This is a genomic window from Microbacterium sp. NPDC055665 (genome assembly GCF_053618035.1).
In genome coordinates this window covers 1-56,150 of sequence record NZ_JBSHGY010000007.1, presented here as the reverse complement: position 1 = coordinate 56,150, position 56,150 = coordinate 1, and the positions used below count along the sequence as shown (strand labels likewise).

At 68.3% G+C, this 56,150-nt stretch carries 53 protein-coding genes and 1 pseudogene (1 of these 54 running past the window's edge); 36 read left to right on the top strand and 18 right to left on the bottom strand.

Features of this window, described 5'->3' with window-relative positions; genetic code table 11:
* From ACWGO6_RS15135 to ACWGO6_RS15050, 18 genes are all read left to right on the top strand, one after another.
* Positions 1-270, top strand: the end of a protein-coding gene (locus tag ACWGO6_RS15135) for a hypothetical protein (RefSeq protein ID WP_452327113.1). It extends 327 nt beyond the left edge of the window; only the last 270 of its 597 coding nucleotides appear in the window; the start codon falls outside the window, past its left edge; it ends in the stop codon at positions 268-270.
* Between the two features lie 122 nt (positions 271-392).
* Positions 393-680, top strand: a complete 288-nt coding sequence (locus ACWGO6_RS15130) for a WXG100 family type VII secretion target (RefSeq protein WP_028501988.1) — start codon at positions 393-395, stop codon at positions 678-680.
* Between the two features lie 74 nt (positions 681-754).
* A complete protein-coding gene (locus tag ACWGO6_RS15125; RefSeq protein WP_136040505.1) occupies positions 755-1,057 on the top strand; it encodes a hypothetical protein in 303 nt (100 codons plus the stop codon).
* Positions 1,054-2,181 (top strand): hypothetical protein, encoded by a 1,128-nt coding sequence (locus tag ACWGO6_RS15120; RefSeq protein ID WP_452327112.1) that lies wholly within the window; start codon positions 1,054-1,056, stop codon positions 2,179-2,181. Before ACWGO6_RS15125 ends, ACWGO6_RS15120 begins: the two co-directional genes overlap by 4 nt.
* Positions 2,178-2,816 (top strand): hypothetical protein, encoded by a 639-nt coding sequence (locus ACWGO6_RS15115; protein ID WP_452327111.1) that lies wholly within the window; start codon positions 2,178-2,180, stop codon positions 2,814-2,816. The genes ACWGO6_RS15120 and ACWGO6_RS15115 overlap by 4 nt, the downstream gene beginning before the upstream one ends.
* A 9-nt stretch (positions 2,817-2,825) precedes the next feature.
* Positions 2,826-3,491 carry a hypothetical protein gene (locus ACWGO6_RS15110; protein ID WP_136040508.1) on the top strand — a complete coding sequence of 222 codons (666 nt, stop codon included), beginning with the start codon at positions 2,826-2,828 and terminating at the stop codon, positions 3,489-3,491.
* 121 nt (positions 3,492-3,612) lie between these two features.
* Positions 3,613-3,900: a WXG100 family type VII secretion target gene (locus ACWGO6_RS15105; protein ID WP_028501988.1), complete on the top strand. Its 288-nt coding sequence runs from the start codon at positions 3,613-3,615 to the stop codon at positions 3,898-3,900.
* 79 nt (positions 3,901-3,979) lie between these two features.
* Positions 3,980-4,876, top strand: a complete 897-nt coding sequence (locus tag ACWGO6_RS15100) for a hypothetical protein (RefSeq protein WP_452327110.1) — start codon at positions 3,980-3,982, stop codon at positions 4,874-4,876.
* Positions 4,877-4,963: 87 nt separating this feature from the next.
* On the top strand, positions 4,964-5,311 hold the full coding sequence (locus ACWGO6_RS15095; protein ID WP_452327109.1) for a hypothetical protein: 348 nt from the start codon (positions 4,964-4,966) through the stop codon (positions 5,309-5,311).
* A 13-nt stretch (positions 5,312-5,324) separates the two neighbouring features.
* Complete coding sequence (locus ACWGO6_RS15090; RefSeq protein ID WP_452327108.1) at positions 5,325-6,635, top strand: hypothetical protein; 1,311 nt, start codon at positions 5,325-5,327, stop codon at positions 6,633-6,635.
* 146 nt (positions 6,636-6,781) lie between these two features.
* On the top strand, positions 6,782-7,231 hold the full coding sequence (locus ACWGO6_RS15085; RefSeq protein ID WP_452327107.1) for a hypothetical protein: 450 nt from the start codon (positions 6,782-6,784) through the stop codon (positions 7,229-7,231).
* Positions 7,228-8,115 (top strand): hypothetical protein, encoded by an 888-nt coding sequence (locus ACWGO6_RS15080; RefSeq protein ID WP_136040585.1) that lies wholly within the window; start codon positions 7,228-7,230, stop codon positions 8,113-8,115. The genes ACWGO6_RS15085 and ACWGO6_RS15080 overlap by 4 nt, the downstream gene beginning before the upstream one ends.
* Positions 8,112-8,789, top strand: a complete 678-nt coding sequence (locus ACWGO6_RS15075; RefSeq protein ID WP_452327106.1) for a hypothetical protein — start codon at positions 8,112-8,114, stop codon at positions 8,787-8,789. The genes ACWGO6_RS15080 and ACWGO6_RS15075 overlap by 4 nt, the downstream gene beginning before the upstream one ends.
* Positions 8,790-8,907: 118 nt before the next feature.
* Entirely contained in the window at positions 8,908-9,195 is a 288-nt protein-coding gene (locus tag ACWGO6_RS15070) for a WXG100 family type VII secretion target (RefSeq protein ID WP_028501988.1), read from the top strand.
* A gap of 129 nt (positions 9,196-9,324) precedes the next feature.
* Positions 9,325-9,645 carry a hypothetical protein gene (locus ACWGO6_RS15065; RefSeq protein ID WP_136041004.1) on the top strand — a complete coding sequence of 107 codons (321 nt, stop codon included), beginning with the start codon at positions 9,325-9,327 and terminating at the stop codon, positions 9,643-9,645.
* The gene (locus ACWGO6_RS15060; RefSeq protein WP_452327105.1) at positions 9,626-11,317 is read left to right on the top strand and encodes an alpha/beta hydrolase; all 1,692 of its coding nucleotides are present in this window, start codon (positions 9,626-9,628) and stop codon (positions 11,315-11,317) included. Before ACWGO6_RS15065 ends, ACWGO6_RS15060 begins: the two co-directional genes overlap by 20 nt.
* Positions 11,318-11,354: 37 nt before the next feature.
* Positions 11,355-12,002 (top strand): hypothetical protein, encoded by a 648-nt coding sequence (locus tag ACWGO6_RS15055; RefSeq protein ID WP_452327104.1) that lies wholly within the window; start codon positions 11,355-11,357, stop codon positions 12,000-12,002.
* A gap of 106 nt (positions 12,003-12,108) precedes the next feature.
* A complete protein-coding gene (locus ACWGO6_RS15050; protein WP_452327103.1) occupies positions 12,109-12,753 on the top strand; it encodes a hypothetical protein in 645 nt (214 codons plus the stop codon).
* Positions 12,754-12,774: 21 nt separating this feature from the next.
* On the opposite strand, the gene ACWGO6_RS15045 is transcribed toward ACWGO6_RS15050, so the two are convergent.
* Positions 12,775-13,248, bottom strand: a complete 474-nt coding sequence (locus ACWGO6_RS15045; RefSeq protein ID WP_136041001.1) for a recombinase family protein — start codon at positions 13,246-13,248, stop codon at positions 12,775-12,777.
* Positions 13,249-13,302: 54 nt separating this feature from the next.
* Positions 13,303-14,292, bottom strand: coding sequence for a malate dehydrogenase (locus ACWGO6_RS15040; protein ID WP_136041000.1), 990 nt, complete (start codon positions 14,290-14,292; stop codon positions 13,303-13,305).
* Between the two features lie 51 nt (positions 14,293-14,343).
* Between ACWGO6_RS15040 and ACWGO6_RS15035 the strand changes: the two genes are divergently transcribed.
* Entirely contained in the window at positions 14,344-15,228 is an 885-nt protein-coding gene (locus ACWGO6_RS15035; RefSeq protein WP_136040999.1) for a neutral zinc metallopeptidase, read from the top strand.
* A 58-nt stretch (positions 15,229-15,286) separates the two neighbouring features.
* Positions 15,287-16,267, top strand: coding sequence for a prolyl aminopeptidase (gene pip, locus ACWGO6_RS15030; RefSeq protein WP_136040998.1), 981 nt, complete (start codon positions 15,287-15,289; stop codon positions 16,265-16,267).
* Between the two features lie 9 nt (positions 16,268-16,276).
* Here pip and ACWGO6_RS15025 read toward each other — a convergent pair whose 3' ends face one another.
* The 6 genes from ACWGO6_RS15025 to ACWGO6_RS15000 form a co-directional block, all read right to left on the bottom strand.
* Positions 16,277-18,088, bottom strand: coding sequence for an aldehyde dehydrogenase family protein (locus ACWGO6_RS15025; protein ID WP_452327102.1), 1,812 nt, complete (start codon positions 18,086-18,088; stop codon positions 16,277-16,279).
* A gap of 28 nt (positions 18,089-18,116) precedes the next feature.
* Positions 18,117-19,511 carry an MFS transporter gene (locus ACWGO6_RS15020; RefSeq protein WP_452327101.1) on the bottom strand — a complete coding sequence of 465 codons (1,395 nt, stop codon included), beginning with the start codon at positions 19,509-19,511 and terminating at the stop codon, positions 18,117-18,119.
* 31 nt (positions 19,512-19,542) lie between these two features.
* Positions 19,543-19,806 (bottom strand): glutaredoxin family protein, encoded by a 264-nt coding sequence (locus ACWGO6_RS15015; protein ID WP_136040996.1) that lies wholly within the window; start codon positions 19,804-19,806, stop codon positions 19,543-19,545.
* A 68-nt stretch (positions 19,807-19,874) separates the two neighbouring features.
* Complete coding sequence (locus tag ACWGO6_RS15010) at positions 19,875-20,771, bottom strand: alpha/beta fold hydrolase (protein WP_452327100.1); 897 nt, start codon at positions 20,769-20,771, stop codon at positions 19,875-19,877.
* Complete coding sequence (locus tag ACWGO6_RS15005; RefSeq protein WP_136040994.1) at positions 20,768-21,745, bottom strand: cation transporter; 978 nt, start codon at positions 21,743-21,745, stop codon at positions 20,768-20,770. The genes ACWGO6_RS15010 and ACWGO6_RS15005 overlap by 4 nt, the downstream gene beginning before the upstream one ends.
* Positions 21,742-22,242, bottom strand: a complete 501-nt coding sequence (locus ACWGO6_RS15000; RefSeq protein WP_342589064.1) for a transglycosylase SLT domain-containing protein — start codon at positions 22,240-22,242, stop codon at positions 21,742-21,744. The genes ACWGO6_RS15005 and ACWGO6_RS15000 overlap by 4 nt, the downstream gene beginning before the upstream one ends.
* Before the next feature lie 128 nt (positions 22,243-22,370).
* On the opposite strand from ACWGO6_RS15000, the gene ACWGO6_RS14995 reads away from it, so the two are divergent.
* Entirely contained in the window at positions 22,371-22,763 is a 393-nt protein-coding gene (locus tag ACWGO6_RS14995) for an SIP domain-containing protein (protein ID WP_136040993.1), read from the top strand.
* Between the two features lie 25 nt (positions 22,764-22,788).
* Here ACWGO6_RS14995 and ACWGO6_RS14990 read toward each other — a convergent pair whose 3' ends face one another.
* On the bottom strand, positions 22,789-23,244 hold the full coding sequence (locus ACWGO6_RS14990; RefSeq protein WP_136040992.1) for an adenylyltransferase/cytidyltransferase family protein: 456 nt from the start codon (positions 23,242-23,244) through the stop codon (positions 22,789-22,791).
* Between the two features lie 120 nt (positions 23,245-23,364).
* On the opposite strand from ACWGO6_RS14990, the gene ACWGO6_RS14985 reads away from it, so the two are divergent.
* A complete protein-coding gene (locus ACWGO6_RS14985) occupies positions 23,365-24,585 on the top strand; it encodes a glycosyltransferase (RefSeq protein ID WP_136040991.1) in 1,221 nt (406 codons plus the stop codon).
* On the opposite strand, the gene ACWGO6_RS14980 is transcribed toward ACWGO6_RS14985, so the two are convergent.
* From ACWGO6_RS14980 to rfbA, 3 genes are read right to left on the bottom strand one after another with little or no spacing between them, the layout of a single operon-like run.
* Positions 24,582-25,997 (bottom strand): sugar nucleotide-binding protein, encoded by a 1,416-nt coding sequence (locus ACWGO6_RS14980; protein WP_136040990.1) that lies wholly within the window; start codon positions 25,995-25,997, stop codon positions 24,582-24,584. The genes ACWGO6_RS14985 and ACWGO6_RS14980 overlap by 4 nt on opposite strands.
* On the bottom strand, positions 25,997-26,995 hold the full coding sequence (gene rfbB / locus ACWGO6_RS14975; protein WP_452327099.1) for a dTDP-glucose 4,6-dehydratase: 999 nt from the start codon (positions 26,993-26,995) through the stop codon (positions 25,997-25,999). Before rfbB ends, ACWGO6_RS14980 begins: the two co-directional genes overlap by 1 nt.
* Positions 26,992-27,864, bottom strand: a complete 873-nt coding sequence (rfbA, locus tag ACWGO6_RS14970; RefSeq protein ID WP_136040988.1) for a glucose-1-phosphate thymidylyltransferase RfbA — start codon at positions 27,862-27,864, stop codon at positions 26,992-26,994. Before rfbA ends, rfbB begins: the two co-directional genes overlap by 4 nt.
* Before the next feature lie 216 nt (positions 27,865-28,080).
* Between rfbA and ACWGO6_RS14965 the strand changes: the two genes are divergently transcribed.
* A complete protein-coding gene (locus ACWGO6_RS14965; protein ID WP_136040987.1) occupies positions 28,081-29,103 on the top strand; it encodes a glycosyltransferase family 4 protein in 1,023 nt (340 codons plus the stop codon).
* Positions 29,104-29,148: 45 nt separating this feature from the next.
* Here ACWGO6_RS14965 and ACWGO6_RS14960 read toward each other — a convergent pair whose 3' ends face one another.
* Both ACWGO6_RS14960 and ACWGO6_RS14955 read right to left on the bottom strand, forming a co-directional pair.
* Positions 29,149-30,489 carry a phenylacetate--CoA ligase family protein gene (locus ACWGO6_RS14960; RefSeq protein WP_452327098.1) on the bottom strand — a complete coding sequence of 447 codons (1,341 nt, stop codon included), beginning with the start codon at positions 30,487-30,489 and terminating at the stop codon, positions 29,149-29,151.
* 45 nt (positions 30,490-30,534) lie between these two features.
* Positions 30,535-32,526 carry a glycosyltransferase gene (locus ACWGO6_RS14955; protein WP_240744996.1) on the bottom strand — a complete coding sequence of 664 codons (1,992 nt, stop codon included), beginning with the start codon at positions 32,524-32,526 and terminating at the stop codon, positions 30,535-30,537.
* 213 nt (positions 32,527-32,739) lie between these two features.
* Here ACWGO6_RS14955 and ACWGO6_RS14950 point away from each other — a divergent pair, with 213 nt between their 5' ends.
* From ACWGO6_RS14950 to ACWGO6_RS14910, 9 genes are all read left to right on the top strand, one after another.
* Positions 32,740-33,693, top strand: a complete 954-nt coding sequence (locus ACWGO6_RS14950) for a glycosyltransferase family 2 protein (RefSeq protein WP_452327097.1) — start codon at positions 32,740-32,742, stop codon at positions 33,691-33,693.
* Complete coding sequence (locus ACWGO6_RS14945; RefSeq protein ID WP_452327096.1) at positions 33,684-34,400, top strand: CDP-alcohol phosphatidyltransferase family protein; 717 nt, start codon at positions 33,684-33,686, stop codon at positions 34,398-34,400. Before ACWGO6_RS14950 ends, ACWGO6_RS14945 begins: the two co-directional genes overlap by 10 nt.
* Positions 34,397-35,014, top strand: coding sequence for an arsenate reductase/protein-tyrosine-phosphatase family protein (locus ACWGO6_RS14940; protein WP_452327095.1), 618 nt, complete (start codon positions 34,397-34,399; stop codon positions 35,012-35,014). Before ACWGO6_RS14945 ends, ACWGO6_RS14940 begins: the two co-directional genes overlap by 4 nt.
* 178 nt (positions 35,015-35,192) lie before the next feature.
* Positions 35,193-35,744: a DUF4352 domain-containing protein gene (locus ACWGO6_RS14935; RefSeq protein ID WP_452327094.1), complete on the top strand. Its 552-nt coding sequence runs from the start codon at positions 35,193-35,195 to the stop codon at positions 35,742-35,744.
* 97 nt (positions 35,745-35,841) lie between these two features.
* Positions 35,842-40,545, top strand: a complete 4,704-nt coding sequence (locus ACWGO6_RS14930; RefSeq protein ID WP_452327093.1) for a PKD domain-containing protein — start codon at positions 35,842-35,844, stop codon at positions 40,543-40,545.
* Positions 40,546-40,727: 182 nt separating this feature from the next.
* A complete protein-coding gene (locus ACWGO6_RS14925) occupies positions 40,728-42,038 on the top strand; it encodes a hypothetical protein (RefSeq protein WP_452327092.1) in 1,311 nt (436 codons plus the stop codon).
* Positions 42,039-42,093: 55 nt separating this feature from the next.
* On the top strand, positions 42,094-43,446 hold the full coding sequence (locus ACWGO6_RS14920) for a polysaccharide biosynthesis tyrosine autokinase (protein WP_136040981.1): 1,353 nt from the start codon (positions 42,094-42,096) through the stop codon (positions 43,444-43,446).
* A gap of 281 nt (positions 43,447-43,727) precedes the next feature.
* Entirely contained in the window at positions 43,728-46,262 is a 2,535-nt protein-coding gene (locus ACWGO6_RS14915) for a right-handed parallel beta-helix repeat-containing protein (protein ID WP_452327091.1), read from the top strand.
* 10 nt (positions 46,263-46,272) lie between these two features.
* Positions 46,273-47,607, top strand: a complete 1,335-nt coding sequence (locus tag ACWGO6_RS14910; RefSeq protein WP_452327090.1) for a lipopolysaccharide biosynthesis protein — start codon at positions 46,273-46,275, stop codon at positions 47,605-47,607.
* A gap of 27 nt (positions 47,608-47,634) precedes the next feature.
* On the opposite strand, the gene ACWGO6_RS14905 is transcribed toward ACWGO6_RS14910, so the two are convergent.
* From ACWGO6_RS14905 to ACWGO6_RS14895, 3 genes are read right to left on the bottom strand one after another with little or no spacing between them, the layout of a single operon-like run.
* A complete protein-coding gene (locus ACWGO6_RS14905; protein WP_452327089.1) occupies positions 47,635-48,735 on the bottom strand; it encodes a glycosyltransferase family 4 protein in 1,101 nt (366 codons plus the stop codon).
* A 32-nt stretch (positions 48,736-48,767) separates the two neighbouring features.
* Positions 48,768-49,964 (bottom strand): DUF1972 domain-containing protein, encoded by a 1,197-nt coding sequence (locus ACWGO6_RS14900; protein WP_136040978.1) that lies wholly within the window; start codon positions 49,962-49,964, stop codon positions 48,768-48,770.
* A gap of 4 nt (positions 49,965-49,968) precedes the next feature.
* Entirely contained in the window at positions 49,969-51,495 is a 1,527-nt protein-coding gene (locus ACWGO6_RS14895) for a sugar transferase (protein WP_136040977.1), read from the bottom strand.
* A 350-nt stretch (positions 51,496-51,845) separates the two neighbouring features.
* Between ACWGO6_RS14895 and ACWGO6_RS14890 the strand changes: the two genes are divergently transcribed.
* The 4 genes from ACWGO6_RS14890 to ACWGO6_RS14875 all read left to right on the top strand — a co-directional run bounded on the left by ACWGO6_RS14890 (position 51,846) and on the right by ACWGO6_RS14875 (position 55,789).
* Positions 51,846-52,988 carry a low temperature requirement protein A gene (locus ACWGO6_RS14890; protein ID WP_452327150.1) on the top strand — a complete coding sequence of 381 codons (1,143 nt, stop codon included), beginning with the start codon at positions 51,846-51,848 and terminating at the stop codon, positions 52,986-52,988.
* Positions 52,989-53,067: 79 nt separating this feature from the next.
* Positions 53,068-54,036, top strand: coding sequence for an intradiol ring-cleavage dioxygenase (locus ACWGO6_RS14885; RefSeq protein ID WP_452327088.1), 969 nt, complete (start codon positions 53,068-53,070; stop codon positions 54,034-54,036).
* A gap of 203 nt (positions 54,037-54,239) precedes the next feature.
* Positions 54,240-54,524 carry a hypothetical protein gene (locus tag ACWGO6_RS14880; RefSeq protein WP_136040975.1) on the top strand — a complete coding sequence of 95 codons (285 nt, stop codon included), beginning with the start codon at positions 54,240-54,242 and terminating at the stop codon, positions 54,522-54,524.
* 146 nt (positions 54,525-54,670) lie between these two features.
* The gene (locus ACWGO6_RS14875) at positions 54,671-55,789 is read left to right on the top strand and encodes a fatty acid desaturase family protein (RefSeq protein ID WP_452327149.1); all 1,119 of its coding nucleotides are present in this window, start codon (positions 54,671-54,673) and stop codon (positions 55,787-55,789) included.
* Between the two features lie 86 nt (positions 55,790-55,875).
* Here ACWGO6_RS14875 and ACWGO6_RS14870 read toward each other — a convergent pair.
* A pseudogene (locus ACWGO6_RS14870) lies at positions 55,876-56,150 on the bottom strand (cell division initiation protein); the annotation flags it as partial.

Genomic DNA, 56,150 nt, shown 5'->3' with positions numbered 1-56,150 from the left:
CGGTTGGGCATCGGCGGGTTCGTGCAGACCTGGAGCATCCTCGAGGGAACCGCTTTCGACGTCGCCGTCAACGTTGCCGTGAGCGCGGTGATCACAGACGTGACGAGGGAAGGGTCTCCGGACATGACGATCGGGGCGGTCCGATCCATCGGCGTGCGCGACGGGCTCATCTTCCTGCTCGACTTTCTCGACGAGGATCCCGTCCGGTTGGAGGCCGTCCAGCCGGAGGTGGAGGAGATGTTCCGCACGTTCCGCTTCCGTACGGCGTGATGCCCACGCACTGCGCGGTGCATGGGGAGTTGTCCCCATCGACGGTGTTATCGGGTTCCCCGTAGGGTGGGGGTATTCGGGCCGGAGGGGTCCGGTTCATTCGATTTCCGGAGGTGTGGACGATGGCCGATTTCGGTGCGTCTTATGCAGAGATGGAGCAGGTGGCGTCGTCGCTGTCGCAGGCTCGTGATGACATTCAGGGTCAGCTGGACACGTTGAAGGGTCAGGTCGACACTCTTCTGGGCGAGGACTTCAAGACGCAGCACGCGTCGGGCAAGTTCGGTGAGGGTTACACGGAGCTGACGACGGGTCTGAAGACCGCGGTCGACGGTATCAACGACATGTCCGAGTCGCTGCTGGGCATGATGCGTGCGATCCAGGACCTGGACCAGCAGCTCGCCGGCAGCTGACACACAGCACGCGGTTTCCCAGGGGCGTCGACCATCGGTCGGCGTCCCTGTTCCGACTCGACAGGAGGGGCGACATGCCTGATGTGAGTATCGACTATGCCGCGATGGAGGCGAGCAGGACCGCGTATGCGAACATGCGCTCGTCCCTCGACGCGGCGACGAGTGCGCTGGGTTCCGTTTCCGGTGCTGCTGTCCCGCAGGACGAGCTGCGTCGACGACTCGAGGATCTCCACGATTCCTGGGGTGGCGGGCTCGACAAGCTCGGGCGGTATGCGGAAGACGCCGGCAAGGGGCTGCAGGGCATCCTCGAGGCGTTTCAGGGGCTCGACTCCGAACTCGCCGCGAGTATGGAGCCCCAGGAAGGAGCGGCCTCATGAGCGCCTTCCCCGCTCTGGGATTCGACCCGGCTCCGGGTGATGTCGGTCAGCTCGAGGACTTCGTCATCGGTCTCTCGTCCGGCTGCGACAGCATCGATGACGCGCTGGCCATGCTCAACGGCGACGATGACGCGGCCTGGACCGGCGAAGCGGCCGTGGCCTTCCGCGCGGCGATGAGCGAGGATTTCCGCCCGCACCTGGCCGACACCGGTTCGGCGTTGCGCACCTCCCGCGACGCACTCGGCACGTGGGTCACGCAGCTGGCGGGTTACCAGGCGCGTGCGCGTGATCTCGAGGAGCAGGCGGCCGCCGCGGCGGCGACCGTCAGCAGCAAGGCCTCGGCGAAGTCGACGGCGGCGGATGCGGCGGATGCCGAGGATGCCGACCCCGATGCCCTGTCGAAGGCGACGACGGCGCTCGCGAACGCGCAGGGTGAGCTCGACGACATCATCGCGGCGGCGCAGCGTCTTAAGAGCGAGGTCGACGGCGATGCCGCCGTCGCGGCGGAGCAGCTGGTCGGCGCGAGCGAGACGCTCAGCGCTTACAAGGGCAACGCTTTCTCCAACTTCCTCGAGGGCGCGGGCGACTGGCTGGCGGATGCCGGCGAGTGGCTCATGGACAACGTCGTGCCGATCCTGGAGGACATCCTCCGGGCGGCGCTGCCGATCATCGCCATCCTCTCGATCTTCTTCCCGGTTCTCGGCACGGTCGCGCTCATCATGTCGATCGCCCTCGTCGCGATCGATGGGCTGCAGGCGCTCACGGGTCGCGGCTCGTGGACCGACTTCGCGGTAGGCGCGCTCGGTCTGCTCGCCGGCGGTGCGCTCGGTGCGGCGGCGAAGTCGCTGATCGGTCCCGGTGGCGCGGTGCTGATCCCCTCGATCCAGCGGATGACGCCGGCGCTGGCGGGCGGCGGAACCGCGGCGGGCACCCTCGCGGTCACACTCAACATCAACATGAACAACATGGTCGCGAACACCTACTGGATGATGTCTTCGGCGAAGGACGCCCACGACAACGGGCAGAGCTTCGTCGAGAGCTTGTCCGGCCCGTGGCAGAACCTCGCCGAACGCGCAGGGAACACCATCCGCGGCGAAGGCCCGAAGACGGACGACGAGCTGTGACCGCCCCCGCTTCGCATACCGCCTACCGCGTGTGGCAGCGGATGCCGCAGGGGTGGATCGAGTTCCGCGCGCTCGGCGACCGTTCGCCGGACGAGTGGATCGCCCGTTACCTGGAGAGCGGCGACGGCTGGCTCCCCGACGAGGCGCGCACGGCGATCACCGAGGGCTTCCACGCCGGCGTCCGCATGTTCTCCGACGTCCCCTTCGACTTCGCGGGTGTCTCGATCGTCCTCGGCGAGCGGCCGGCGGTGTCGTTCCTGTGCACGCATGTCGTGGTCACCACCGAGGACGAGGTCGCAGACGCTGCTGCGCTGCACCGGCTGCTCCCACTGGGCCGGTTCGGAGACGACGGCACGGCCGAGACGTTCACGTCGCCCGACGGTCGGGTGGGCACGGTCTCCAGCGGCCTGCTGTCGCGGGGTGGCATTGATTCGGTGATGACCGTCGGCGAGATCCGACTGCCCGATGCTGCCGGCACGGTCCTCATCATGGGCATGTGCTCGGACCCTGAGCAGCGCCAGGAACTCGCGGTGCTGACGGCGTTCGCCCTGTCGATGACGCAGTACCTTCCGGAGGGCGTCGAGCCCGAGCTTCCGGAGGGGGCGCGGTTCGAGGCGCCCCTGGACGGCGAATAACCTGAGTCCATGGCTTTTGCGCTGATCCGACCCGAGTCGCGTCCCCTCATCGATGCCGCGCGCACGCCGGACGCACGTCCGGTGGACGCGGATCGCTTCGCGACCGTGCTGCGTAGCGACTTCGAGCGGTGGTCGCGCTGGGCCCTGGGGCTCGGGGGCTTCGCGCTGGCGATCGGCGGCGCTTTCGTCGCGGCGGGGATGATCGAGGCCGTGCGGATGCTCGGCGGATCCCCGGCTGCGGTCGATCTGGTGGTGATCGCAATCGCCGTGGTCGTCGGACTCGGCGGTGTCGCGATCCTGGTCGCCCTGTGGTGGAGCGGTCGGAAGATCCTGTCAGCCGCGTCGTGGTGGCTCCGCCTGCCGTACACCGCAGGGGGTCGGCAACGTCGCGCTGGTGGATGGATCCGCGCACGTACCGTGAACTTCGAGCCACGGGTCTTCCTGCGTCTCGTCACGGCGGCACTCGCGCTGCTGCTCGCGGTGGGCGGTATCGCCCTGTTCATCCGCGATCTGACCGGCGGGGTCACGTCGATGACGGCGGCCTCCGTGGTGGTCGGGGTGATCGCGCTGGTCGCGGGCATCGGGCAGCTCGGCGGGGTCATGCGCCTCGTGTCGGGTCTCTCCGAGGCCGATCCGCTGTGGGTCCGCGTCCGCTCCGCGTTCGTCCGGCGCTGAGTAGCGGGGTGATGCGGGGGATGGGGAGTTGTCCCCATCGACGGTGTCCGTCGGATGCCCGTAGGGTGGGGGTATTCGGGCCGGAGGGGTCCGGTTCATTCGATTTCCGGAGGTGTGGACGATGGCCGATTTCGGTGCGTCTTATGCAGAGATGGAGCAGGTGGCGTCGTCGCTGTCGCAGGCTCGTGATGACATTCAGGGTCAGCTGGACACGTTGAAGGGTCAGGTCGACACTCTTCTGGGCGAGGACTTCAAGACGCAGCACGCGTCGGGCAAGTTCGGTGAGGGTTACACGGAGCTGACGACGGGTCTGAAGACCGCGGTCGACGGTATCAACGACATGTCCGAGTCGCTGCTGGGCATGATGCGTGCGATCCAGGACCTGGACCAGCAGCTCGCAGGCAGCTGACACACAGCACGGCTACACGAAGAGGGTCGACCATGACGGTCGGCCCTCTTCGTCGTGTGTGGGCGTTTACGGTGGGAGCATGAGTGCGTCCGATGCTGTCGAGGAGTTCGAACGTGGCGTCCTGGAGGGGAGCGCGCCTCTGGCCGCGCTGCACGAGGCGACGGGAGTCTCGGGGGACGCGCGGATGCGGGAGCTGGCCGCGCGAATCTCCTTTCCGTCGTGGCCCGGCGCGACATCGGCGACGGCGCTGAAGCGCGCGGCCCAGGAAGCCGAGATCACGGCCGTGCTCGACGAATACGCGGCATCGGCACGTGCCCTGATCCGCCCCGCCGACCAGGAACGGTGGGAGGCGCTCGTCGCGGAGATGCAGCGCAGAAGTGGTGAGGGGCTCCTGGCGGACGAGCTCGGGCGCAGCGCTGTCGGCGCAGCCCTGCTGCGCGAGAAGCTCGGCGGACGTCCGCACAGGCCGCAGCAGCGCGGTATCGACTGCGCGTGCGGCTATGCGGTCGACGGAATCCTCCCGAAGCAGGTGTGTCCGGAGTGCGGCGAAGTGCTGCTGCGACGCTGGGTGGCCGAGGAGCGCCGGCTGCTCCGCGGAATGCCCGCATACGCGGAAGAGGTCGCGCAGGTGATCGAAGACGTCGCGCAGCAGCAGACGAAGGTGTTCCAGACCCGCGGCGAGTACCTCGTCTCCGAGGCTTTCGGCAAACGGAAGGCGGGCGGACGCCGTATCGGCCGGCTGGCGCGCGCACACCGAGCCGACCTGGCGAACGTCGACCTGCGCCGATGGAGCAGCTTCATCGACCCGCTGTCGCGCGTCGCGACCACGAGCGTGCGTTCGACCGCGCAGAAGGTGCACAAGCGCGGTCTCGGCGCGGCAGCGCTCACCGAACTCGGCATGCGTGCGGACGCGGAGGGCATCGCAGCATTCGTCAAGGATTCCGAGAAGCGCAAGAACAGCAGCTGGAGGGTCTGACGCGCAGCGCGGATGGGGAGTACTCCCCATCGCCAGCCTCGACCTCTGCCAGTAACCTCGAAACGTCCGGGGATGAAGGAGGGGACCATGGCAGGCGAACGCGTGCTCATACCGATCAGTGATCTGAGCATCACCAGCGAGAAGCTCACGGCGATCGTGGCCGAGCTGGAAGCCGCCGCGGCCAAGCAGGACGACGTCGAGAACGCCGTCGGCACACCCTACGGCGACGGTCGTCTGAAGGACCGCTGCCACGACTTCGAGGGCAGCTGGAATGACAGCCGCGACAAGCTGCTCACCAAGCTCAAAGAGGTCGCCCAGCGAGTCAAGGGCACGGTCGACGAGGTCACCAGCCTCGACACCGAGATGGCGACGTCGATGGAGCAGTCCGGTTCGGGGAACGCGCCGGGGGCCGGCCGTCAGCCGGCCGCGGTCTAGGGGAGAGAAGCAGATGCAGACGAACAAGGGACGTGACGTCGAGGTCGTGCCCGGAGAGGCCGTGGCGATCGCCGACCGCGGGGCGAAGATCGTCGAGCTCGGTGACAGCATGGTCAGCGCCGCCGCGACGCTCAAGGACATCAAGGACGGCTCTGTCGATGGTGAAGGCTACGCCATGGACAAGATCAAGGATGTCGTCGGCGACGTCCACAAAGATCTCGATGAGGCCGGCCGACGCTACAAGCCGGCCGGCACCACGCTGAGCAACTACGCCGCGGCGCTCGAGACCGCGCAGAGCCGCATGCGCACCATCGTGGCGGACTGCCAGACGAGCCTCACCGAGCTGCAGACCGCGCAGTCCAACGCGGCCGACGCCGCCGACGCGCTGCAGGCGCACAACACGTCCACGCGCCTGAACCCGCCGGCGCCCGAAGACGCATCGGCGAGCACGACAGCCGGAACGAACCTCGCCAACGCGGCCTCGGGTGCGGTGTCGACTCTCAACACCGCCGAGACGACGCACAACGACAACCTCGACGCCTTCGACGGCGAGTACGACACCTGGCACGAGGCCTACGAGGCCGCCGTCTCCGGGCTGACGGATGCGAACAAGATCGGCGAGGACTCCACATGGGAGAACGTCGCCGGTGTCCTCGCCGTCGTGGCCGAGTGGGTGAGCTGGGTGGGGCTCGCGATCGCCGTGCTGGGCCTGATCATCGGCGGACCGTTCTTCGCCATCGCGGCCCTGGTGGTCGGCGTCATCGCGCTCGCCCTCACGGTCGCCCTGATGTTCGACGGGCGCAAGGGCTGGGGCGATCTCGGCTGGGCCATCATCGGCATCCTCCCTGTGGGCAAACTCGGCAAGATCTTCAAAGGCGAGGTGAAGTTCGTCGATGAGTTCGTCGCGCAGTTCCGCAATCCCGTGCAGCAGATGACAAGACTCCGGGGCTTGGCCGGCACCACGTCGCCGTGGCGCGGTATCGTCTCCCAGAATTTCGGAGCATATGCGTCGGGGGTGTCCGGTGTCCGTCAGCTAGGGAACAACGTCGTCGGTGGACTGGGCGAGCGCTTCTTCTTCGGCGCCAATCGGTCGTTCCAGGTCGCCTTCAATGACGCGGTGTCGTCGACCGGCCCGCGATTCCAAGAGGTGTTGCGATCGACGCTGCCAGAGGGGCTCGCAAACGTCGCCAAGGCACCGACCAACTCGATGTTCGAAGCCGCGTGGAACACGTTCAAGTGGTCCGACCGCGCAGTGGGGCTCTCCAGTAATGGCAAGCCATCCGGCGGTTTGTCACCCGCAGGGCTCGTGAACGGGCTGCTCTGATGTCAGCGGATGCAGCGTTTGTCTGGGACCTAGACTTCGACGCCGCCTGGTTTGTCCCGCTCCCGCAAGCGGAGGGGGGCCGGATCGGCCTCGATGCGGCCGCTGTCTGGACAGATGCCGCGCTCGAGAGGTTCCCCCATAGCGCGATGTCCGATCCGCAGAGCCTTGCGCTGCTGCGCACGACTGCGAGCGCTCTGCTGTCGCAGGCCGAAGACGGTGTCACCCGATTGTGGTTCGCACCGGCCAACATGTACAGCGATCTCCTCGTGACGATCACTGTGTCGCGAGCCTCGGGGCCTGGAAGTGAAGCGAACGAGGAGGTCTTTGACGACGCCCGGTTCTCCGCTGGATTCGATGTGGTGCCGCTGCGGACCGAGACGCATGGCGGTGGGTTCCTCGTACGTCGCTCCACCCAACTCGAGGGGCAACTCCCGGTACTCATCACGCAATGGACTGTGCGACTGAACGACGGCACCTGGAGCATCCTTATCGATACGCTGGGGACGACCCTTCCCGCTTTCGTCCTGTTCGAGGAGCAGCTCATGCGTCTGATCCCGGGGATCCGACTTCCGCGGCCGGTGGCGGTCGCACCGTGAGCAGATACGACCTCATCGGCGTCGAAACGCAGCTCTTCGAGCGGTATCCGGCGTTGGCTGACCGCCATGCGAATGCTGTACACGCAGGTGCGGCGAAAATCCGGGGCCTGATCGAGCGGACCGATGCCGTGCGCGGTATGGACGCCGACGCGTTCACCGAACATGTGGCTTCCATCCAGCGCACGGCGCTGGCGGGTTACGCCGCGTCCGTGCGCGGCATTCTTCCGGGCGAAGAGGTCGAGCGATGGATCAGCGCGCGAGATGCGCTGAAGCTGACCGCGTACGACGCGCTGCTCGGCGAGGTCGACGCGCCCGGGGCCGCGTCGCTTCTCGATGCCCTGGAAGCGGTGAACGACGCTGGCACCGCATCGGGCGACCAGACAACCCTGGATCAGGCGCTCGATGCCGTCGTGGATCGCTGCTCCTGCGGATACGCCTCCACGCGCAATCTCCCGAAGCGGACCTGCTATGTGTGCGCGCAGGCTGTGACGGCGGCGTGGAATGCGGAAGAGCGACGCGTGCTGCTCCGCCTGCCTGCGGTGCGACAAGAGGTCGACCGGCTGCTCGATGAGCTGGTGGATCGACTGGCCGAGATCAAGCTCAATCCCGCGGCCGAATGGTCTGTCGTCGAGCATGCGCAGCGTAAGGCCCGGCGGCGTCTCGCACGGCTCAACCGCGCTGCGCGCAACGAGATCTTTGACGAGATGCTGACGACCTGGCGCGAACTGGCCGTTGCAGCGTCGCACGACTCTCGGCCGATAGCTCGGTCGGTGGCAAAGGGGGCGAAGCGCTCTGGGCTGGGTACGGCGCGCCTTAGCGCGGTCGCCCTCCCCGGCAATGCCGTGGTCGAGGAACGCGCGAAGAAGCGAGCGCAGACGCGATGAATGAGATGAACGACCTCGGTGTGGAGTTCCGCTTCGGCATCCCGCCCTTCCGGCTCGTCCTGCCCCCGGGGTGGGCGACGCATCTGCCGACGAACGCGGGGCAGCAGGAGGATGTGCGCAAGGCCAGCGCGATCTTCATGCAGGCAGGGCGCCCCGATCTGGACGCCGAGTTCCGCACGATGATGGCGCAGGCCAACCAGGGCATGCGGCGCACCAAGGTGTTCGCGATCTATCGGCAGGAGGATGTGCCGATGGACGAGCTGCTGCCCCTCTCGATCACGGCCTCTGCGCTCGATGCGCCCGACGGCGAAAATCTCGATGCGTGGGTGACGGAGGCGTTCCGCACCCGCGGCGCGGTCTTCCTCGACGAGAATCTCAAGCACATCGTCCGCTGGTCGGCCGAGACGAAGCGGCCTGCCGGCGCGCAGGCGATCGACGGTGTCGGTGGCCGGACGGTGACGTACATCATCCCGGTGCCGGGGACGCTGCGTCGCAAGGCGCTCGTCTTCACCTCCACGATCGTGATCCCTGACGGCGACGTCATCCCGGCAGAGGTGCTCGACGGCATCGAGCTGCTCAGCGATGCGATGATCTCGACCTTCGCGTGGGAGCAGTTGGCCGAGGAGGCGGCGGTCCCCGTCGCCGCCGAGCAGGCGCCGACCGACGGCGGCTGAGCGGCCCTCGGCTCGGGATGGGGAGTTGTCCCCATCGACGGTGTCCGTCGGATGCTCGTAGGGTGGGGGTGTTCGGGCCGGAGGGGTCCGGTTCTCTCAACTAGCGGAGGTGTGGACGATGGCCGATTTCGGTGCGTCTTATGCAGAGATGGAGCAGGTGGCGTCGTCGCTGTCGCAGGCTCGTGATGACATTCAGGGTCAGCTGGACACGTTGAAGGGTCAGGTCGACACTCTTCTGGGTGAGGACTTCAAGACGCAGCACGCGTCGGGGAAGTTCGGTGAGGGGTACACGGAGCTGACGACGGGTCTGAAGACCGCGGTGGACGGTATCAACGACATGTCCGAGTCGCTGCTGGGCATGATGCGTGCGATCCAGGACCTGGACCAGCAGCTCGCCGGCAGCTGACACACAGACGGTTTTCGGGAGGGGTCGACGGTTCGCCGTCGGCCCCTTTCTCGTGCCCGTCCGATGGGCAGTTCTCCCCATCGGTGATCCGGAGGGCCCCCGATATGCTGATCAGGGCAGAACCGGGGGGTGGCCATGTCAGACGTCGAGATCGACAAGCAGGCGCTGGAGGGCGCGATCCTGCAGATCGGCCAATCGGTCGGCGACTATGTCACGTACGCGAACGACGTCGCCGCGCGTGACACCGGGGTGGGAAACCCGGTCGGGCGCACCGGGCTGCGGGTGATGCTCGAGAACGCGCTCGGGCAGGCGATGCTCGAGGCCCGGGCACAGCACCTCGCCGGCATCGGGATCACCGACCGCCTGACCACCATCAACGCGTCGTTCGAAGACCTCGACGTGTCGCTGGGTAGCGGATGGGATGCGGACTATGTCTCTGACCTCTCCTAACCGCGGGTGGACGCTCGAGAAGATCGAGTACGACAGCGGCCAGCTCGAAGGCATCCACGCCGATATCGGCACGCTTCGCGACGCGGGTGGCGACGCGAAGATCGTGCTGCGCAACATCGACGGCGGGCTGGAGGGCAGAGGGCAGAGCATCACTCTCGTGCAGAGCGAGTCCGGTGCCCTCGCGAGTCGGATGACCCCGACCATCGCCACTCTCGGACGCATCGCCGACGTCGTTCGCGCCTACGGCGAGGCCGTCGCCACGCATGCCAAGGCCGCGAACGACCTCATCGACGACATCGAGGCGGCGCATGCCGCGAACGAGGCGGCGGTCACGAACCTCGACACCGCCGAATCGCAGCAGCAGCTGTGCACCCCCGACGACGATGCGCGCACGCGGGCGACGGCGGAGCAGGACGTGACCGATGCGGAGAGCGTCCTCGCCTCCACCCGCAGCGCCCTCGAAGGTCTCTGGGAGAGCTGGGAGGCCGCGTACTCCCTGTGGGATGAGGCGTACGGCGCAGCGGTCGCCGCGCTCGTGCGCTCGGACGGCACGACCCTCAGCGAGTCGACCCTCTCGGCGATCGATGCGCTGGCCAACGCCGACAGCCCGGCCGCGGTGACGGAGATCTGGGACAGCCTCACCGATGCGCAGCGGGACGCGCTCCACCGGACGCACCCCGGGTTCATCGGGAACCTCGAGGGCGTTCCGTACCTCGATCGTATGATCGCCAACAAGGCGGCATACGACAAGGTGATCGACGGAGGTCCCTACGGCGAACCGCTCGACACGCAGTTCGCCACACTCGGCCTTGAGTTGACCGACTTCGACGGCCAGCTGCTCATGTTCAACCCCTTCGAGCAGCCGCAGGCCACCGCGGCGGTCATGTACGGCGTGAGCATCACGGACGAGAACGGGAATCCGATCGATCCGATGAAAGGGATCACGAACGTCAACGTGCTCGTCGGAGGGATGTTCTCGAGCCTGGAGGATCTCGAAGCCTGGGGGGAGAGCGCACGTAACCTCAACGGCTACGCCGACGACTACGGAAACGACGCCGGGGTGCGCTCGGCGACCATCGCCTGGTACGGCTACGACTCGCCGAACCTCCTCACCGAGCACACGATGGGCAGCGCCACGGAAGGCGCCGCGACGCTCAGCGCGACGCTGAGAGGGCTCGACAACGAAGTGTCGTCGAGCGTCACCACCTCGGTCATCGGTCACTCGTACGGCAGCACGACGGCGTTCCTCGCGGTGGGCGGATCACCCGACAACCTCGGCGTCGACAACCTGATCGCGGTGGGCTCAGCGGGTGTGCCGGACGGCTACCACCAGAACTGGACCGGCGATGACCCGATGGACTACTCCGGGACGCAGATCTACGCGTCGCGCGCCCCTGGTGATCTGGTCGCCCGCTACGGTGAACACAGCTCGTTCGGGCACGGCACCAACCCCGAGGAGTTGCCGGGAGCGATCAGCTTCGAGAGCGACGGCGGAACGGTGCCGAAACTCGATGGCGGAACCGAGAACGGACTCGGGACCCCGGGTCACGCGTCCCATGATGGCGGCAACAGTGTCTGGGGCTGGTGGGAAGAAGACAACGGCTACCTCGCGAGAGACTCGGAATCCTTCCGTAACATTGCCAATATCGTGGCCAACGGCGAACCGCTGTGATGAGTAGGGCGACGTCGAGGCAGGCGGGGGAGCACGGATGAAGAAACGCTGGCAGACCATTGCGGCGACGGCGGTGTTGGCGCTCGCCCTCGCCGGATGCGCGAACGAAGGAGACGGCATGGCGACGCCCACAGGCGATGAGCTGGTAGCTCAGGCCGAGCAGCACTACCTCGACTACCGGGGCGTGACGAATGACGTGCAGGCGCTGATCTTCGACGGTCCGTGGTCGGCGGAGGTCGGTACCTTCGGTATGCAGCCGTCGGGCGCCGGCTGCCCGGACGGCTCGTACAAGTTCGACCTCGCCCGATCGACCGAGGTGGATCCGGCCGAGCATCCGGCACTGAGCGAGTCCGTGCGGGAACACCTCACCGACGCGGGCTACGACGTCGAGGGCCAGGAACTCGGATCTGGCGAGTCGAAGTCGACCGACGTGATCGTGCGCAAGCAGGGTGACTTCTCCCTGCTGATGGTGACGTTCATCGCGAACGGTTCCGTGTCGGTCACGGCGACGACCAAGTGCTGGCCGGGCGACCGTATCGAGCTCAGCAAGCTGCTGTTCGGGGGAGCCACGCTCTCCGAGGGGTACCTGCCGAGCGAGGAGTCGCCGAGCGATCCGCTGTTCTTCGGCGTGACGCCGGGCGAGCCGGCCTTCGGCCCGACGCCGAAGCCGACCACGACGCCGTAGCGTCTGTGCGCGGGCCTCTTCGGAGTTCCGTATCGTCGCCTACATCGTGGGCAACGGCTAGTCGTGGGATTGGATGTGGCGAGCGCCGCAGGCAAGGGGGATGCGGATGGCGAGGCGCTGGCAGACGCTTGCGGCGACGGCGGTGTTGGCGCTCGCCCTCACCGGATGCACGGATGGCGACGGACGGGCGACTCCCACAGGCGATGACCTGGTGGCTCAGGCGAAGCAGCACTACCTCGACTATCGCGAAGTCACGAACGGTGCCCAGGCGCTGATCTTCGACGGCCCGTGGGAGGCTCCGGGCGGCTCGTTCGGCATGGAGCCCTCGGGGGCGGGGTGCCCGGACGGTTCTTACAAGTTCTCTCTTGCCAGATCGACGGAAGTGGACCCGGAGCAGCACGCCGAGCGAAGCGCCGCTGTGCAGAAGTACCTCATGGATGCGGGTTATGAGCTCGACGGCATGGAACTCGGATCGGGCGAGTCGAAGTCGACCGACGTGATCGTGCGCAAGCAGGGTGACTTCTCGTTGCTGATGGTGACGTTCATCGCGAACGGTTCCGTGTCGGTCACGGCGACGACCAGGTGCTGGCCGGGAGATCGCTACGAGCTGGGCGACCAGCTGTTCGGCGATGCCAACCTCTCGGAAGGATATCTTCCGCGCGAGGAGTCGCCGAGCGATCCGCTGTTCTTCGGTGTGACGCCGGGTGAGCCGGCCTTCGGCCCGACGCCGAAGCCCACCACGACGCCGTAGCGTCTGCGCGCGGGGCCGGCGTCAGCGCGCCGCTGCGTCGGCGAGGTGGCGGGCGTCGTGGCCGAGGACCTTCACGATGATGCCGTGACGCCGCAGCTCGGCGACCGTGCGCGCGCCCTCATCCGCGTCGCGACCCAGAGCCTTGATGTTCACGACGACCAGCACGTCGCCGTGCTTCAGCGTGGAGATGAGACGCGCGAGGCGGTCGTTCCAGCTCTCCAGGATGTCGGGCGCCGGGTGACGGAAGCCTTCGATCGGCACACCGAAGCGGGTGAGGTCGTCACGCTGCTCGACGACCGTGGGCATCCCCTCGCGCGCGACCACGAGACCGACCAGACGCGAGCCGTCGGGGCGTGCGGTCCAGAAGTTGCGGTTCTGCTGCAGCTCGGTGAAGCACTTCGGGCAGGTCGCGGCGTCGTGCGGCAGGTGCAGGGGACTCGTGAGAGCCTCCTCGACCGACGTGGCCGTCTTCGTGGGATCAATCGTCTCGCTCATCGCGCACCTCCGGCATCCATTCTGCCCTGTCGCAGAGTGCCGCGGTGACCCGATTCACAACAGGCCGAGTGCCTGAACCGTCTCGCGCTCCTGGATCAGTTCGGCAACGGACGCATCCACCCGCGCCCGCGCCCAGTCGCTCAGCTCGAGGCCTTCGACGATCTGCCACTCCCCATCCACGGAGCGCACGGGGAACGACGAGATGAGGCCCTCCGGCACGCCGTACTCGCCGTGCGATACGACGCCCGCCGAGGTCCATTCGTCGGTGCCGAGCACCCAGTCGCGGACATGGTCGATCGTCGCGCTCGCCGCGGAGGCCACCGACGACGATCCGCGCACCTCGATGATCTCCGCCCCGCGCTTGGCGACCCGCGGGATGAAGGTCGTCTCGAGCCAGGCCGGCACGTCGCCGACGATCTGCTCGAGTGCCTCTGCGACCGGCTTCCCGCCGACGGTCGCGTGCGAGATGTCGGGGAACTGCGTGGCCGAGTGGTTCCCCCAGATGGGCACCCGGCGCACGGTGTGCACGGGAACGCCGAGCGTCTGCGCCAGCTGGGCACGAGCCCGGTTCTCATCGAGCCGGGTCAGTGCGGTGAACCTCTCGGCGGGTACGCCATCGGCGGCCGCGGACGCGATCAGGGCGTTGGTGTTGGCGGGGTTGCCGACGACCGTGACGCGCACGCCGGATGCTGCGTTCGCCGCGATGGCCGCTCCCTGCGGGCCGAAGATGCCGGCGTTGGCCGCGAGCAGGTCGGCGCGCTCCATGCCGGGTCCGCGCGGGCGGGCGCCCACGAGCAGCGCGAGGTCGGTTCCATCGAACCCCACGGCGGCGTCATCGGTCACCTCGACGTGCTCGAGCAGCCCGAACGCGCCGTCCTGCAGCTCGAGCGCCGCACCCTCCGCGGCGCCGAGTCCCTGCGGGATCTCCAGCAGCCGCAGCCGCACCTTCTCATCCGGTCCGAGCAGGTCGCCCGCCGCGATGCGGAACAGCAGTGCGTAGCCGATCTGTCCGCCCGCGCCGGTGATGGTGATCGTGGTCGTCATGCTCCGAGCCTACGACCGTTCTCCGGTCCCCGCGCGGAGTACCCTCGACGCATGACCTTCAATCCCGACGCCGACATCTCGGGCAACACCACGCGTCGCCGCGGCCGCAACGGAGCCATCGCGGGAGGCGTCGGCGTGGGCGTGCTCGGCATCATCGCGCTCATCGCCGGACCGCTGCTCGGCATCGATCTGACCGGACTGATCGGCGGCGGGGCACCGAGCGGAGGCGACGAGCCGGCCGGGGGATCGGTCATCGAGAACTGCGACACCGGCGCGCAGGCGAACGCCGACGTCGACTGCCGCATGGCGGGTGCGCAGCTCGTGCTCGACGAGTTCTGGGCCGACGAGGTCGAGGGGTACCGCAAGCCCGGATTCATCGTGGTCGACGGTGCGACGAACACCGCTTGCGGCACGGCATCCAACGCGGTCGGGCCGTTCTTCTGCCCGGGCGACGAGACGGTCTACATCGACCCGACATTCTTCCAGCTGATGCAGGAGCAGTTCGGCGCATCCGCTGGCGAACTCGCCCAGCTCTACATCGTCGGGCACGAGTGGGGCCACCACATCCAGTGGATCACCGGGGTCATGGACGACTACCCGAACAACGGCACCGGTCCCGGAAGCAACGGCGTCCGCACGGAACTGCAGGCCGACTGCTACGCGGGTGCCTGGATCGGACGGATCTCGGAGGAGAAGGACAAGAAGGGCGTCCCGTACCTCCAGCCGACCACGGAGAAGCAGCGCGTCGATGCGCTGAACGCGGCGTTCGCGGTGGGCGACGACCACATCCAGGAGCAGTCCGGCTTCTCGAACCCGGAGAGCTGGACGCACGGCTCCAGCGAGCAGCGGCAGCGCTGGTTCGCCGAGGGTTATCAGAACGGACTCGGCGTCTGCGAGCAGGTGCTGACGCTGCCAGCCGATCAGCTCGACCCGTAGTGCCGCACGCGAACCGCTACCGTTGACGAAGGAGTCAGCACGACCGGTTGGGGGACCGATGAAGAAGAAGACGACGGATGCACTGTATCCACCGATCGAACCGCACGAGACCGGGGAACTGCTCGTCGGCGACGGCCACCGTGTCTACTGGGAGGTCAGCGGCAACCCCGAGGGCAAGCCGGTGGTGTTCCTCCACGGCGGGCCCGGCAGCGGCACCTCGCCCTGGCAGCGCCGATTCTTCGACCCCGAGGTCTATCGCATCGTGCTGTTCGACCAGCGCGGCTGCGGACGCAGCACGCCGCACGCGAGCGCGCCCGACGCGGACTTCCGGTACATCACGACCGCGCACCTGATCGCCGACATCGAGCTGCTGCGCAAGAACCTCGGCATCGACAGCTGGCAGGTGTTCGGCGGGTCATGGGGGAGCGCCCTCGCGCTGGCGTATGCGCAGGCGCACCCGGATGCCGTGACCGAGCTCGTGCTCCGCGGGATCTTCACCCTGCGCCGCGCCGAGCTGGAGTGGTTCTACGAGGGCGGCGCCGCCGCGCTGTTCCCCGACCTCTGGGAGAGTTTCCTCGCGCCGATCCCGGTGCTCGAGCGTTCGCACATGATCGAGGCGTACCACCGGCGACTGTTCGACCCGGATCCCGCCGTGCACGTACCGGCTGCCGTCGCCTGGTCGAGCTGGGAGGCGGCGACCGTGACGCTGACCCCGGATGCCGCGCAGATCGCGGCGATGTCCGACCCCGAGAAGGCGACCGCGTTCGCCCGCATCGAGAACCACTTCTTCGTCCACCGCGGCTGGTGGGAGGAGGGGCAGCTGATCGCCGGGGTCGACGTCATCCGCCACATTCCGACCGTCATCGTCCAGGGGCGGCACGATGTCGCGACGCCGATGATGACCGCGTGGGACCTGCACCGCGCTTGGCCGGAGGCCGAGTTCGTCGTGGTCGACGATGCGGGTCACGCGGCCACCGAGCCCGGCACCCAGAAGGCGCTGCGCGCCGCGACCGACCGCTTCGCCCGCGCTGCCCGTTGAGTCTCGGCCTCAGGCCTGCAGTGCCTTCGTCAGCGTCTTCAGGAGTCCCATGACGCCGCCGTTCGCACGGTGGCGGGTCAGCCCCTCGCTCACGGCCGCTCCCGTGCGGGCCGAGACGAACCACGGCGGCTTCGGCAGGATCGTGAGGCGTCCGCCGCCGCCCTTCGACAAGCTCAGGGACCCAGCGATCCACCTCGGGAACGGGCGGAAGGGTCCGCGGAGCACGGAGCGCTCCACCCCGTCGAGCAGCAGCGCGTTGTGCACCACGCCGATGCCGCTGCCGACGTCGTCGATGGTGCCGCCCGGGAAGGCGCCCCAGGTGAGGGTCGGGGTGATGAAGCCGAAGGCGGTCCATCCGTTGATCGCGATCGAGCCGTAGCGCAGAGCCGTGATCGCGCGCTCGAAGCCGGCGCCGAGTGACTTCTCGGTCGCCGGATCGATCAGCAGGTTCGCGCCGAGTGTGCCCTGGAGCTTGTCGTTCGCGTGGGCGACGGCGGCGTCCAGGAACTCCTGGCCCGTACCGGGGACCGTGACCACGCCCAGCACCGGCGCGAAGTACTCGGTCGTCTCGAGCGCGGCGGCATCGTCGTCGGCGTCGATCTCGACGAGCAGTCGGTCTCCCAGCACGAGCGCGTCGGGGTAGGCATCGGTCGCGAGGTCCATCCGCGAGGGCGACCCCGGGTACCAGATGGGCCGCTCGGGGGCATTGGCGTACGCACGGCGCAGCGCGGCGCGGAACGCATCGGCCTGGTCCCAATCCGACGACATGATGACGACCTGCCCGGCGATGCAGTTGTGGCCGGAGTTCTGCAGGCGCATGGTCGCGATGTGCTCGGCCTGGTAGGTGAGGTCGGCATCCGTCCAGGCGCCGGGCACCACGATGATGGGGGAGACCCCGCCGAGTTCGGCCGTGATCGGCTTCTTCAGCTGCGGGCGGTTCTCGCGGCGGCGGCGCTTCGTCGCTGCGGCGCCATCGCCCTTCGACGGCCCCCACACGATCGTGTCGAACGTCGCCGCGGAGCCGGTGATGTGCACGTGCACGAGCCCGGGATGGCCGGTGAGGTACGCGCCGACCGCCGGGCCGCCGCGGACGATGCGCAGCAGCCCCGGCTCGATGAGGGGCGCCAGTGCGCGCTTGTACACCGGCACCAGGGCGTCCTGCGTGGGGTTCACCTTCAGCAGCGTGGTGCGGTTGTGGGCGAGCAGTTCGTACAGCACGTCGAGGACCGGGATGGATGTCACGTTGCCTGCACCGAGCACGAGTCCGACGCCGCCCGGCTCGGTGGGGGTGCGCTGCGCGAGGCCGGCACCGGCTCGCGCGGCGTTCGGGGTGATGCCGGGCTCGAGCCAGACCTCGCCGGTGAAGCCGGACAGCAGGAACCGGTCGATGCCGGTCAGGGGGAAGGCGTGCACACGCGTGCGCCCGCCCGGGGCGCGGTCGATGGTGATGCCGTCGAGCGGGTTCATGCCCTTCGCCAGGCGGGAGAGCGTCTCGATGTAGGCATCGAGGGCGCCGAGCACGTTGTACGGCCCGCTCAGCCACTCCTCGCCGCGCAGCGGGTGCTGCCCGTCGAGCCCCTTGGACGCGGCCGCCGTGTTCGCCCAGTCCTCGGCCGTGGCGGCGACGCTCGTGCGCACCGCGCGGAGCAGGGTGACCCGCTGGGCGACGGTGAGGGCGGACCAGGTGCGCGATCCGGTCTGCAGGTCGTCGACCGCGGTGTCGAGGCGTTCCCGCTCGCCCTCGCTGAGCGACGCGGGCTGGCTCGTCGGCGTGCTCTTCGAGGCGGATGCAGGGGCGGGGGCTGTGCTCGCAGAAGTCATCGGCGTCTCCTTCGGACGGGATCCCAGCTTAGGCGTCGGAGGTTCCGACGGCCTCGATGTCGGCGCGACGCAGGCGGTAGCGCCGGAGCGTCAGCAGGCTCGCAGCCATCAGCACGGCGGGCAGGATGCTGAAGCTGAGCACGATGCCCGTGATCGCGGCATCCGGCTGCTCGACCGTGGTGCCCGCGACTGTCGAGATGTAACCGGTCGTCGCTAGCGTCAGTGACACCACGGTGGCGCCGAGTGCGAAGCCGACGGTCTCGCCCGCGGTCCAGATGCCGGTGAACGTTCCGGCCTGTCCCGGCCCGGTGGTGCGCTCGTCGTGGGAGATCACGTCGGGCAGCATCGCCATGGGCAGCGACTGGAGCCCGGCGTAGGCGATGCCGGCGACCGCGACCGAGGCGTAGATCCAAGCGCCGGGCGCCCAGACCGCGAACACGAGGGTCGCCGCGGCGGCGGTGAACAGGATGCTGGCCATCGCGAACGCCCGCTCTTTGCCGACGCGCCGCGCGATGACGGTCCAGGCCGGTGTCGCGAGGAGCGCGGGCCCGACGAGGGCGACGAACACGAACGTCACGGCGTCCTCGCTGCGCAGCACCCACGTCGCGACGTACTGCGCACCGGCGAGCATCGTGCCGGTGGCGAGCGCCTGCAGCACGAACGTGCCCAGCAGGGCGCGGAACGGCTGGCTGCGGCGCAACGCGCGGAAACCCGACATGTACTGATCGCGCCAGGTCGAGTCGGCGATCGCGGCGGCCGGTGCCGCCTCGGTGCGCCGGGCGGCGACGGTCGCCGTCCGGGAGGCGATCAGCATGCCGAGCCCGATCACGACGCCCGAGGCGACGCCCATCAGGAGGTACCCCACGACGGGGTCGTCGCCGGCGTTGCGCAGCGCGGGGCCGCCGGCGCCGAACAGCAGGATCGCCGCGGTGAGCACGACCACGCGCCAGCCGAGCAGCCGGGTGCGCTCGTCGTAGTCGCCGGTCAGTTCCGCGGGTAGCGCGACATACGGCACCTGGAAAAGGCTGAACGCGGTCGCCGTGGCGAGGAACGCGAGCAGCACGCTGATCGCCCCGGCGACCGGGCCCCAGGACGGCGGCACGGCGAACGTGAGCGCGAAGAACAGGGGGAGGGCCAGGGCGCCGGTCACCATGAAGCCCCGACGGGATCCGGTGCGGGCGAGCTGACGGTCCGACGCGGCGCCGATCAACGGGTCGATCAGGACGTCCCAGATCTTCGCGGCGGTGACGATGAGTCCGGCCGCCAGCGCGGCGACACCGAGGTTGTCGGTGAGGAAGTACGTCAGCACCAGCCCGGGCAGGGTGGCGTAGCCGCCGGTCCCCAGCGACCCGATCGCGTACAGCACGATCGTGCGCGGGGAGAGGCGGACGGATGCTCGTTCGGGCCGAGCCTCAGTGCTCATCGCGCCAGTGTAGCGGCGCGATGAGGGGCGCTCAGATCAGTGCGAGCTCGCGCAGCTTCGACTCGACATCGGCGTTCGACGGCTCGACGTGGTGCGAGGCGTCGGGGTACACGACGACCGGGATGTTCGTGCGACCGGAGATCTCCTTCGCGAGGTCCGCGGCGGCGGGCTCGGCGACGAGGTCGATGTAGGTGTACTCGACACCGAGCGCATCGAGCTGCTTCTTGGTGCGGATGCAGTCGCGGCACCAGTCGGCGCCGAACATCGTGATGGTGTCGGAGGCAGCAGAAGTCATGCTTCCAGCCTACGGCCGCCGGGATGGGGTGGCGCTGAGAGCGGGCCGGGGTCTCGCGAGGGGGGGGCTCAGCCGAAGAATCGTCCGAGCGCTGCAGCGACGGCCGGAGCAGCCTCCTCCGCCATGTGATGTCCGCTGTCGATGGCGAAGCCGACGGGTTCCGTGGCCCAGTCGCTCCAGATCTGGAGCGGGTCGCCGTAGAGGGCTTCGAGGTCGTCTCGCTTCGACCACAGCACGAGGGTCGATGCCTGGACGCGGCGACCGGCGGTGCGGTCGGCTTCCTCGTGGTCGCGGTCGACGGTGAGGCCGGCGCGGTAGTCCTCGAGCATCGCGCGGACGACTCGCGGGTCCTGCACCGCCGTCATGAGTTCGGCATGGTTCGCCTCTCCCATGGTCGCCGGGTCGGCCTTGGGTGAATACCAGGCGCCGGGGTCGGCGCCGATCACGCGTTCCGGGATGTCCGGTTGGGCGAAGAAGAACCAGTGCCACCAGCTCATCGCGAACGTCGCGTCCACACGTCGGAGGTGTTCGCTGATCGGGATGCAGTCCATGACGGCGAGGCGGTCCACGACCTGCGGGTGATCCAGGGCGAGACGCAGAGCGACGTAGCTTCCCCTGTCATGCCCGGCGAGGTGGAAGTGGTCATGGCCGAGCTGTCGCGCGACCTCGACGATGTCCGTGGCGACGGCCCGCTTGGAATGCGCGGTGTGATCGGCGGTGGGTGCCGGTCCGCGGGATCGGCCGTAGCCGCGAAGGTCCGGGCAGATGACATGGAAGCCGCGATCCACGAGCAGCGGGGCGACGCGATGCCAGGTGGCCGAGGTTCGCGGATGCCCGTGCAGCAGCACCACCGGCGGGCCGGAGCCCCCGTGCCGCACGAAGATCTCCGCGGCGTCCGTCGTGATCGACGTCGTGGCGAAGCCCGGGAAGAGCGCGTCCTCCTGATCCGGGCCCGGGTGACTCATCGACCCCTGTCCACTTCTTCGGGCAGATGCTCCACGGGGATCACGACCACGTCCTGCATCTTCCAGTCGATGTCGGCGATCCCCTCCGCAGCGGCGGTGAGGTCGTCCAGCGGCACCTTTCGTCGATGCGGCACGACGAAGGCCTCGATGTGGAAGACCTGACCCTGATCGCGCATCCGGACGCCGGCCTGCGCGACCCAGGGCCGACTCCGCAGGTACGACACGATGTCGGCGGCGAGCGGATGCGGGTGCTTGCTGTCGTAGGTGCGGGCGCGCTGATCCATGAGGTCCACCACGGCCGTCCTGGTGTTGCGGAAGCCGTCCCAGATGATGCCGAGGGAGATGAACAGGGCTGCCGCGCCGTCCAGCCACCACGCGCCGACGCCGATGCCGAGCACGCCGACGACCGACGCCACCGTGGTCTGCCAGTCCGCCTTCGCCATGTCGGCGTCGGCGTACAGCAGCTTGTTGTGCAGCACGGGAGCGAGCTTGGACTTCGCGGGGCCGTAGAAGAACACGGGCCCGATGATCACGACCACCATGACGCTCACCATGAGCCACCCGAGCCAGATCGTCTGCCCGAACAGCTGCACGGTGCCGATCGTGGGATGCTCGGCCGCGATCAGGCCGGTCACGGCCTCGACGGCGAGGTTCAGGCCCACGGCGAGCAGCGCCACTCCGGCGACGAGATGCCCGACGCCCATCGCCCGGTGCAGGCCGTATGGGTGCTTCTTCGTGGGGCGGCGTCGTACGAAGATCAGCGCCGTCAGAAAGGCGAACTGCGGGATCAGGGAGAGCATGTCCTCGATCCAGGCTGTCCGCATGGCTTGCGACTCACCGACCACGAGGGCGATCACGGCGATCGTGATGGAGGTGTAGACGATCGTGAAGATCTCCCACTTGACCGCGCGACGAATCGCGCGCGCCTGCTCGGCGGGCAGGGTGGTGCGGCCGAACTGCCGGGTCTCGGTCATCCGCCGACCTCCTCGTCGAGGAAGGTCTCCAGGGTCGACAGGAAGGCGTTCTCGCCGAGCGGCACCAGCATCACGAGTTCGCGACCCTCGGCGCCCTCGATCCCGCGATAGCCTCGCGTGACGCCGGCCTTGTCGACCCAGGGGGTGTCGGGGGTGATGCCGCCGGCGATGAGGTCGAGCTCTCCCGCCTCGAGCTCTTTCACCAGCGTCTCCTCGGACGCGACGGTCCAGTCGGTCTCGGCGTCGATGCTGTCGGCGAAGCGATCCACGAGGTCGACGATCGCGCCGGAGGGGCTGTCGCCGCTCACCTCCACCAGCTCGCCATCCGGGGACGTGCCGACGCGGAGCACTCCGCCCGTCACGGAGTCCAGGGTGCCGTCGGGGTCGGTGGGAACGGTGAGCCCGCACCCGGAGAGCAGCGCGACGACGGCGACCCCGGCGAGGAAAGACACGGGGCGTCGAATGCGCCGTCGGTGCGGCATCTCAGATCTGTCCACACTCCGAGGGTGCTCTGCGCGGCATCGTCGTGCAAAGGCGTTGACGAGCGCCTTTGCCGACCGCTAGAGCCGCGCCGATCACGGACCATCCCTTGTGAGTAAGGGTACCCTTACCTATACTCGAAGCCATGAGCAGCGCATGCGAGCACCTGCAGGATCCCGACTGGGACGACATCGAAGGTGCCGTGCTCATCGCCGGCGACGCGGCCGATGCCGGCCTCATCGCGAGCATCGCGGCGCGGCTGCCGTGGGACGCGCAGGGCGTGATCCTCCTCGAAGCCGCGGCGCGTATCCAGTTCCGTCACATCGACGTGCCCGAGGGGGTGTCGGTGCGCTGGCTGGTGCGCGGTGACGGCATCCGTGCGCACACACGTGGCGAGCGGCTGGCCAATGCCGTGCATTCCTGGTGCGTCGAGTGGACCTGCTCCGAGCCGCCGTCGCAGTGGACGGTCTGGCTCGGGCCGCACACGCCGCCGCACGTCGCGCGGATGGCGCGCAGCCTGCTCGGCGTCGCGAACTGAGCGATCCGGGGATGTGCCCCGGGTGTCAGCGACTTGCGGCGAGGGCGGGCGCGCTCGCGCCGGCGGTGATCGCGTCGAGCGCGCGGCGCAGCGACGAGCTCGACGTGTGCGCCGTGTACGGGAAGTAGACGACCTCGACCCCGACCTCGGCGAACTCGCTCTCCAGGCGCAGCCCCTTGTCGGTTCCGCGCCAGTCATCGCCCTTGAAGAAGTGCGTGAACTGCACGTCGCGCCACGAGTCCATCTTCGACGGCGTCGTCTCGACGTAGACGTCGTCGACGAACGAGATGTGCTTCACGATCTCCGCACGCTCCGCGGTCGGGATGACGGGCTCGATGCCCTTCACCTGACGCAGCATCTCGTCGCTGACGACGCCTGCGATCAGAATGTCGCAGTGCTGCTTGGCGTGACGAAGTAGATTCAGATGCCCGACGTGAAACAGGTCGAAAGCACCAACGGCGTAGCCGATACGCGTCCCCATGATCTCCCCAGATCAGTAATTCCCCAGTAAACGGATCCCCATCCGCTTCGCGACTCCCACAGCCGCAGTTCGACAGTCTAGCAGATCTGGGTTTCGTTCCCCACAGCAACCCATGGAACGATGGAGGCCGCACGCGGTGCGTGCGCGGAACAGGGGGCTGACGTGGGGACACCGGTCACGGTCATCGTGCCGACGTTCAACGAACGTGAGAACGTCGCGGAACTCGTCGCCCGCACCGCCGCCGCGCTCGCCGGATGGGACGCCGAGGTGCTGTTCGTCGACGACAGCACCGACGACACCGCCGCCGAGGTCGAACGGGTCGCGGTCGACGCCCCGATTCCCGTGCGGGTCATCCACCGCACCGACAACAGAGGCGGACTCGGCGGGGCCGTAGCCGTCGGACTCGAGGCCGCGGCATCGGATGTCTGCATCGTCATGGACGGCGATCTGCAGCATCCGCCCGAGCTCCTTCCCATCCTGCTGGAGCGGTTCGCGCAGGGTGACACCGACCTCGTCGCCGCGTCCCGCTACATCGGCGGAGGCGACACGAGCGGGCTCGGCACGGCCGTGCGCTTCGGTGTCTCCCGCGTGGCGACGTGGCTGACCAGGGCGATGTTCCCCATCCGCCTCGCGCGCAGCACCGACCCGATGACCGGCTTCTTCCTCGTCGACCGCCGTCAGCTCGACCTGTCGGCGCTCCAGCCGCAGGGCTTCAAGATCCTCCTCGAGATCCTCGCGCGCAATGATCTGCGCATCGCCGAGGTGCCGATGGAGTTCGGCGAGCGCCGGCACGGCACGTCCAAGGCGAGTCTGCGCCAGGGGGCGACCTTCATCGCGCACCTCGCCCGCCTGCGCTTCGGGAAGATGTCGCTGTTCGCGCTCATCGGCGTGATCGGCGCGGCCGCGAACCTCGGCATCATGTGGGCGCTCACCGCCGCGGGCGTGCCGTACGTCTGGGCGGCCATCATCGGGGCCGAGGTCACGATAATCGGCAACTTCCTGCTGCAGGAGCGGTTCGTGTTCGCCGACATGCGCACGGATGCCCGCGCCCTCGGCATCCGCTTCGCCAGCTCCTTCGCGTTCAACAACGTCGAGGCCGCGCTGCGGATCCCGGTGATGGCGCTCATGGTCGAGTCCTGGCACATCTCGAGCGTGCTCGCGACGGCGCTCTCGCTGATCGTCGCGTTCTTCGCCCGGTTCCTGTTCCACTCGCTCGTCGTCTACGCGCCGCAGCGGCGGCGCAAGGGCGATGCCGCGGGGGCCGAGCCGCCGACGGATACCGCCGCCCTGCGGGTCATCCGCGCGATCGATGCCGAGGCGATGAAGCCGGGTGAGCTCTAGCTGCTCGCGGCGAGGTACGCCTCGAGGGCGGCATCCGCGTCCCGCGGCGTCCATCCCGTCGCCTGGATGCGGTCGAGGTCCAGCACGCTGTTGAGCGGGCGCGGGGCGATCGGGCCCGTCTGATCGGCGAAGTACTCCGTCGTAGTCACATCCGTCACGGCGGACGGGTCGTGCCCGGTCAGGCGGTACACGGCGCGCGCGATGTCGGCCCACGACCGCGGCTCTCCCGCACCGGTCACGTTGTAGACGCCGGAGGGCGCAGCGGTCGACAGCAGGTGCAGGATCGCCGAGGCCAGATCTTCGGTGAAGGTCAGGCGCCCGATCTGGTCGCCGACGACCCGAGGAGAGATGCCCCGCTCGGCGAGCGATGCCATCGTGCGCACGAAGTTGCGCCCCTCGCCGATGACCCACGATGTGCGGACGATGTAGTGCCGCGGAACCGTGGCGGCGACCGCGTCGCCGGCCGCCTTCGTCTGCCCGTAGACCCCGAGCGGTCGCACCGGGTCGGTCTCGGTGTACGCGCTCGACTTCGTGCCGTCGAACACGTAGTCGCTGGAGACGTGCACGAGGGTGATGCCGTTCTCGGTGGCGATGCGCGCCAATGCGGTCACGCCGGTGACGTTCGACGACCAGGCGTCGCCGCGTCCGTCGTCGGTCTCGGCGAGATCGACCGCGGTGTAGGCGGCGGCGTTGATGATCGCGCGGTAGTCGCGCCAGCGTCGCGCCGTGGCCAGGTCGTCGGCCCGCAGATCGAGCGTCTCCCGCGTCGTGTACTCCACGTGCTCGGCGTCACCGAGAGCTGCGCGCAGCGCGAGTCCGAGCTGGCCGGCGCCGCCGAGGACGAGGATCTTCTTCGGTCCGATCGGCGTCACGTCGGCGAGGCGCGGGTGCGCGAGGTCCTTGGCCGAGACCTCGACGTCGGCGAGCGGGATCGGCCACGCGATCGCCGCGGTCTCGTCCGCGAGGTTCAGGAACGAGTACTCGGCGTCGGGCGACCAGTGGTCGTTGACGAGGTAGGTGTAGGCGGTGTCCGCCTCGAGGGTCTGATACGAGTTGCCGACGCCGCGGGGCACCAGGATCGCGCGCGACGGGTCGATCTCCGTCGTGAAGACCGTGCCGAACGTGTCGCCCGCGCGAAGATCGACCCAGGCGCCGAAGATCTTCCCGGTCGCGACCGAGACCCACTTGTCCCAGGGCTCCGCATGGATGCCGCGCGTGGTGCCGACCGCATCGTTGAAGGAGATGTTGTTCTGCACCGGACCGAAGTCCGGGAGCCCGGCGGCGACCATCTTCTCGCGCTGCCAGTTCTCCTTGAACCATCCGCGAGAATCCCCGTGCACGGGCAGGTCCACGACGAGCAGGCCGGGGATCGGCGTCTCGGTGACCGTGAGCGCCTTGCCGAACTCCGTCATCACTGGCCCTTCGCCGCGTAGAACGACTCGGTCGCGTCCTTCGCCGGCGCCCACCAGTCCTCATTCTCCCGGTACCAGTCGATGGTCGAGGCGAGGCCCGACTCGAAGTCGGAGAACTGCGGCGCCCAGCCGAGCTCGGTGCGGAGCTTCGTGGAGTCGATCGCGTAGCGCAGGTCGTGACCGGCGCGATCGGTCACGTGGTCGTAGGCGTCCGCCGGCTGCCCCATCTGCGTGAGGATGAGCTCGACGACCGACTTGTTGTCCTTCTCGCCGTCGGCGCCGATCAGGTACGTCTCGCCGATCTCGCCCTTGTCGAGGATCGTGAGCACGGCGGAGGAGTGATCGTCGGCGTGGATCCAGTCGCGCACGTTCTGGCCCGCGCCGTAGAGCTTCGGACGGATGCCGCGGAGCACGTTGCTGATCTGACGCGGGATGAACTTCTCGACGTGCTGGTAGGGGCCGTAGTTGTTCGAGCAGTTCGAGATCGTCGCCTGCACTCCGAACGACCGCACCCACGCGCGCACCAGGAGGTCGCTGCCCGCCTTCGTCGACGAGTACGGCGACGAGGGGTTGTACGGGGTGTTCTCGGTGAAGCGCTGCGGGTCGTCGAGCTCCAGATCGCCGTACACCTCGTCGGTCGAGATGTGGTGGAAGCGGCGCTCGTGCCGGCGCGCGGCCTCGAGCAGCGTGTACGTGCCGATGATGTTGGTGTCGAGGAAGGGCCGCGGGTCGTGCAGCGAGTTGTCGTTGTGCGACTCCGCCGCGTAGTGCACGACCGCGTCGGTCTTCGCGAAGAGCGCGTCGACGAGCTCGGCATCGGCGATGTCGCCCTCGACGAGTTCGACCCGGTCGGCGGGGAGCCCGGCGAGCGACGCGCGGTTGCCCGCGTAGGTCAGCTTGTCGAGCACGGTCACGTGCGCGTCGGTGTGCGCCACGACATGGTGCACGAAGTTCGATCCGATGAAACCGGCGCCGCCGGTCACGAGCAGCCGGGTCATCGCTTTCCTCGTTCCAGGAGTTCGAGCAGGTAGGAGCCGTAGCCCGACTTCACGAGCGCCTCGGCTCGTACCCGCAGTTCGTCGTCGTCGAGGAATCCCTGGCGCCAGGCGACCTCTTCGGGCACACCGATCTTCATGCCGGTGCGGCGCTCCATCGTGCGCACGTAGTCGGCGGCATCCGTCATCTGATCGAACGTCCCGGTGTCGAGCCAGGCGGTGCCGCGGGGCAGCACCTCGACCTGGAGTTTGCCGCGCTCGAGGTACTCGCGGTTGACGTCGGTGATCTCGTATTCGCCGCGCGCGCTCGGCGCGAGGTCGCGAGCGATGGCGATCACGTCGTTGTCGTAGAAGTACAGTCCGGGCACCGCGTAGTTGCTCTGCGGTTGCTTGGGCTTCTCTTCGAGCGAGATCGCCTGGCCGGCGTCGTCGAACGCCACGACGCCGTACGCCTCCGGCTCGGCCACCCAGTAGGCGAAGACCGCGCCGCCGTCGATGTCGGCGAAGCGCTTGAGCTGCGTGCCGAGGCCCGGGCCGTAGAGCAGGTTGTCGCCGAGGACGAGCGCCACGCTGTCGTCGCCGATGAAGTCGGCACCGATCGTGAACGCCTGCGCGAGTCCGTCCGGCGACTGCTGCTGCGCGAACGTCAGCGAGATCCCGAACTGCGAGCCGTCTCCGAGGAGTCGTTCGAAGTGGGCGGCGTCGTGCGGGGTGGTGATGACGAGGATGTCGCGGATCCCGGCGAGCATCAGCGTCGACAGCGGGTAGTAGACCATCGGCTTGTCGTAGACCGGGATCAGCTGCTTCGAGACCCCCAGCGTGATCGGATGCAGTCGCGTGCCCGAACCGCCCGCCAGAATGATGCCCTTCATGATCCCCCTCGTGAAAACGTCGATGTCCATGGTGGCGTCACAGAAGGGACGGCCATCCCCTGCCGTCCGACGACCCCCACAGTCGTACGCTCGACTCTAGCGGGTCGCATCGCCGCATGGTGGGCGGATGCTGTGACGGCCGCGGGCTGAGCCGAGCAGCTGCCCTGCGGAAATCGACCCTTGTCAGGAATCGAGCCGGGGGTCCATAGTTGGCTCGTGGAATCCGAGGATGGGGCCTCGCTGTCTCTCACCTGGGCTCATCGCGCCGAACAGTCGGCGCCGGCCTGGGCGCAGAGCCATGCCAGGGGCGAGGTGCCGAGCGTGTGGCCGTACGGACTGGACGCGCTGCGTGATCATGCGGCCGTGAAGGTGATCGATCTCCCGCCGCCCGGTCGAGTTCCTCGTGTGCGAGCGCGGCTGGGCATCGGGCCCCGCCCTGTCGAGGGGCTGGCGGTGTCCTGGGACGAGAACACCGCCTATCGCCTGCAGGTCCTGCGTCCCCGCGCGCGATTCGCCACCGGCGTGATCTGGCTCACAGACATGGCGCGGGCCGGGTCCACACCGCCGCGCCTGCTCTCGATGCTGAGCGGTGCGGAGTCCGCGTGGGTGCTCAGCGAAGCACAGGTCGACCCGCTCCGGGACCTGCTGGGGACCCGTGGTCCGCGGGTGTTCGCGATCCCGTTCGGCATCGACAGCGAATTCTTCGGCGCACGCCCTTCTCCGACGCAGCCGCGGATCGTCAGCGTCGGCAACGATCGTGACCGCGATCCGGTGACGCTCTACGCGGCGCTCGCGCGGGTGCTGGCTGCGCGACCGGACACGGAGGTCGTGGTGCAGACCGCTTCAGACCTCGTGCCGCCCAAGGGGGTGCGGGTGGTCCGGCACATGCCGCATGCGGAGCTCCGAGATCTCTATGCGACCGCCAGCGTCATCGTCGTCCCGACCAGACCGAACCTGCACGCCTCGGGCATGACGGTGGCTCTGGAAGCACTCGCGACAGCCCGTCCGGTCGTCGTCTCCGATACGCCCGGCATGGCGCAGTACGTGAGCGAGGGGCGGACCGGACACCTCGTGCCGCCCGGGGACGCGGAGGCACTCGCGGGCGCCGTGCTGCGGCTGCTCGACGACCCGGAACGTGCGGCCGAGCTCGGGCGGAACGGACGGATCGAGGTGGAGCGCAACTTCACGACGCAGATCATGGTCGCGGCGCTCGTGCAGGGGCTGCTGTCCCGGGCATGACAGCGGCGGTCACGCACCGAGACCCGGGCGCGACCGCCGCCGGAGTCACGTCGTGGTCGGCACGTCGCTGATGACGTACTTCGTCTTGCCGCCCGTGTAGGGCAGCGCGTCGACGTACTCGACGGTCACCGGCACCTCGTTCGCGATCCGCTCGCGCAGCGAGGTGACCGCGCTCTCGATCTGATCCCGCGCCTGCGCACCGTCGCCGACGACGACGCGGATGATGATCGAGTAGTCGGAGAGCTGATGGATCTGGAAGAGCCGGACTGCTTCCGGGTGTGCGGCGAACATCCCCATGAGGCGATGCGCGAGCACGGTCCCGCTGGGCAGACGGATCAGGTCCGTCGTCCGGCCCTGCGGCTGCTCCATGAGCGGAAGGGCGCGGCCGCAGCGACACGGTTCCCCTCGAAGGATGCCCTTGTCGCCCGTGCGATACCGGATCATGGGGAACACGCGATTGCGGAGATCCGTGATGACGAGGTCGCCCAGCTGGCCCGGGGCCGCGGGAGCGCCGTCTTCATCCACCACCTCGACACGTCGGACATCCGCGAACACGTGGAGCCCGTCGCGGTGGCCGCATTCGCCGGCGATCCACCCGAACTCGGAACCGCGGTACTCGTCGTAGACGGGCGCGCCGAAGACGGACTCGAGACGAGCGCGGACGGATGCCGTGAGCGGCGCAGCCGTCGTCGCGATCGCCGTCGGTGCGGGGACGGTCAGCTTTCGGCGTTCCAGGAAGTCGGCGAACTCCAGCATCGCTCCCACGTAGCCCTCGATCAGGCGCGGTCGGGTCGCCGTGAGCTGGCGATGGAACGTCTCCATGGTCTGCGCCGAGATGAGACCGGCGTCGAGATAGACCTGCTTGGTCGGCCACCAGGCCACGTCGTTCTTGAGGGTCGCCAGGCGGCCGAAGTTCCAGCGACCCACACGGGCGAGGTCGTCGGACGGCTCCACTCCCCACCAGGAGTACATCCGCCAGCTCAGCGCGAGCGACGGCACCCGGGCGTCGTGGAACGTGGCCAGCGGTTCCCCGGTGCTCCCCCCGGTCAGCGCCGGACGAGCGTTGGCGTCCGTCGCCTCGGCGGTGCGGAACTCCGCCGCGTGCTGTTTCACCGTGGCGCGATCGAGGATCGGCAGCGCCGCCCACGCCTCCGGATCGATCAGGGAGTTCGGGCGGATGCCGAGCTCGCCGTAGTGCCGGCCGTAGAACGGCGAGGACTTCATGGCGAACGCCGCGATGTCGCGTGCGAGCCCGTTCTGCATCTGAGCGAACTCGTCCGGCGAGAGGCGCTCGTTCGCCAGGAGCTCGCGGTGGAACGAACCCGCTTTCGCGCGCACGGTCGCTGCTTTCGCGCGGAAGAACGCGCGTCTCATCGGTGTGGACATCAATACAGCCTCTCGTCGTCGAAGGAAGCGCTCGTCGGATCCGGCTCAGTCGCGCCGTCGTTTGTGGACGACGGCCTCGCGGAACGCGTCACGGTGCGCGCGGCCGGCATCGGCCCACTCGCGGCGCGACAGGTCGGGCGAGCCCGTCAGCGTCGACACGGCATGCCACGCCTCGACGACCGTCGAGGCGTCCAGGTCGCCGTCGTACATGAGCACCCATTCCGGACCGACCTCGCGCGCGAGCGCCTCGTTCGCCTCGTTGCGCGGCACCAGCACCGGACGTGCCATCGACAAGGCGGCGAGGACGCTGCCGGAGTTGTGCATGAAGCGGTAGGCCAGCACGATGAGCTCGGACGAGGTCGCGAGTTGGACGAGCTCGGCATCGCTCAGGAAGTCGAGGTGCAGCTCGACACCCGGAAGGCCCGCGGTCCGGGCGCGCAGGTCGTCCCCGAGCTCGGGGGTGGACGGGCGTCCCCCGATCTTCAGGCTCAGTGTCGGCTCGGTCTCGACGGCCTCCGCGTACGCGTCGATGAACCCTTCCAGGCCCTTGTAGCGGCGGACCCCGCCGAAGGATCCGAGTCGTCCGGGCACGCGCTCGGCGGAAGGGAATTTCGCATACCAGTCGCGGTAGTGGCCGTGCAGGATCAGACTGTGCGGTGTCCCCGGAGGCAGCGGCGTCGTCTCGTTGATGAGGATCCGGTAATCCGTGTGGCGGTCGATGAAGCGCAGCAGCCACAGTCGCGGTGCGTTGTCGTCGGGGAGCTCGATGTTGTGCACGGTGCGCACCACCGCGATGCGCCGTGACAGGCGGTGCCGGGCGACGAGCGCCGTCGTGAGGAGGTACTTCCCAGTCGACTTCCACCAGCTCGAGCCGTGCAGCTTGGCCTCGGGCCAGTGCCAGTGGAAGGCGTCGTAGCGGCCGAAGAGGGCGGTCTTCCAGGAGAAGCGCAGGTGCACGAGCCCCTCGGTGGAACCCAGCGCCTCGTCGAGCATCTTGTTGTACGGGTTCGTCGTCGGGCGCGGCGCTCCGAGCGACTGCATCACGCGGATGGTCGATGCGGGGTCGGTCATGGTCGTGTCGTCCTCCGATGGGCGGCTGTACTCGTCATAGCGGCGGCCGAAGGCGGCTGCGACCATCCCGCGGCCGCGGTGCGCGATGCGGGTGCCTCTGGCGTGATGGTCGATGTTCGAGGTGACGGCGCCGAACGCCCGGCGAAGGACGCCGGCAACGATGCGGACGACACCGCCCAGGAATGCGCGTACGCGCAGTGCGCCTCGACGCAGCGCGCCCTCGGTCAGCTGCAGCTCGATCCGCGTGTTCGCGTTCGCCGAGCTGAACGCGCGCTGCGCGGCCCAGGATCTGCTGAGTCTCGCGGCGACGACGGGGTCCTCGGTCTCGGACTCGTTGCACCACACGATCAGGCCGCCTCGTCGCACCAGCTGCCGAGAGAAGAGGGTGTCCTCGCCGCCGCCGAGCCCGAGCGACTGATCGAAGCGGAGGCCGAGTCGACGGATGCAGCGGAGGTCGAGCAGGAGGTTCCCCGCCGCCGCGACCTCGAGCACGGTGCCGGTCTCCCGCGTGGGCCGACGAAAGGTTCCGGAGGTGAGCAGCCACGGGTCCACGTCCTCGTCGAAGATCGAGATCACGCGCCCCATCACCGCATCGGCACCGTGCTCGCGCCAGACCGTGAGGAGGGAGGAGAGCCAGTGCTCCCGCGGGATCTCGTCGTCGTCGATGAAGGCGACCAGATCGCGCGCCTCGCATTCGTCCAGGATCCGGTTGCGGGCCGCGGCGATGCCGGGGGTCGGTTCGATGACGTATCGCACCGGCAGACCTGCGCGCTCCGCGACCTCTCGAGCGGAGCCGGCGGCGTCGTTGTCGACGACCAGCACATCGATCTCGACCCCGAGCTCCCCGCATTCCGCGATGCGCGGCGGGAGCGCGAGGAGCAGAGCCTCGAGCAGCTCCGGCCGTCGATAAGTGGGTATGCCGATCGTCACCGCGATCATGTCGCTCGATTCCCGTCCCCTGGTCATCCGCACCATCCCCCATGGCAGTCGTGCCATCCCCATGGCAGTCGCGCGCCTGACTGCGACGCCGGCTCATCGTACCGCGAACCTCGGATTTCCTTCCCCGCGTGGCCCTCTCGCGTATAGTCGTTCTCCTGGGAGTCGACGCCGGTCGCGACTCTGGGGAATTCGACCGGCGACCCGATGCGATCCGTGATGCGGATCCGGGGGGAGGATCACGTGTCGTTCGTCCACGGGCGCTTCGCCGTCGTCGTCGTGAACTATGCCTCGGCGGCGCTGCTGCGACGCAACCTGGTGGTCGTCGCGCGCGAGGCGCGAGCGATCGATCCGGACGTCTCGGTCATCGTGGTCGACAACTGGTCGAGCGCCGACGAGCGCCGTGCCGCCGAGGAGGTCGCCGCCGAGAACGACTGGCTGCTGATCTCGCCCGACACCAACTCGGGCTTCGGCGGAGGCGTCAACATCGGCGTGACCCGCGCGCTCGCCGAAGGGGCGACCGATATCCTCGTCATCAATCCGGATGCGCACATCGACCAGGAGTCGCTGCGGCTGCTCGCCTCCACCACGGCGAACGCACGCACGACTCTCGCGTCCCCGCGCATCTCGGACTCCGAAGGACGGACCTGGTTCGACGGCATCGACCTGCTGCTCGACGACGGCACCATGCGCGCTCGACGCCGGCGCATCGTCGGGGATGGTCGACCGTTCGAGCCCTGGCTGAGCGGGGCCTGCCTGTGGATCACGCGCGAGGTCTGGGAGCTCGCCGGCGGCTTCGACGACGACTACTTCCTGTACTGGGAGGACGTCGACTTCTCGAGGAAGGTGGTGTCGGCGGGTGGCTCGCTGGCGCTCGTCGAGGAGGCGAGCGCCGTGCACGACGAGGGCGGGACGCAGCGCTCCGGGCCGGAGCTGTCGCGAGCCAAATCCGAGACCTATTACTACTACAACATCCGCAATCGGATGCTCTTCGCCGTGCGTCACCTCGACGAGGCGGACGTGCGGCGCTGGCGTCGCTCGATCCCGCGGACGGCCCGAGAGGTGATCCTCCGCGGAGGACGTCGGCAGCTGATCCAGTCGGCCGCACCGATCCGTGCTTACTTCCGTGGAGTTCGCGAGGCGCGGCGGATCGCTCGTACGCAGGGGGCAGACCAGAAGGGCAGGAAATGGTCGTAGACGCTTACCACCGTCTCGCGCGTGCGCAGAAGGGGCACGCTCGCGGCGCGCCCGCGTACTCCGTATACGTGAATCGTCGGATCGGAAGAGTCCTCGCCGCTGTCGCGTACCGGATCGGTCTCACCCCGAACCAGGTCTCGATCATCAGCGCGGTGCACTCGTTCGTGGCCATCGGCCTCATCGCCTTCGGGCCGGTGAACGTGCCGATGGGCCTGCTGATCGCGCTGCTCCTCGTCCTCGGCTACGCGTGGGATTCCGCCGACGGGCAGGTCGCACGACTCCGGGGCGGAGGCAGCCCGCAGGGCGAGTGGCTCGATCACTTCATCGACACGCTGAAGATCGCGTCGCTCCATCTGGCGGTGCTGATCGGTCTCTATCGAGTGCTGCCCGACACCCCGCTGCTGCTGATCCCGATCGTGTTCAGCATCGTCGCGTCCACGACGTTCTCGGGCATGCTCCTCAACGACCTCCTCAAGGGCAAGCACGCGGTGGCGTCGACCCACGAACGCGGCGGCGGCACGCTCGTTCGATCGCTCATCCTGCTGCCGACCGATTTCGGTCTGGTCTGCCTCGTCTTCGTGCTCTGGGGCTGGACCTCGGCGTTCCTCATCGGATACGGCCTGCTCTGCGCCGCGGCGACCCTGTTCCTCGCGCTCGCCGCGGTCAAGTGGTTCCGCGAGATCGGAAGGCTGGGTGCCGACGCATGACCGGGGAGAAGATCCTGGTGGTCTGCGCCGCGAACGTCTGCCGGTCACCGTTGGCAGAACTCGCGCTGAGACGAGGGCTGGGGACTGAATCCTCCATCTCGGTCAGCAGTGCGGGCGTCCGGGCGAATGAGGGCGACGCGATCTGCACGCTGGTGTCCTCGCTTCATGACGACGAGGGCTGGGCGGCGCAGGTGGAGGCTCATCGAGCACGACCGGTCACCGTGGAGCTGATCGAGCAGTCCACCCTCGTCCTCGCGGCGTCGCGGGACATCCGAGGAGAGCTCGTGCGGCTCGCTCCACGCTCGCGCGACTGGATGTTCACGATCAAGGAGGCGGCGCACCTGGGAACGGGTTTCTCGTCTTCCGCGGCCGACCGGGTGGCGGAGTACGTCGCATACCTGGATCGCGCCCGCTCGCGATCGGTGCCGCTCGCCGTCTCGGACGGCGTCGGAAGCCGGGTCCGGCGGCTCTTCGGGAGCAGGGGCGCGGCGGACCCCAGCAGCATCGCGGATCGCCATGGCGGCCGCGGCCACCGGGAGACGGTCGCCGAAGTGGAAGCGGCGACGGCGACCGTCGTCGCTCAGCTGGGCGGGCACCGCAGACACGCGTCCTGAGTCGGCTCTTGTGGTTTCGCGATTCCCGCACTACGATTAGCCGACGCCGCGTTCTGCGTGGTTGAGGGGACCGAAGCCGAGGGGGCTTCGGGATGGGGAATCTGGGTTCTGGGGAGCTGCAGTGTTCAATGTTTCATCATGCCGTTCTGGGGACGGCTCTTCGCGCTCGAGACGCGCGGTGTTCATCGCGCCTCTGGTGGCGCTCGCGCTCGTGACGGCAGGCTGCACCGCAGCCCCCGAGGCCTCCGAGACGCCGACACCCGAGGGCACCAGCACCACCGACTGGACGCCGCCCGCTGACGATGAGGCCGCGGGGCCCACCGAGGCTCCGGCGCTGACGGAGGAGAGCGGCGCGCTCGACGAGCCGATCACCCTGTCCACCGACATGGTCGTCACCGTCGACGAGGTGTCGACCATCACCGTCGAGCCCGAGACACCGGGCGAGTACGCCGGTCCGGCCGTCGTCGTCGACGTCTCCGTGACCAACGACTCGGACCGGGCGCAGAGCATCGATTCCGCCGTCGTCAGCCTGACGGCGGACGACGGCGACATCGGAGTGGCCACCACTGCGGGGCCGAACGAGCCGCTGACGGGTGAGCTGGCTGCGGGGGCCGAGGCCACCGGCACCTATGTCTTCATGCTCGATCCGACAAAGGGACGCTCGGTCAAGATCAGCGTCAACTACGCCGCGGGAGAGCCGGTGGCGACGTTCGCCGGCACGCTGCCCTGACGAACGCGCTCCGGCGCACACATTCTCGAATCATCCTTTACAAGCACTTTCGTAATCTCACACATTCACAACACGTTCTGCGGCTGGGGAGTCACTAATGGGGAACACAACAACCACGAGGCGGGCGCTGGGAGCGCTGGCCTCCGTCGTGACAGCAGCGTTGCTGGTCGCGGGGATGACGACGCTGGGGGCACAGTCGGCTTCGGCCGCAGACGTGTCGCCGCCGCCGCTTCTGCAGCGCGACGAGAACGTCGTGACGTCGGATCCGATTCCGACGGTGCAGATCGACAACGGCTACGTCTGGTCGCAGACCGTGATCGGGTCGACCGTGTACGCGGTGGGCAAGTTCGACAATGCGCGTGCGCCTCTGGCGGTGCCGGGGACGAGCTTGACCGCGCGGTCCAACGTGCTCGCCTACGACATCAACACGGGACAGCTGCTGTCGTTCGCTCCGCAGGTCAACGGTGTGATCAAAGCGGTCGCGGCCTCGCCCGACGGCAGCCGCATCTACATCGGCGGCTCGTTCAACTCGGTGAACGGGCAGGCCCGCTGGAACTTCGCGGCTCTGGACGCGGTGACCGGTCAGCTGGTGCCCGGGTTCAACCCGTCGATCGGCGGCAGCGGTGTCTATGCCATGGCCACGTCCGGGTCCAGTGTCTACGTCGGAGGCCTGTTCACGCAGGGTAACGGCACGGCGCGCAAGAACCTCGCGGCGTTCAACGCCGCCAACGGCGCACTGCTGGGCTGGGCACCGCAGACCGACCTCCAGGTCGATGCGATGGTCATGGACCCCGCAGGCCAGAATGTCATCGCGGCCGGCCGCTTCTCGCAGGTCAACGGCGATCTGACGATGCGCGGCGCTGTTGCCCTCGACAAGTCGTCCGGTGCCGTCGACACCTCCTGGGCGCTGCCGCAGACCGTCAAGAACGGCTCGAACACGGGCGCGAGCTCGGGCAAGGCCGGCATCTTCGGGCTCGCCGCCGACTCCACCGCCGTCTTCGGGACCGGGTGGGTCTACGCCAGCGCCGACGTGGGCAACCTCGAAGGCACGTTCGCGGCTGAGGCCGGGACCGGCCAGGTGCGCTGGATCTCGGACTGCCTCGGCGACCACTACGGCGTGTACTCCACCGGCAAGGTCGTCTACACGACGAGCCACACCCACGCCTGCAGCACGCAGGGCATGCACCCGGAGCAGAACCCGCGCACGCACCGCTACTCCGAGGCGTACACGGCGGATGCCCGCGGAACCCTGGGCAATCAGCCCGCGGCGGGAAGCACCTACAAGAACTGGGCCGGTACTCCGGCGCCGTCCGCGTACGCCTGGACGCCCGACTGGGCTGTCGGCGTCACGACGGGCATGGGACAGGCCGGCCTCTCCATCACCGGAGCCGGCAACATGATCTCCATCGGCGGAGAGTTCCGGTCCGTGAACAACGGACGCTTCGAGGGCCTCGTGCGCTTCTCCACGACGCCGCCGGCCGGAGCGAAGGACGGCCCTCGGGTGTCCGGAGCGAACTGGACCGCCACGGCGCAGTCCTTCATCCCCGGGCGCGTGCGCGTCGCGATCCCGGCCAACTGGGATCGTGACGACCTGAAGCTCACGTATGAGCTGCGCCGCACGGGTACCGCGACGCCGGTCGCCACGACGATCGCCGACGGCACCTGGTGGAACCGTCCCACGATCAGCCTCGAAGACAAGACGGCGCCCCCGGGAACGCAACAGGAGTACACCGTCGTCGCGAGGGACGGCAACGGGAACGCGGTGAGCAGCCAGGCCGTGAGCGTGGCGGTGACGGCAGGAGCCGCCTCCGAATACGTCGATGCGGTCACCGCCGACGCCCCGCAGCTCTACTACCCGCTGGGCAATGCCGCACAGGACTGGGCGGGAACGAACACGCCGGTCTTCGGTTCGGGTGTCACGACGTCCACGTCCGGTGTCGAGAACACCGCGACGGGAGCATCGACCTTCACCGGCACGTCGTCAGGGCGGGTCGCGACCACGAACCGAGCAGCCGCTTCGGCCGAGTTCTCGACCGAGGTGTGGTTCAAGACCAACACCACCAACGGCGGAAAGCTGCTCGGCTACGGGAGCGCAGCATCGGGGGACTCCACCAGCTACGACCGTCACCTCTACATGACCAACAACGGTCGGCTCGTCTTCGGCGCCTATGACGGGAACACGCGGACGATCCAGAACAGCACGGCGCTGAACGACAACGACTGGCACCATGCTGTGGCGACGCAGAGCGCAGCCGGGATGAAGCTGTTCATCGACGGCACGCTCGTCGCATCCGACGCCTCCGCCACCACCGCGGAGAACTACCTCGGGTACTGGCGCATCGGCGGGGACAACCTGACCAGCTGGCCCTCGGCGCCGAGCTCCAAGTACTTCAAGGGAGCGCTCGACGAGGTCGCGGTCTACCCGTACGCACTGACCGCCGCTCAGGTGCAGACGCACTACGGCGTCGGCAAGGGCTTCGAGGCCCCGACCGCCTCCTTCACGGCGACCGCGACGGACCTCGATGTGGCCTTCGACGCGAGCGCTTCCGCTCCGGCCGGCTCGGCTACGATCACCGGCTACAAGTGGGACTTCGGTGACGAGTCTCCGACGGCCTCCGGGGCGACGGCGTCGCACACGTACTCGGCCTCCGGAACCTACACGGCGAAGCTCACGGTCACGGACAGCAACGGGCTGGCCGCGACGACGGAGAAGCAGGTCGTGGTCCAGGCGGCGAACGTGCTGCCGACGGCGTCCTTCGAGGTCACCGGCACGGGATTGTCGGTCTCGGCGGATGCCTCCGCATCCACGGATTCCGACGGCACCATCGCCTCGTACGCATGGAACTGGGGCGACGGGACCACATCGAGCGGTCAGGTCGCCAGCCATGTGTACGCCACGGCGGGCACGCGCACGGTGACCCTGACCGTCACCGACAACCGTGGCGGCACCGCGTCGACCACGCGTCAGGCCGTCACCACTCACGCCGACCCTGTTGCGACGTTCACGTCGACGGCTTCGGGTATGACGGTGAACGTCTCCGCCGCGGGGTCGAGTGCCTCCGACGGAGCCACACTCTCCTATTCCTGGAACTGGGGTGACGGCACTCCCGCCGGATCGGGAGCCACCGCCGGCCACACCTACAGCCAGGCGGGCGCGCACGACATCACTCTGACGGTCACCGACAGCCTCGGCGGGACGGCGAGCGTCACCAAGACCGTCACGACGCAGGCTCAGGTGTTCGCGGCGTCCGATTCCTTCGGCCGTGTGGTCTCGAGCGGCTGGGGAGCAGCCGATGCGGGTGGCACCTGGGCGCCGATGAGCGGTTCCGCTGCTGTCACCTCCGTCGCCGACGGAGTGGGCAAGATCACTCTCGCCCCGGGCGAGACGCGCGAGATGCTCCTGCAGGGGACGTCTCTCCTCGACACCTCGGCGCGCATCAGCTACACGCTGTCCGCCGGGCCGTCGACAGGGGTCGCCTACGAGGGGCTCGGCGCGCGGCGCTCCGGTTCGAACGGCTATCGCGCTCTCGCGTGGCATCGCGCTGACGGGGGCACGTGGCTCGTGATCCAGCGCAACGGCACGGCGATCGCCAGCACTGCGGTCGCGGGGCTCACCTGGACCGCCGGCAGCACGTTCAACCTGGCGATGGAGACGACCGGTTCGTCGACCACGACCATCCGCGCCAAGCTGTGGGCGGGAGGTGCCGCAGAACCCGCCGGCTGGCAGCTGTCGACGACCGACGCGACCGCGGCCCTGCAGGTCGCCGGAGCGCCGACGGTGTACTCGTACCGTTCCGGTACGGGCACCGGGAGCAACCTCGCGAGCTTCGACAACTTCACGCTGAAGAACCTCGGGGCCCCAGCGCCGGAGCCCGAGCCCGAACCCGAGCCCACCAACGTGGCGCCGACGGCTGCCTTCTCCGCCACCGCGGCGGCACTGACGGTCAACGTCGACGGCAACGCCTCGACCGACTCGGACGGCACCATCGCCTCCTACGCCTGGAACTTCGGCGACGGGACGACGGGGTCGGGAGCGACCAGCTCTCGCACCTACACCGCAGCCGGTACCTACACGGTGACGCTCACGGTGACCGACAACAAGGGGGCGACGCACACCGCCACCAAGCAGGTCACGGTCGCCGCGGCTCCCGTCGACCCGGACCCGGAACCCGAGCCCGAGCCCGCCCCGCTGGCCGGTGACGAGTTCGACCGGACCTCCGGTCCCGGGTGGGGCAGCGCAGCTGTCGGGGGTGCCTGGTCGATCGCCGGTGGCTCGCAGGCGGCGGCCACCGTCGCCGACGGACAGGGAAAGATGGCCCTGATCGCCGGGGACACGCGGCACGCCACGCTGAACACCACGTCCATCACCGACGCCGTGCTCCAGACGCAGTTCCGCGTCGATCAGGCACCGGCGACCGGCGGCGCCTACGTGGGTGTCATCGCGCGTCAGTCGGCCGCAGGCAAGTATCTGGTGCGTGCGTGGCTCCGTCCTGACGGGACGATCTGGCTCGTGGCCCATCGCGAAGGCACCGTGCTGCTGGCGCAGCCCGTGGCGGGGCTCGCCTTCTCGGCGAACACCTCGTACACGCTGAAGGTCTCCGTCACCGGCGCATCGCCGACGGCGATCTCGGCGAAGATCTGGGCGACGGGCGGCACAGAGCCGGCCAACTGGCAGCTCAACACCACGGATGCGACGCCGTTGCAGGCGGCCGGGCCGGTCGGACTGAGCGGCAATCGCTCGGGGAACGCGACGGCGGCACTCGGCGTCTCCTTCGACTCGTTCCGGGTGACCGCCCCGTAGCAGCATCAGGCGACGCATGTGAGGTGCGTTCCCGGACGCCGGCATCCCGAGCCGGCGTCCGAGGGCGTGCCTCACTCGCCGTTGCCCGCTGACGTGTTACACATTGATCATGCCGCAGCCGGCGGGAGGGGAGGCTCATGAGATTCGTTGAGCGCAACCACCCCCGAGTAGGATCCTGACGCATGGCCACTGCTGTTCCGATCGTGCTCCTCGCAGTCGGAGGTCTCGCCGCACTGGCCCTCGTCGTCCTGGTTCTCCGGATGATGCCCCGAGCGGCGTTCGCCGTCTGGGCGTGCGTGCTCTTCTTTGTCCCCCTCTGGGTGGGGGTGAACATCAGCTTCTACTGGGCCGCGATCACTCTCCTCACGGCGCTGCTGATCGTCGTCAACTGGTCGATCGTGCCGTTGCGGGCGGCCGACGCCTGGGTCGCGGTGTTCATCGTCGTCATCGTCGGCCTGTACGCCTTCGGCTCGGTGGACCTCGCTTCTCTCGTCGCCGCACTGCTCGAATGGGTCATCCCGTACATCTGGGGCCGGGTGGTGCTCGCCCGGGTCGGAACCGCGTGGGTGACCTCGACGATCGCTGTCGTCGCCGTCATCGCCGCGGCGCTCGCCGTCGTGGAGTTCTTCACGTCGTTCAACCCGTTCGTGCTCATCCCGGGGTCCGGGGTCGTCTACGACACCTGGAGCCCGTTGCAGGAACGCGGGGGAGTGCTGAGAGCGGAAGGAGCATTCGGACACTCGATCGCGCTCGGCGCGGCCCTGGCGATGTCGTCGGCCTTCGTCGTCGCGACCCGGTGGCGACTCCTCCCGAAGATCAGCGGGGTGGTGATCATCGCGGTGGCGACGGTCCTCACCTTCAGCCGCGTGGGTCTGCTCACGCTCGTGCTCACGCTCGTCCTGTCCACGTTCCTGATCGTCGGCGTCTCCACCCGCTTCCGGGTGACGGTCGCCGTGGCCGGCGCGATCGGAACGGCCATCGTCATCCCCATCATCGACACCGTCTTCGGAGCAGCCGGGGAAGAGGCGGGCGGGAGCGCGGACTATCGGACCGATCTGCTCGTGCTCCTCGAACAGGTGCAGGTCTTCGGCAACCCGGGCGACTGGCATTCCCTCGTCTCGGGCGACTACTACCTCGGCTACTTCGCCCGATCCGTCGACAACGCGCTCGTCCTCACCCTGCTCCGGTACGGGTACGTGCCGACCTTCCTCATCATGGCCGCGGTCGTCTGCGCTGCGTGGACGGCGCTGAGGCGTTCGACGCGAAGCCCGGCCGCGCTCGCGGTCGTCGGGCAGCTCCCGAGCCTGGTGGTCGTGGCCCTCATCACGCAGTACAGCATGTTCCTCTGGTTCTGCGTCGGTCTCGCCATCACCTGGGCCAGAGACGCGGCCAGGCTCGGGGGGACAGACGAGGAAGTCGCGGGCATCGACATCGGTGCCTCGGAGGGGATGCGACTGCCGAGCAGTGCCCGGCCGTCGCATCCACAATCGTGAGGCTGGCGAAACGTTGACTCATCTAGAATCGAAATCTCAGGGGGAATGGGGAACCATGGGCGAGAGCCGGGTCAGTCTGCGCGTCATCGCGAGTTCGCTGCGCAAGTTCTGGTGGCTGATCGTGCTGACCGCTGTTCTCGGCGCAGCGGGGTCGTACGGATATGCGTCCCTGCAGACGCCGCTCTTCCAGGCGACGACCTCTCTGTACTTCGCTCTCAATCAGGGAACCAGTGCCTCCGATCTCAACCAGGGGTCGGTGTACACGCAGAGCCAGATGCTGTCCTTCGCTCAGCTCGCCACCAGCTCGCGGGTGCTCGAGCCCGTCATCGAAGAGCTCGACCTCGACACCACTCCGCGCGCCCTGGCCCGCGACATCGAAGTCTCGATCCCGCAGAGCACGGTCACGCTCCGGGTGACCGGAATCGCGGACGACGCGGAAGCTTCGGCCGATCTGGCGAACGCCGTCGCAGACCAGCTGATCGTCGCCGTCAAAGACGTGGCTCCCAAGGATCCGCAGGGCGAGTCCACGATCACAGCCCAGGTCATCGACGACGCGGTCGTGCCGGAGTTCCAGTTCACACCGAGCAAGCCTCGTGATGCCCTTCTCGGCGGCTTCCTCGGCGGAGTACTCGGCCTGGCCGTCGCCATCCTGATCGGGGTGCTCGACACCCGAGTGCGCAACGAGGAGACGCTAACGCAGGCAGGAGGCGACCCCGTGCTGGGCGTCGTCTCGAAGTCCGCGCTGCTGGCGACGCGCGGCATCGCCGTCGCGCAGGAGCCGCTCGGACACACGTCGGAGGAGTTCCGACGCATCCGCTCCGCGCTCGCCTACGCGAATGTGTCGTCGCGCGTGAAGGTGCTCCTGGTCACCTCGGGCATGCCGGCCGAGGGGAAGTCGACGGTATCGGTGAACCTGGCCATGACGCTCGCAGGCCTCCGCAACTCCGTGCTGCTGATCGATGCCGACATGCGCCGTCCACGAGCGCACGAGCACGCCGGCATCGACGGCTCTATCGGTCTCACGAGTGTTCTGCTGGACGAGGTCGAGTTCGAGGTGGCCAAGCACAGCGTCGCCGACAGCACTCTGGACATCCTCCCCGCCGGCACGGTGCCGCCCAATCCCGCCGAGCTGCTCACGTCGTCGCGCATGGCGCAGCTGCTCGATTTCGCCGCGGCGGAGTACGACTACGTGGTCATCGACTCTCCTCCGACGTTGAGCGTCGCTGACGCGAACCTCTTCGCCACTCAGACCGACGGCGTCATCCTCGTCGTGGATGCGACCAAGACGCGCCGCGCTGCGCTGACGAAGAGCATCAAGTCACTGGAATCCGGCGGCGCGCGCATCCTCGGAACGGTGCTGAACAGGGCTCGCCCCGATCGGCATCGCAGCGAGTACTACAGCGATTGACCGCGGAGCACGGTCCACGCCATCATGGCGTGTATATCGGTCGGAAGGCGCGGTCCGTTTGTCTTTGCCTCCCGAGCCGGTTACTCTTCATGAGTTGCGAGGGGGACTCGCACTTCACCGCCGGGGTGTAAACAGCGGCGAGGTGCTGGTTGATCGTAGAACCTGCCCCAGAAAACGGTGACATCATGTCCTTTCCGTTCCTTGTGCTCCCCCCTTCTCGGGGGACCTCCTCTCGGCTCCGACAGCGCCCCCGGCGGGCGGTCGCGGGTGCTCTCGCCGCCGTGCTGGGGGTCACCGCCGCGCTGACGTCGGTGCCGGCGTCCGCTTCGGCAGACGTCTCCCCGGCAGCGGCGCGCCCTGCAGCGGCGGCTCCGGCTCCCGTCATCGACGACAACATGGACCGCACCGTCGGTGCCGGATGGGGTTCGTCGGCCGTCGGCGCGTGGCGCGTCGTCGAAGGCTCCTCCAGCGTCACGGGAGATGTGGCGCTGCTCGCCAGCCGCAAGCCGGGGATCACGGCCCGTGCGAGCGTCGCCGGCGTCTCTGCTGCCGACGTCGACAGCCGATTCTCGCTCTCCATCCCGAAGCTCCCCGTCGGCGGGCCGCTCTATCTGGCCCAGGCGGTCCGCGTCTCCGGCAAGGATTCGTACGCGGTGCGGGTGCGCGTCCATCCTGATGGCTCGGCCTACGTGTCCGTCGTGCGACTCACCGACCTCACCGGAGTGCAGAACCTCGCTGAGCGCCGCCTGCCGCTGACCGTGAAGAGTGGAACCTCGCTCGACGTGGCGCTTCGCGTGACCGGTACCAACCCGGTCGCCCTCTCGGCGAAGGCGTGGGTCTCCGGTACCGCGGAGCCGACGGCGTGGCAGGTGTCGCACACGGATGCCTCCTCCACCCGCATCCAGAAGCCCGGTGGCTACGCCTTCGCGCTCTATACCTCTTCCGGGGCGAAGTCGGCGGTGCCCGTCGGTATCGATGACATCCGCGCCACCGCCGTCGCTGCTCCGGCTCCTGCGCCGACCCCGACCCCGAAACCGACGCCTGCCCCGGCCCCCGCTCCGGCCCCCGCTCCGGATCCCGCTCCGGCTCCCGCTCCGGTCCCTGCTCCGGCACCGGCACCGGCCACGCCGGCAGGCGTGCGTGGCGAACCGGGCGCACGAGTCCCCGGCTCCCTCTCCTACGAGGCTCCGGCGACGGCGATCTATGCCGCGCCCTCGGGATCGGACGGCGCTGCCGGCACCAAGAACTCACCGGTCAAGACGATCGGCGCCGCGCTGCGTCTGGTCCCGAACGGCGGCACCATTGTTCTGCGTGGGGGCACCTATCACGAGCAGGTCGTGATCCCGCCGCAGAAGAAGGTCACCATCCAGCCGGCGTCGAACGAGGCGGTCTGGCTCGACGGGGCGAAGTCGGTCACCGGGTGGAAGGCATCAGGAAGCACCTGGGTGGTCGACGGCTGGACGACCAAGCTCGACTCCAGCCCGACCTACGTCAAGGGTGCCCCCGACTACACCCAGGCCGACTGGCGCTTCATCGACCCGGCGCGTCCCATGGCCGCTCATCCGGACCAGGTCTGGGTGGCAGGCGTGCAGCTGAGCGAGGTCGCCACCGCAGCGCAGGTGAAGGCGGGGACGTTCTACGTCGATGACGCGGCGAAGCGACTCGTGATCGGCACGAACCCCACGGGTAAGACGGTCGAGGCGGGCGTGCTCTCGCAGGCCCTCTCGATCCGTTCGGTCGGGTCGGAGATCCGGGGGATCGGTGTCCGTCGATACGCCACCTCCGTTCCCGAGATGGGCACGGTGATCGCGGCGGCTGCCGACGTGTCGCTCACGGATGTGACGATCCGCGACAACTCCACGACCGGCTTCTACTCGTGGTCTCCGCGCACCACCCTGACCCGGGTGTCGTTGATCGGCAACGGACTGCTGGGTGGCGGCGCCTCCCAGGCCGACGGGCTCAAGGTGACGCAGATGCTCTCCACGGGCAACAACTCGGAGGGCTTCAACCACTCTCCGGTGTCGGGTGCATTCAAGGTCACGCGAACGCAGAAGGTGACCGTGACGGACAGCGCGTTCACCGGGAACAAGGGGCGCGGACCGTGGTTCGACGAGTCGGTCCTCGACATCGCCTTCACCGGTAACGACGTGATCGGCAACACCGGTCACGGCCTGATGGTCGAACTGTCCGAACGTGCGGTGGTCGCCGACAACATCATCGCCCGGAACGGAGACTTCGGCCTCTTCGTGCTCAACTCCGGCAATGTGAAGATCTGGAACAACACGTTCGTCGGGAACGCGAACCGCAACATCAGCATCGGGCAGGACTCGCGCCGCGCGTCCGACCCGAACGCCGCGGGGCACGACCCCCGCACGCGGTACGCGCCGCTGGCGCCCTGGATCGTTCGGAACACCGTGGTGTCGAACAATGTCATGGCGGAGAGCGCCGGCAACTGTCTCGTGTGCGTGCAGGACTTCTCGCTGGTGTTCACCGGTGCACAGATGGTGTCGAGTATCGACGGCAACCTCTACCACCGCGCAGCGCCGGGCACTCCGCGATGGTTCTCGGCATGGTCCCGGGGCGCGGTGTCGAGGGACCCGGCGGTCACCGATACGCTCGCGGCCTTCACCGCAGCGACCGGGCACGATCGTCGGTCGCAGTTCATCGAAGGCCCGAGCATCGTCGGTTCCGGGTACGCGCTGCTGACCCCCCGGACGCCGGGTCAGGCATCGGGGGCGGTGCCCGTACCGGCGGATGTGGCCTCGGTATCGCGACTCCCCGCCAACAGCGCGACACTGGGGGCCCAGCAGCGGTGACGATGTAGGTATGGGTTCACTTCTCGCTGTCGGCGCCCGCGCGCTGACGATGGTCATCGCGCTTGTCTGTGGCGTTCTCACGACGCGCATGATCATCGGCGGCGCGGGCGTCGACAGCTTCGCCCTCTACACCTTGCTGATCACGATCCCCTCGCTGCTGACGTTCACCGACCTCGGCAGCGGGGCGGTCCTGGTCAACGCCGTCGCGACGAGCGACGATGTGCGCACGGACGAGAAGCTGAGGTATCAGCTCACCTCCGTCGGCCGGGTCCTGCTCCTGTTCGCGGGGAGTGCGATGGCGATCAACACCGTCCTCGTGCTCACCGGCGCGTGGGAGGTCGTCTTCGGAGAGGCCGGCGGACGCCCGGGGGCGTCACTCGCGGCGTTCTACTGCGTGACGATCTTCTGCCTCGGGATTCCGCTCGGCGTCTGGGCGCGCATCATGCTGGGCCAGCGCCGCAATCACGTCGTGATCCTCCTCCAGGGATTGATCTCGCCGCTGACGATGGTGGGCGTGTGGTTGATCCTCACCCTGGGCGGAGAGAACCTGCACTCGTTCGTCGCGATCGCATCCTTCGCGGCGTCCTTCCTCGTCTCGGTGCTGGGCATCCTGATCACGGCACGCACGACCTCACCCCTCATCCCGGCGGCTGCCCGAATGGTCCTGCGTCCGCGGCGCTTCCCCGGCGTGCGCGTGATGGATGTCGGCTGGCCGATGCTGGCGCAGATGGTGACGTATCCGATCGCCGTGGGTTCTCAGCGCTACGTGATCGCTCAGCTCGGAGGGCCGACGGACGTCGCCGAGTACGGAGTGGCCGGACAGGTCTTCTTCGCTCTCAACGGGCTGGTGATGGCCGGTGGTCTGGCACTCTGGCCGCATTTCGCCCGCAAGCGCCACGACGGCGGTCTCCAGCGCGGTCCGTTCCTGCTCTCCGCGCTGTTCGCCACCGCCATCGCGGTCGCGACGTTCGTGGTCTGGCTGGTCGGGCCGTGGCTCTTCGGCTTCATCACACAGGGTGAGCTGACAGTGCGTCCGAGCACCATCTTCGCCTTCGGCCTCATGATCATGATGACCGCGGCCGTGTACCCGCTGGGGATGTTCATCATGGACAAGCCCGGCATCCGCTTCCAGGTGATCCCCACGCTGAGCATGGCGGCCGTGGGCATCGGCCTCTCGTTCGTCCTCACCCCCGTGCTCGGCATCGCCGGACCCCTGATCGGCGTGGCGTTCGCGTTGCTGGTGTGCCAGCTGATCCCGTTCTCGATCTACATCGTGCGTCACAAGACGCGGCTCACGGCCGGCAGTCAGGAGTCGGTGCCGCAGCCGAGCGACGACGTCGCGTAGACGGGCGTCCGCGTGCGGCGGCCGGGCTCAACGCAGGACGTGAGCGGTGATGCTCGAGCGGTACACATCGGGGGCGTGGCGGCGGAGCGCCTCGGCGCGGCTGTCGGCGACGGTGGAGACCATCTCGTTCCAGCGCGCATGGATGTCGGTCAGCGCGGTGGCGATCGACTCTGCGTCGCCGGCGGTGACCAGCTGGGCGGTGGCGTATCCACCTGCTGCCTCTCGGAGTCCGCTGCTGTCGCTCGCGATCACGGGCCGGAGAGCGAGGATGCCCTCGACGGCCGTGTTCCCGAACGGCTCGTCGACGCGTGAGGGGACGACGAGGACATCCGCTTCGGCGAGGAACGGCCAGATCTCGGAATGGAACCCGGCGAAGTCGACGGGCACGCCCGCCGCTGTGGCCTGTTCTCGAAGGTCACGCTCGAACCACTCGTACCCTTCGAAGACCGCGCCGAGAAGGGTGACGTCGACGGCCCGTCCCGCGGTGTGCAGCGCTGAGGCGGCCTCGATGACGAGGTCGGGCCCCTTTCGCGGCGACAGCCGGCCGATGTAGAGCACGCGAAGCGCGCGTTCGATGCGCGGACGGGGCGAGATCGGATGCGGAGGAGAGGCGACGCCGTTGTAGACCACGTGCGCACGTCGCGCGAGGATCGGCAACGCGGCGCGGATCGTGTCGAGGCTGAACCGGCTGTTCACGATCGTGCGCTCAGAGGCGAGATGCGGTGAGTAGAGGATGCCGTTCACGAGCCTGTTTCCGGACGCCTCGGCTTCATGTACGTGACTCACCGAGCGGGTGCGGCGCAGCCGGGCGATCAGCGGCCACTGGGGGATGATGATCGTCGAGACGTACACGGCGTCGGGCCGAATCCGCCCGATCAGCCGCCACGCGGCACCGAGGCCGCGGAAGGTGTCGCGGAAGAGGCGGGGCAGCCCGCGCGGGGTCAGCAGGACCTTTCGCAGGACGAGCATCGGGATGATGACCACCTCGGCACCGGCCGCGCGGAGCTCCGGGACGAGCAGGCCCGAACTCGGCAGTGCGACCACGACCCGGGCGCCCGCTTGGACCAGGCCGATCGCGCTCTCGAGCAGCATCCGGTCCGAACCGAACATCTCCGCGCCGGGGTGCACGAGAAGGACCGTGCGCCCTTTTCCGCCGCCGCTCATCGCGTTGCCGGATCGGCAGGAGCGGGGGACCAGTCGGTGGTGCGCCGCCGCGCTCGTCGCGCCGATCGATGGATGCTCGATCCCTCCGCGAGCCTGTGTGCGAGGGCCTCGTACTCATCCGCGACATCGTCCCAACGGAACCGGGTGCGCGCGATCTCCTGCACGATCTTCCCTCGTGAGGCGGTCAGGTCCGGGTCGGCCTCCGCGGCGAGAACCTGAGCGGCGACGTCGGCGGCATCGGTGAAGAACCATCCGTTGCCGTCGAGCACTTCGCGGTTGAAGGGCACATCGAAGCCGATCACCGCTGTTCCAGCACCCATGGCGCGCAGGAGCGAAGGGTTCGTGCCACCGACGGAATGACCGTGCAGGTACGTCATCGCGTTCGCATAGAGGGCATCGAGCAGCTCCTGGTCGTACACGCCGCCGACGAGTCTGATCCGTTCGTCGCCCTCGGCAACGCGCTGGATCTCCTGGGTGTACCCGGCGCTGTACGGCGCCGACCCGACGACGACGAGCGGGAGCTTCGCGTCGCTGTCGCGGTAGCCCTCGACGATCTCGAGTACGTGGTTCTCGGGCTCGAACCGGGCCACGACGAGGTGGTAGCCGCCCGAGGTGAGCCCCATCTCAGCGACGCCGCGTTCCGGCAGCTCCTCGAGGATCGGGGCGCCGTAGCGGATCATCTCCGTCGGGACGTCGAACTGATGGCGGTAGTAGTCCGCGATTCCCGGTGCGTCCGCGATCAGGGCGTCGGCGGTCCGGACGCCGAACTGCTCGGCCCACCGGTAGTAGGCCCTGCCGCGCGGGCCCCACTTCGAACGGCGCCATTCGAGGCCGTCCATGTGCAGGGCGACGGGGGCCCGGCGCAGACGGAGCAGCGGGAGGAAGGGGGAGTTGGCGGCGTTGAACACGAAGGTCGCGTCCGGGCGCCGCCGAAAGCACAGGTGAAGTGCCGAGAGCCCGGTGTGACTGAGCGTCTCGATCTGTTTCACCGGGACGGCGGGAAGGTGCACGACCTTCATGCCGAGGTACTCCTTCTCCCGATGCTCCGATCCGCGCGTGTAGACGACGACGTCGTGACCGCGATCCGCGAGACGGCGGCCGACTTCCTCAACCGCCGTCTCGAAGCCGCCGTACGCCGCAGGCACTCCTCGGGTCCCCACCATCGCGATGGTGAGGCGTTTCGAATTGCTCATCCGATCAGTATGCCCCGCTGGGCTGCACCATGACCTTGGCAGTTCGCCACATGATCTGCAGGTCATTCATCACGGACCAGTTCTCCACGTAACGCAGGTCGAGGCGCACGCTCTCGTCCCACGAGAGGTCGCTGCGGCCCGAGACCTGCCACAGACCGGTGATCCCCGGCTTGATGTAGAGGCGGCGGAAAACCGTGCCGTCGTAGGCGGTGACCTCGCTGGGCAGCGGCGGACGGGGCCCGACGACGCTCATGTCGCCCACGAGCACGTTCCAGAACTGCGGCAGCTCGTCGAGCGAGAGCTTGCGCAGCACGCGACCGATGCGGGTGACGCGCGGGTCGTCCTTCATCTTGAAGAGGAGGCCGGCGCCCTCGTTCTGCGCCTTGAGCGCGGCGAGCTGCTGCTCGGCGTCGGTCTTCATGGAGCGGAACTTGACCATCTTGAACCGGCGACCATCACGGCCGACCCGCTCCTGGAAGAAGAAGACCGGACCCGGCGAGTCCAGCTTGATCAGCAGCGCGAGCACGGGGGCGAGCAGACCGATCGGGATCAGCGCCAGCGTGGCGACGGCGACGTCCAGTGCCCGCTTGAGCAGGTGCTGGCCACCTTCGTATGTCGGAATCTGCACCTGGATCAGCGGCAGGCCTTCGACCGGTGCGAAAGAGATGCGCGGACCCGCGACATCGGTGAGGCGGCTGGAGAGCACGAGCTCGGCAGCGGTCCCTTCGAGCTGCCAGCTCAACTGCTTCACGAACTCCGGCTCACCCTCGGGTCGGCTCGCCACGATGATCGTGTCTGCGCCGACTTCGGCGGCGATCGACGACACGGAGTTCACGTTCCCCAGAACCGGGAACCGCGTGTCGTCGATCACGATGTCGCGCGCGTTGCCGTCGAGCAGCGTCGCGCCGACCACCTGGTACCCGGATGCGCCGATCGGGTGCAGCGTCCGGACCACATACTCCACGTCGTCCCTGTTGCCGACGACGAGGGTGCGGGAGGCGAACCTCCCCTGGGAGCGCTGCGTCTGCAGCCAGTGGCGCCACAGCCACCTGGTCACCAGAAGCGTCAGCACACCGACGGGCAGCCCCAGCAGCAGCGTCAGTTGCATCGACTTCCATGCGAGCAGGACCGCCACGATGGCGATGATCCCGAATGCGAGTCCGGTGGCGTGCACGACGCCGCGGTACTCGGTGGCGCTGGCGCGGAACAACGCGGCGTCCCGCGTGTGCATCGCGCTGAGCATGAGGTACCACAGCGCGGCGAGCGGAATGCCGTCGCGCAGGACCTCTGCCCCGGAGACACCGGTGACCAGCTGGATCGCTGCCGTCAGACCGAGCGCGAACAGGATGACGGCCGCATCCGTGATCCGCAACCGCATCCGATAGCGACGCTCCCACTGACGGCGCCGTTCCAGAGTCGCCGAAGCGCGCGGTGTGACCACCGTGCGCGTCACCGACTTGGTGGCTCGCGGAGCCGCGACCGGCACGAAGGCCGTACGAGTGATGCTCAGAGCATCCTCGACGGAAGTCATGCCGAGGCCCCTTGAGCCGTGAATGTACGCAAAAATCCCCAGTGCGACATGTGTTTCCCCAGTTTCCCCAGACCATGAACCCCACGTTCACGGCATCGTCTGCGTCCCGACCCCTCGGGTCCTGCTGAAACTCCCCGTGATTCCCACATCACGGAGTGCGTTCTCACCGTCCCACACGGTGATCGCTGACAGCAGGCACTGCAGACTTTCTTACTGTAGCGGAAGCTCCCTATGAATCGGAAGTATTTCTTACGAATGGATGAACTCGGCTTCCGAACGGGTGCCGCGCGAGCGCTATTCTGTGGCGGGTGACCGCCGATTCCGTCGCCTCGCGCTTCCAGCTCCGCACGATGTCGCCTCGCGATCCCTCGCAGCCGCATCGCACCGCGAGCACCCTCGAGCTGTTCTTCGACCTGGTCTTCGTGGTCGCGGTGAGCATCGCCTCCGCAGAGCTGCATCACGCGCTCGCCCACGCGGACTTCGTGCACGGCATCACCTCCTACGCGATGGTGTTCTTCGCGATCTGGTGGGCGTGGATGAACTTCACCTGGTTCGCCACCTCGTTCGACACCGATGACTGGCTCTACCGCGTGACGACGTTCGTGCAGATGGGAGGTGTCCTGGTACTCGCGGCCGGTGTTCCCCGCGCCTTCGAGGACGGGGACTTCACCGTCCCGGTCCTCGGTTACGTCGTGATGCGTGTCGCGATGGTGGCGCAGTGGTTGCGTGCCTCGCGCTCGGCAGGGCCGCTGCGTTCGGCGACACGACGGTACGCCTTCGGGATCGCTGCGGTGCAGGTGCTGTGGATCCTGTTCCTGCTCATCCCGAGCGGCCCTCTGCAGCTGGTCGCCTTCGTCGTGTTCGCGCTCATCGAGATCGGTGTCCCGGTGTTCGCGGAGCGCCGCCGACAGACCCCGTGGCACCCGCACCACATCACAGAGCGATACGGGCTGTTCACGCTGATCGTTCTCGGTGAGAGTCTGCTGGCGTCGGCCAACGCCATCATCGACGCGCTCGACGAGGTCGACTCCCTCGGCCCGCTGATCGCGATCGCGGTGCTCACCCTCGTGGTGACGGCGTCGCTCTGGTGGATCTACTTCTGGCCGCCGCATCACCGTGCGATCACGACCTTCCGGCGCTCGCTCCGCTACGGCTACAGCCACTACTTCGTGTTCGCGGCCGCCGCGGCCTTCTCGGCGGGTATCGAAGTCGAGATCGACGTCCTGACGGGAGCCAGCCATCTGTCCATGGTCGCCGCCTCCTTCACGGTCACCATCCCCATCGCGATCTTCCTCATCGGCATCTGGTGGATAGCCATCCGCGAGAACGCCGACCGCGTCGTGAACACGGTGGTCCCGCTGGGTGCACTGCTGGTGCTGCTGGATCCCGTGCTCCCCATCCCCGTGACCCTGACCGCCGTGATCCTCGCCGGCATCGTCGTCGTCCTGGTGCTCCGGCCCCCGGTGGTGCGCGAGGACATCATCAATACATAGGCCGAGCAAAGGCCCCTGATCAGCTGCTCGGGAACCATGGTGGTCAACCACCACCGGTCCACTCGCGAGGAGCACGATCATGCGCATTCCCGAACCCACCCAGACCCCCGACGGCCCCGCATACGAGGGACGCCTGCTCGACCGCGTCGACGAGGAGGTGGTCGATCAGGGCGCCGCGTTCGACATCCGCACGCTGATGAGCAGACGGGGCGTCCTCGGTCTCGCCGGCATCGGCCTCGGGGCCGTCGTGCTCGCGGCCTGCGCGCCCACGGCCTCGGGTGGCTCCTCGAGCGCGTCGACGCCGTCCGCGTCCGCCGACGGCAGCGACGCCACGGCGAGCGTGGCGGAGATTCCCGACGAGACGGCCGGACCCTATCCGGGTGACGGGTCCAACGGTCCAGACGTACTCGAGGACTCGGGCATCGTCCGTCGGGACATCCGCTCGTCGATCGATGGCGCGGCGACCGCGGACGGGGTGCCGCTCACCTTCGAGCTGCAGATCCTCGACCTGGCCAACGGGGGCATGCCCTTCGCCGGAGTCGCGGTCTATGCCTGGCACTGCACCGCCCAGGGCGAGTACTCGATGTACTCCTCCGGCCTGGAAGACGTCACGTATCTGCGAGGCGTGCAGGTGGCGGACGCCGACGGCACCGTGTCGTTCACGTCGGTCTTCCCCGGCTGCTACTCCGGCCGCTGGCCCCACATCCACTTCGAGATCTATCCGGATGTGGCGTCGATCACCGATTCGTCGACCGCGATCGCCACGTCGCAGCTCGCGCTGCCGGAGACGGCCTGCACGGACGTGTACGCGGAGGCGGCGTACGACGGATCCGCGCGGAACCTCGGGCAGATCACGCTCGCGAGCGACAACGTGTTCGGCGATGACTCCGGTGCCCTCCAGATCGCGACGGTCAGCGGGGGAGTCTCGGCGGGATACACCGCCACGCTGACGGTCGGCGTCGACACGACGACGGCACCCACCGCAGGCGGTGCACCCGGAGGTGGTGCGGGAGGACCGGGAAGCGGTGGGCAGCCGCCGGCGAACTGAGGGTGGCACTGCGGGATCCGAGCCCGAGAATCCGATCTGCTATGCTGATGATGCAACGTGTGTGCTCGCCCCCTCTCGGCCGCCACGTCGCCACTGATCAGGGCCATCACGGACCGCGCACATCGATGCGTGCGGATTCCGCCCTCGATCTCACATCTTGCGGAGCGCCGATGCGTGTCCGCCACACAGCAATGAGCATCACCATGAGTATGACCACCTTTCCTCCGTCGGATCCGTTGACCTGGAAGCAGGCCGACGCCGACGTGCACGTCGCGACCCGTGCCGGCGAATTCGCCGGGTTCGTCGAGTTCGACGGCGCCACGCACCTCGTGCGCGACAACCACGGCACCGAGCTCGGCACGTTCGACGCCCTCGACGACGCGTTCCGCGCGCTCGAAGAGGCGCACGAGCCCGCGGGGCCGGGGCCCGCCTTCGCCCCGATCCTTCCGCGGGCATGGCGTCGGATGACGCGCCGCGCTCGCGCCTGAAACGAGGCTTCACGCACACCGGGAGCAGTCCGTCAAGGGGTGCGGATGTATTCCCGTAGGCGCATGGGGCCGGGGCTACTGTGAGGTAAGCGTTGGGCAATCGCCTTGGGCTTTCACAGCTCAAGGGCTCCGATCGTCAGGAGAAGATCATCTCCATCACACAGATCGAACCGACCGCGGCAACGCTGGGTCCGATTCGTCAGACGTATTCCGGCAACGCGGATTTCCCGCCCATGGCCAAGGCATACAAGCAGGTTTCGCAGGTGGTCAAGGAGACAGGACTCCTCGGCCGCACGCAGTGGTTCTACGTCTTCGTGGCCGCCGGCATCGCGGTCGCCCTCGGCGGCCTCATCACCGGTTTCATCCTGCTCGGCGACAGCTGGTTCCAGCTGCTCATCGCCGCCGGCCTCGGCATCGTCCTGACGCAGATCGCCTTCCTCGGACATGAGGCCGCGCACCGTCAGATCCTCACCACGGGTCCGGCGAACTTCAAGCTCGCCCGCATCGTGATCGCCAGCATCGGCATGAGCTACTCGTGGTGGGACTCGAAGCACACCAAACATCACGGCAACCCGAATCAGGTCGGCAAGGACCCCGATATCGAGGTCGACACGATCTCCTTCCTCGAAGAAGACGCCGCGAAGGCGAAGGGGCTCATCAAGCTCATCACCCGCAAGCAGGGCTGGCTTTTCTTCCCGCTGCTCACGCTCGAGGGATTGAACCTCCACTTCCTCGGTCTGAAATATCTCCTGACGACGAAGAACGTCAAGGGACGCTGGACCGAGCTGAGCATCATCGCGCTGCGGTTCGCCCTCATCCTCGTGCCCGTGTTCATGATGCTTCCGCTCGGAATGGCGTTCGCCTTCATGGGCGTGCAGTTCGCGGTGTTCGGCGTCTACATGGGCGCCGCGTTCGCTCCGAACCACAAGGGCATGCCGATCATCGAGCCGGGCGCTCGTCTCGACTTCTTCACCAAGCAGGTCCGCACCTCTCGCAACATCAGCGGCGGATGGTGGACGACCTGGCTCATGGGCGGCCTCAACTACCAGGTCGAGCACCACCTCTTCCCGAGCATGCCTCGGCCGCACCTGGCGAAGGCGCGCGAGATCGTGCGCGATTACTGCGCAGCGAACGACGTGCCGTACACGGAGACCAGCCTCGGTCGCTCGTACATGATCGTGATCGAGTACCTGAACCGTGTCGGACTCTCCGCCGGCGCCGACCCCTTCGACTGCCCCGCAGTGGCGCAGTTCGGTCGGCCGTAGCCCACAGACATCACCGGGCCCGATCAGTCCGGGAACGACAGAGGCGCGAGCAGGAATCCCTGCTCGCGCCTCTGTCGTTCGCGCGTCTACTTGGAGGACTTCTTCTTGGTCTCCACCACGTCGATCGTGATCTTCTCGAGCGGGCGGTCGTCATCGAGTTCGTCTTCGAGCACCTCATCGCCGAGGAAGGTCTCCTCCGGCGTCTCGTCGGCGACGGCCTCAGCGGGGGCCGGGGCGACCGGTGCGTCCGCTCCGGTGAACTCCGCCGGCAGCGAGTCGTCGGAGAAGATGCCGTCGGGGCGGATGAGTTCCTTGACCTCGGCCATGAAGCTCGACAGCTGCTGCTGCTGCCACCGCAGCT

Bases quoted from the DNA above. Each gene is read 5' to 3' on its own strand.
- ACWGO6_RS15130 (WP_028501988.1), top strand. From the start codon at position 393: ATGGCCGATTTCGGTGCGTCTTATGCAGAGATGGAGCAGGTGGCGTCG.
- ACWGO6_RS15125 (WP_136040505.1), top strand. From the start codon at position 755: ATGCCTGATGTGAGTATCGACTATGCCGCGATGGAGGCGAGCAGGACC.
- ACWGO6_RS15120 (WP_452327112.1), top strand. From the start codon at position 1,054: ATGAGCGCCTTCCCCGCTCTGGGATTCGACCCGGCTCCGGGTGATGTC.
- ACWGO6_RS15110 (WP_136040508.1), top strand. From the start codon at position 2,826: ATGGCTTTTGCGCTGATCCGACCCGAGTCGCGTCCCCTCATCGATGCC.
- ACWGO6_RS15105 (WP_028501988.1), top strand. From the start codon at position 3,613: ATGGCCGATTTCGGTGCGTCTTATGCAGAGATGGAGCAGGTGGCGTCG.
- ACWGO6_RS15100 (WP_452327110.1), top strand. From the start codon at position 3,980: ATGAGTGCGTCCGATGCTGTCGAGGAGTTCGAACGTGGCGTCCTGGAG.
- ACWGO6_RS15095 (WP_452327109.1), top strand. From the start codon at position 4,964: ATGGCAGGCGAACGCGTGCTCATACCGATCAGTGATCTGAGCATCACC.
- ACWGO6_RS15090 (WP_452327108.1), top strand. From the start codon at position 5,325: ATGCAGACGAACAAGGGACGTGACGTCGAGGTCGTGCCCGGAGAGGCC.
- ACWGO6_RS15085 (WP_452327107.1), top strand. From the start codon at position 6,782: ATGTCCGATCCGCAGAGCCTTGCGCTGCTGCGCACGACTGCGAGCGCT.
- ACWGO6_RS15075 (WP_452327106.1), top strand. From the start codon at position 8,112: ATGAATGAGATGAACGACCTCGGTGTGGAGTTCCGCTTCGGCATCCCG.
- ACWGO6_RS15070 (WP_028501988.1), top strand. From the start codon at position 8,908: ATGGCCGATTTCGGTGCGTCTTATGCAGAGATGGAGCAGGTGGCGTCG.
- ACWGO6_RS15060 (WP_452327105.1), top strand. From the start codon at position 9,626: ATGTCTCTGACCTCTCCTAACCGCGGGTGGACGCTCGAGAAGATCGAG.
- ACWGO6_RS15055 (WP_452327104.1), top strand. From the start codon at position 11,355: ATGAAGAAACGCTGGCAGACCATTGCGGCGACGGCGGTGTTGGCGCTC.
- ACWGO6_RS15050 (WP_452327103.1), top strand. From the start codon at position 12,109: ATGGCGAGGCGCTGGCAGACGCTTGCGGCGACGGCGGTGTTGGCGCTC.
- ACWGO6_RS15045 (WP_136041001.1), bottom strand. From the start codon at position 13,248: ATGAGCGAGACGATTGATCCCACGAAGACGGCCACGTCGGTCGAGGAG.
- ACWGO6_RS15040 (WP_136041000.1), bottom strand. From the start codon at position 14,292: ATGACGACCACGATCACCATCACCGGCGCGGGCGGACAGATCGGCTAC.
- ACWGO6_RS15035 (WP_136040999.1), top strand. From the start codon at position 14,344: ATGACCTTCAATCCCGACGCCGACATCTCGGGCAACACCACGCGTCGC.
- pip (WP_136040998.1), top strand. From the start codon at position 15,287: ATGAAGAAGAAGACGACGGATGCACTGTATCCACCGATCGAACCGCAC.
- ACWGO6_RS15025 (WP_452327102.1), bottom strand. From the start codon at position 18,088: ATGACTTCTGCGAGCACAGCCCCCGCCCCTGCATCCGCCTCGAAGAGC.
- ACWGO6_RS15020 (WP_452327101.1), bottom strand. From the start codon at position 19,511: ATGAGCACTGAGGCTCGGCCCGAACGAGCATCCGTCCGCCTCTCCCCG.
- ACWGO6_RS15015 (WP_136040996.1), bottom strand. From the start codon at position 19,806: ATGACTTCTGCTGCCTCCGACACCATCACGATGTTCGGCGCCGACTGG.
- ACWGO6_RS15010 (WP_452327100.1), bottom strand. From the start codon at position 20,771: ATGAGTCACCCGGGCCCGGATCAGGAGGACGCGCTCTTCCCGGGCTTC.
- ACWGO6_RS15005 (WP_136040994.1), bottom strand. From the start codon at position 21,745: ATGACCGAGACCCGGCAGTTCGGCCGCACCACCCTGCCCGCCGAGCAG.
- ACWGO6_RS14995 (WP_136040993.1), top strand. From the start codon at position 22,371: ATGAGCAGCGCATGCGAGCACCTGCAGGATCCCGACTGGGACGACATC.
- ACWGO6_RS14990 (WP_136040992.1), bottom strand. From the start codon at position 23,244: ATGGGGACGCGTATCGGCTACGCCGTTGGTGCTTTCGACCTGTTTCAC.
- ACWGO6_RS14985 (WP_136040991.1), top strand. From the start codon at position 23,365: ATGGAGGCCGCACGCGGTGCGTGCGCGGAACAGGGGGCTGACGTGGGG.
- ACWGO6_RS14980 (WP_136040990.1), bottom strand. From the start codon at position 25,997: ATGACGGAGTTCGGCAAGGCGCTCACGGTCACCGAGACGCCGATCCCC.
- rfbB (WP_452327099.1), bottom strand. From the start codon at position 26,995: ATGACCCGGCTGCTCGTGACCGGCGGCGCCGGTTTCATCGGATCGAAC.
- rfbA (WP_136040988.1), bottom strand. From the start codon at position 27,864: ATGAAGGGCATCATTCTGGCGGGCGGTTCGGGCACGCGACTGCATCCG.
- ACWGO6_RS14960 (WP_452327098.1), bottom strand. From the start codon at position 30,489: ATGTCCACACCGATGAGACGCGCGTTCTTCCGCGCGAAAGCAGCGACC.
- ACWGO6_RS14955 (WP_240744996.1), bottom strand. From the start codon at position 32,526: ATGACCAGGGGACGGGAATCGAGCGACATGATCGCGGTGACGATCGGC.
- ACWGO6_RS14945 (WP_452327096.1), top strand. From the start codon at position 33,684: ATGGTCGTAGACGCTTACCACCGTCTCGCGCGTGCGCAGAAGGGGCAC.
- ACWGO6_RS14940 (WP_452327095.1), top strand. From the start codon at position 34,397: ATGACCGGGGAGAAGATCCTGGTGGTCTGCGCCGCGAACGTCTGCCGG.
- ACWGO6_RS14930 (WP_452327093.1), top strand. From the start codon at position 35,842: ATGGGGAACACAACAACCACGAGGCGGGCGCTGGGAGCGCTGGCCTCC.
- ACWGO6_RS14925 (WP_452327092.1), top strand. From the start codon at position 40,728: ATGGCCACTGCTGTTCCGATCGTGCTCCTCGCAGTCGGAGGTCTCGCC.
- ACWGO6_RS14920 (WP_136040981.1), top strand. From the start codon at position 42,094: ATGGGCGAGAGCCGGGTCAGTCTGCGCGTCATCGCGAGTTCGCTGCGC.
- ACWGO6_RS14910 (WP_452327090.1), top strand. From the start codon at position 46,273: ATGGGTTCACTTCTCGCTGTCGGCGCCCGCGCGCTGACGATGGTCATC.
- ACWGO6_RS14900 (WP_136040978.1), bottom strand. From the start codon at position 49,964: ATGAGCAATTCGAAACGCCTCACCATCGCGATGGTGGGGACCCGAGGA.
- ACWGO6_RS14895 (WP_136040977.1), bottom strand. From the start codon at position 51,495: ATGACTTCCGTCGAGGATGCTCTGAGCATCACTCGTACGGCCTTCGTG.
- ACWGO6_RS14890 (WP_452327150.1), top strand. From the start codon at position 51,846: ATGTCGCCTCGCGATCCCTCGCAGCCGCATCGCACCGCGAGCACCCTC.
- ACWGO6_RS14885 (WP_452327088.1), top strand. From the start codon at position 53,068: ATGCGCATTCCCGAACCCACCCAGACCCCCGACGGCCCCGCATACGAG.
- ACWGO6_RS14880 (WP_136040975.1), top strand. From the start codon at position 54,240: ATGAGTATGACCACCTTTCCTCCGTCGGATCCGTTGACCTGGAAGCAG.